48 protein-coding genes and 1 pseudogene (2 of these 49 only partly in view) are annotated in these 57,671 nt (G+C 57.8%); 31 read left to right on the forward strand and 18 right to left on the reverse strand.

Going from position 1 to position 57,671, the window contains the following annotated elements:
• The 3 genes from ACYSMN_RS15445 to ACYSMN_RS15455 all read right to left on the reverse strand — a co-directional run.
• Window positions 1-1,747 carry the 5' portion of a DUF885 domain-containing protein gene (locus tag ACYSMN_RS15445; protein ID WP_488924805.1) on the reverse strand. It extends 29 nt beyond the left edge of the window, so the window shows 1,747 of its 1,776 coding nt (coding positions 1-1,747); it begins with the start codon at window positions 1,745-1,747; its stop codon lies off the left edge, out of view.
• Between the two features lie 195 nt (window positions 1,748-1,942).
• Window positions 1,943-3,145, reverse strand: coding sequence for an acetate/propionate family kinase (locus tag ACYSMN_RS15450; protein ID WP_488924806.1), 1,203 nt, complete (start codon window positions 3,143-3,145; stop codon window positions 1,943-1,945).
• Between the two features lie 191 nt (window positions 3,146-3,336).
• Complete coding sequence (locus tag ACYSMN_RS15455) at window positions 3,337-3,669, reverse strand: cupin domain-containing protein (protein WP_488924807.1); 333 nt, start codon at window positions 3,667-3,669, stop codon at window positions 3,337-3,339.
• 407 nt (window positions 3,670-4,076) lie between these two features.
• Here ACYSMN_RS15455 and bchE point away from each other — a divergent pair, with 407 nt between their 5' ends.
• The 3 genes from bchE (at window position 4,077) to ACYSMN_RS15470 (ending at window position 7,489) form a co-directional block, all read left to right on the forward strand.
• Window positions 4,077-5,531, forward strand: coding sequence for a magnesium-protoporphyrin IX monomethyl ester anaerobic oxidative cyclase (bchE, locus tag ACYSMN_RS15460; protein ID WP_488924808.1), 1,455 nt, complete (start codon window positions 4,077-4,079; stop codon window positions 5,529-5,531).
• A gap of 433 nt (window positions 5,532-5,964) precedes the next feature.
• Window positions 5,965-6,864 carry a DUF695 domain-containing protein gene (locus ACYSMN_RS15465; RefSeq protein WP_488924809.1) on the forward strand — a complete coding sequence of 300 codons (900 nt, stop codon included), beginning with the start codon at window positions 5,965-5,967 and terminating at the stop codon, window positions 6,862-6,864.
• Window positions 6,865-7,033: 169 nt separating this feature from the next.
• Entirely contained in the window at window positions 7,034-7,489 is a 456-nt protein-coding gene (locus ACYSMN_RS15470) for a nuclear transport factor 2 family protein (protein ID WP_488924810.1), read from the forward strand.
• A 198-nt stretch (window positions 7,490-7,687) separates the two neighbouring features.
• Here the strand turns inward: ACYSMN_RS15470 and pta are convergent, their stop codons facing one another.
• Complete coding sequence (gene pta, locus ACYSMN_RS15475) at window positions 7,688-9,781, reverse strand: phosphate acetyltransferase (protein WP_488924811.1); 2,094 nt, start codon at window positions 9,779-9,781, stop codon at window positions 7,688-7,690.
• A 289-nt stretch (window positions 9,782-10,070) separates the two neighbouring features.
• Between pta and ACYSMN_RS15480 the strand changes: the two genes are divergently transcribed.
• The 3 genes from ACYSMN_RS15480 (at window position 10,071) to ACYSMN_RS15490 (ending at window position 14,483) form a co-directional block, all read left to right on the forward strand.
• Complete coding sequence (locus tag ACYSMN_RS15480) at window positions 10,071-11,519, forward strand: DNA/RNA non-specific endonuclease (RefSeq protein ID WP_488924812.1); 1,449 nt, start codon at window positions 10,071-10,073, stop codon at window positions 11,517-11,519.
• Between the two features lie 461 nt (window positions 11,520-11,980).
• On the forward strand, window positions 11,981-13,147 hold the full coding sequence (locus ACYSMN_RS15485; protein WP_488924813.1) for an MFS transporter: 1,167 nt from the start codon (window positions 11,981-11,983) through the stop codon (window positions 13,145-13,147).
• Window positions 13,148-13,430: 283 nt separating this feature from the next.
• Window positions 13,431-14,483 carry an AI-2E family transporter gene (locus ACYSMN_RS15490; RefSeq protein ID WP_488924814.1) on the forward strand — a complete coding sequence of 351 codons (1,053 nt, stop codon included), beginning with the start codon at window positions 13,431-13,433 and terminating at the stop codon, window positions 14,481-14,483.
• 214 nt (window positions 14,484-14,697) lie between these two features.
• On the opposite strand, the gene ACYSMN_RS15495 is transcribed toward ACYSMN_RS15490, so the two are convergent.
• From ACYSMN_RS15495 to rsmA, 5 genes are all read right to left on the reverse strand, one after another.
• Window positions 14,698-16,353: a M28 family peptidase gene (locus ACYSMN_RS15495; RefSeq protein ID WP_488924815.1), complete on the reverse strand. Its 1,656-nt coding sequence runs from the start codon at window positions 16,351-16,353 to the stop codon at window positions 14,698-14,700.
• Window positions 16,354-16,511: 158 nt separating this feature from the next.
• Window positions 16,512-17,378 carry a nuclease A inhibitor family protein gene (locus tag ACYSMN_RS15500; RefSeq protein ID WP_488924816.1) on the reverse strand — a complete coding sequence of 289 codons (867 nt, stop codon included), beginning with the start codon at window positions 17,376-17,378 and terminating at the stop codon, window positions 16,512-16,514.
• Window positions 17,379-17,547: 169 nt separating this feature from the next.
• A complete protein-coding gene (gene greA / locus ACYSMN_RS15505; RefSeq protein WP_488924817.1) occupies window positions 17,548-18,021 on the reverse strand; it encodes a transcription elongation factor GreA in 474 nt (157 codons plus the stop codon).
• Between the two features lie 160 nt (window positions 18,022-18,181).
• Window positions 18,182-19,147 (reverse strand): NAD(P)-dependent oxidoreductase, encoded by a 966-nt coding sequence (locus ACYSMN_RS15510; protein ID WP_488924818.1) that lies wholly within the window; start codon window positions 19,145-19,147, stop codon window positions 18,182-18,184.
• 215 nt (window positions 19,148-19,362) lie between these two features.
• Window positions 19,363-20,163 (reverse strand): 16S rRNA (adenine(1518)-N(6)/adenine(1519)-N(6))-dimethyltransferase RsmA, encoded by an 801-nt coding sequence (gene rsmA / locus ACYSMN_RS15515; RefSeq protein WP_488924819.1) that lies wholly within the window; start codon window positions 20,161-20,163, stop codon window positions 19,363-19,365.
• 338 nt (window positions 20,164-20,501) lie between these two features.
• Between rsmA and ACYSMN_RS15520 the strand changes: the two genes are divergently transcribed.
• From ACYSMN_RS15520 to ACYSMN_RS15585, 14 genes and pseudogenes are all read left to right on the forward strand, one after another.
• Window positions 20,502-21,950 carry a leucyl aminopeptidase family protein gene (locus ACYSMN_RS15520; RefSeq protein ID WP_488924820.1) on the forward strand — a complete coding sequence of 483 codons (1,449 nt, stop codon included), beginning with the start codon at window positions 20,502-20,504 and terminating at the stop codon, window positions 21,948-21,950.
• 222 nt (window positions 21,951-22,172) lie between these two features.
• Window positions 22,173-22,331 (forward strand): annotated as a pseudogene (locus tag ACYSMN_RS15525) (four helix bundle protein); the annotation flags it as partial.
• Window positions 22,332-22,498: 167 nt separating this feature from the next.
• Entirely contained in the window at window positions 22,499-23,551 is a 1,053-nt protein-coding gene (gene pdxA / locus ACYSMN_RS15530; protein ID WP_488924821.1) for a 4-hydroxythreonine-4-phosphate dehydrogenase PdxA, read from the forward strand.
• 194 nt (window positions 23,552-23,745) lie between these two features.
• Window positions 23,746-24,114 (forward strand): helix-turn-helix domain-containing protein, encoded by a 369-nt coding sequence (locus ACYSMN_RS15535; protein WP_488924822.1) that lies wholly within the window; start codon window positions 23,746-23,748, stop codon window positions 24,112-24,114.
• 55 nt (window positions 24,115-24,169) lie between these two features.
• Window positions 24,170-24,727: a YceD family protein gene (locus ACYSMN_RS15540; protein WP_488924823.1), complete on the forward strand. Its 558-nt coding sequence runs from the start codon at window positions 24,170-24,172 to the stop codon at window positions 24,725-24,727.
• Between the two features lie 66 nt (window positions 24,728-24,793).
• Complete coding sequence (rpmF, locus tag ACYSMN_RS15545) at window positions 24,794-25,021, forward strand: 50S ribosomal protein L32 (RefSeq protein ID WP_488924824.1); 228 nt, start codon at window positions 24,794-24,796, stop codon at window positions 25,019-25,021.
• Between the two features lie 147 nt (window positions 25,022-25,168).
• Window positions 25,169-26,110 carry a phosphate acyltransferase PlsX gene (gene plsX / locus ACYSMN_RS15550; RefSeq protein WP_488924825.1) on the forward strand — a complete coding sequence of 314 codons (942 nt, stop codon included), beginning with the start codon at window positions 25,169-25,171 and terminating at the stop codon, window positions 26,108-26,110.
• A gap of 57 nt (window positions 26,111-26,167) precedes the next feature.
• Window positions 26,168-27,169 carry a beta-ketoacyl-ACP synthase III gene (locus ACYSMN_RS15555; protein WP_488924826.1) on the forward strand — a complete coding sequence of 334 codons (1,002 nt, stop codon included), beginning with the start codon at window positions 26,168-26,170 and terminating at the stop codon, window positions 27,167-27,169.
• Window positions 27,170-27,276: 107 nt separating this feature from the next.
• Complete coding sequence (gene efp, locus ACYSMN_RS15560) at window positions 27,277-27,840, forward strand: elongation factor P (RefSeq protein WP_488924827.1); 564 nt, start codon at window positions 27,277-27,279, stop codon at window positions 27,838-27,840.
• A 25-nt stretch (window positions 27,841-27,865) separates the two neighbouring features.
• Window positions 27,866-28,363: an acetyl-CoA carboxylase biotin carboxyl carrier protein gene (gene accB, locus ACYSMN_RS15565; protein ID WP_488924891.1), complete on the forward strand. Its 498-nt coding sequence runs from the start codon at window positions 27,866-27,868 to the stop codon at window positions 28,361-28,363.
• A gap of 115 nt (window positions 28,364-28,478) precedes the next feature.
• Window positions 28,479-29,825, forward strand: a complete 1,347-nt coding sequence (gene accC / locus ACYSMN_RS15570; protein ID WP_488924828.1) for an acetyl-CoA carboxylase biotin carboxylase subunit — start codon at window positions 28,479-28,481, stop codon at window positions 29,823-29,825.
• 335 nt (window positions 29,826-30,160) lie between these two features.
• Window positions 30,161-31,651 carry an alpha-amylase gene (locus ACYSMN_RS15575; protein ID WP_488924829.1) on the forward strand — a complete coding sequence of 497 codons (1,491 nt, stop codon included), beginning with the start codon at window positions 30,161-30,163 and terminating at the stop codon, window positions 31,649-31,651.
• A gap of 126 nt (window positions 31,652-31,777) precedes the next feature.
• Window positions 31,778-32,413 carry a Uma2 family endonuclease gene (locus ACYSMN_RS15580; protein WP_488924830.1) on the forward strand — a complete coding sequence of 212 codons (636 nt, stop codon included), beginning with the start codon at window positions 31,778-31,780 and terminating at the stop codon, window positions 32,411-32,413.
• 87 nt (window positions 32,414-32,500) lie between these two features.
• Complete coding sequence (locus tag ACYSMN_RS15585) at window positions 32,501-33,199, forward strand: hypothetical protein (RefSeq protein ID WP_488924831.1); 699 nt, start codon at window positions 32,501-32,503, stop codon at window positions 33,197-33,199.
• Window positions 33,200-33,246: 47 nt separating this feature from the next.
• Here ACYSMN_RS15585 and ACYSMN_RS15590 read toward each other — a convergent pair whose 3' ends face one another.
• Complete coding sequence (locus ACYSMN_RS15590) at window positions 33,247-33,825, reverse strand: DUF3109 family protein (RefSeq protein WP_488924832.1); 579 nt, start codon at window positions 33,823-33,825, stop codon at window positions 33,247-33,249.
• 185 nt (window positions 33,826-34,010) lie between these two features.
• Here ACYSMN_RS15590 and ACYSMN_RS15595 point away from each other — a divergent pair, with 185 nt between their 5' ends.
• From ACYSMN_RS15595 to ACYSMN_RS15620, 6 genes are all read left to right on the forward strand, one after another.
• On the forward strand, window positions 34,011-36,266 hold the full coding sequence (locus ACYSMN_RS15595) for an ATP-dependent helicase (protein ID WP_488924833.1): 2,256 nt from the start codon (window positions 34,011-34,013) through the stop codon (window positions 36,264-36,266).
• 23 nt (window positions 36,267-36,289) lie between these two features.
• Entirely contained in the window at window positions 36,290-36,538 is a 249-nt protein-coding gene (locus ACYSMN_RS15600) for a hypothetical protein (protein ID WP_488924834.1), read from the forward strand.
• Entirely contained in the window at window positions 36,528-36,902 is a 375-nt protein-coding gene (locus tag ACYSMN_RS15605; protein WP_488924835.1) for a hypothetical protein, read from the forward strand. The genes ACYSMN_RS15600 and ACYSMN_RS15605 overlap by 11 nt, the downstream gene beginning before the upstream one ends.
• 18 nt (window positions 36,903-36,920) lie before the next feature.
• The gene (locus tag ACYSMN_RS15610) at window positions 36,921-37,646 is read left to right on the forward strand and encodes a DUF4290 domain-containing protein (RefSeq protein ID WP_488924836.1); all 726 of its coding nucleotides are present in this window, start codon (window positions 36,921-36,923) and stop codon (window positions 37,644-37,646) included.
• Window positions 37,647-37,770: 124 nt separating this feature from the next.
• Window positions 37,771-39,075, forward strand: a complete 1,305-nt coding sequence (murA, locus tag ACYSMN_RS15615; RefSeq protein ID WP_488924837.1) for a UDP-N-acetylglucosamine 1-carboxyvinyltransferase — start codon at window positions 37,771-37,773, stop codon at window positions 39,073-39,075.
• 295 nt (window positions 39,076-39,370) lie between these two features.
• On the forward strand, window positions 39,371-40,165 hold the full coding sequence (locus ACYSMN_RS15620; RefSeq protein WP_488924838.1) for a DUF4349 domain-containing protein: 795 nt from the start codon (window positions 39,371-39,373) through the stop codon (window positions 40,163-40,165).
• A gap of 102 nt (window positions 40,166-40,267) precedes the next feature.
• Here the strand turns inward: ACYSMN_RS15620 and ACYSMN_RS15625 are convergent, their stop codons facing one another.
• From ACYSMN_RS15625 to ACYSMN_RS15660, 8 genes are all read right to left on the reverse strand, one after another.
• Window positions 40,268-40,606, reverse strand: a complete 339-nt coding sequence (locus ACYSMN_RS15625; RefSeq protein WP_488924839.1) for a phage holin family protein — start codon at window positions 40,604-40,606, stop codon at window positions 40,268-40,270.
• A gap of 170 nt (window positions 40,607-40,776) precedes the next feature.
• Entirely contained in the window at window positions 40,777-41,868 is a 1,092-nt protein-coding gene (locus ACYSMN_RS15630; RefSeq protein WP_488924840.1) for an agmatinase family protein, read from the reverse strand.
• 320 nt (window positions 41,869-42,188) lie between these two features.
• Entirely contained in the window at window positions 42,189-42,821 is a 633-nt protein-coding gene (locus tag ACYSMN_RS15635) for a chemotaxis protein CheC (protein ID WP_488924841.1), read from the reverse strand.
• Window positions 42,822-42,885: 64 nt separating this feature from the next.
• On the reverse strand, window positions 42,886-44,517 hold the full coding sequence (locus tag ACYSMN_RS15640) for a chemotaxis protein CheA (protein ID WP_488924842.1): 1,632 nt from the start codon (window positions 44,515-44,517) through the stop codon (window positions 42,886-42,888).
• The gene (locus ACYSMN_RS15645; RefSeq protein ID WP_488924843.1) at window positions 44,514-45,590 is read right to left on the reverse strand and encodes a CheB methylesterase domain-containing protein; all 1,077 of its coding nucleotides are present in this window, start codon (window positions 45,588-45,590) and stop codon (window positions 44,514-44,516) included. The genes ACYSMN_RS15640 and ACYSMN_RS15645 overlap by 4 nt, the downstream gene beginning before the upstream one ends.
• A 94-nt stretch (window positions 45,591-45,684) precedes the next feature.
• Window positions 45,685-46,056, reverse strand: a complete 372-nt coding sequence (locus tag ACYSMN_RS15650; protein ID WP_488924844.1) for a response regulator — start codon at window positions 46,054-46,056, stop codon at window positions 45,685-45,687.
• An 83-nt stretch (window positions 46,057-46,139) separates the two neighbouring features.
• The gene (locus ACYSMN_RS15655; protein WP_488924845.1) at window positions 46,140-46,643 is read right to left on the reverse strand and encodes a chemotaxis protein CheW; all 504 of its coding nucleotides are present in this window, start codon (window positions 46,641-46,643) and stop codon (window positions 46,140-46,142) included.
• A gap of 76 nt (window positions 46,644-46,719) precedes the next feature.
• Complete coding sequence (locus ACYSMN_RS15660) at window positions 46,720-51,174, reverse strand: HAMP domain-containing protein (RefSeq protein WP_488924846.1); 4,455 nt, start codon at window positions 51,172-51,174, stop codon at window positions 46,720-46,722.
• 353 nt (window positions 51,175-51,527) lie between these two features.
• On the opposite strand from ACYSMN_RS15660, the gene topA reads away from it, so the two are divergent.
• The 5 genes from topA to ACYSMN_RS15685 all read left to right on the forward strand — a co-directional run.
• Window positions 51,528-54,005, forward strand: coding sequence for a type I DNA topoisomerase (gene topA, locus ACYSMN_RS15665; RefSeq protein ID WP_488924847.1), 2,478 nt, complete (start codon window positions 51,528-51,530; stop codon window positions 54,003-54,005).
• Window positions 54,006-54,224: 219 nt separating this feature from the next.
• Window positions 54,225-55,127, forward strand: a complete 903-nt coding sequence (locus ACYSMN_RS15670) for a DUF4846 domain-containing protein (RefSeq protein WP_488924848.1) — start codon at window positions 54,225-54,227, stop codon at window positions 55,125-55,127.
• A 105-nt stretch (window positions 55,128-55,232) separates the two neighbouring features.
• Window positions 55,233-55,922 carry an SIR2 family NAD-dependent protein deacylase gene (locus ACYSMN_RS15675; protein WP_488924849.1) on the forward strand — a complete coding sequence of 230 codons (690 nt, stop codon included), beginning with the start codon at window positions 55,233-55,235 and terminating at the stop codon, window positions 55,920-55,922.
• Window positions 55,923-56,178: 256 nt separating this feature from the next.
• A complete protein-coding gene (locus tag ACYSMN_RS15680) occupies window positions 56,179-56,718 on the forward strand; it encodes a metal-dependent hydrolase (protein WP_488924850.1) in 540 nt (179 codons plus the stop codon).
• Between the two features lie 84 nt (window positions 56,719-56,802).
• Window positions 56,803-57,671, forward strand: the start of a protein-coding gene (locus ACYSMN_RS15685) for a hypothetical protein (protein ID WP_488924851.1). Its footprint extends 2,860 nt past the window's final position; the window shows 869 of its 3,729 coding nt (coding positions 1-869); the start codon lies at window positions 56,803-56,805; the stop codon falls past the right edge of the window.

Below are 57,671 nucleotides of genomic sequence, written 5' to 3' on the forward strand. Positions count from 1 at the left end.
ATTTCACCGGGGCGCTGCCGTAGCTCAGGAATTGCTCGTGGAAGGCTTTGAGGTCGAAGCTCCGGCCCTGCTGCTTTTTCAGCTCTTCGCGCAGGTCGTAGATGGCCGTGTAGCCCGTGAAGTAGGAACTGAGTTGCACTTGGCTCAGAGTGGCGCGGCGCCACTTATTGCGGGCCTCGGCTTCCTCCTGAAATCCGTCGCGGCGCAACAGGGCTACGATGGCGTCTTCGCTGGCTTTGTTGACGTGGACTTCGTGGTCGAGGATGGTGTTGAGCGTGACGCGCATGTTCCACTTGTCCCACATCAGCCAGATTTCGTCGCTGTTGCCACCGTAGCCGCTTTCCAGCATCATGCGCTCCGCGTACACGGCCCAGCCCTCAATCATGGCCCCGTTGCCGAAGATGGCCTTGACGAGCGAAGGTGAGCGGTTGGCATACACGAGCTGCGTGTAGTGTCCCGGAATGGCCTCGTGAATATTCAGGATCTGGAGAGTGTACTCGTTGTACTCGCGCAGGTAGCTCTGGGCCTGGTCGGCGGGCTGCCCGTCGAGCGGGTCCACGTTGTAGTAGGTGTTGGCGGCTTTATCGTAAGGGCCGGGAGCCGAAACGCTGGCGCCGGCGCCGCTGCCGCGCATGTAAGGCGGCGTTTCGCGCACTACCAACGGCTTGCTCGGGTCCTGCGTGAGCAGCTTATTGTCGTTTACCCAGCGCACCAGCGTGGGCATTTGGTCGCGCACGGCCTGTACGAAGCCGGCTTGCGTGGCATGCTTCTCCGAAAGCTTGCTCACCACTTGCTTCACGGCGGCCAGCGAATCGGTGGGCAGCGGCCGGCCGGGGAAGTATTTGGGCCAGAGGCGCGCGGCCCGCTTGTTCATATCACGCAGCAGTTCCTGCTTGTGTTGGAGCGCCTTCTGGTACACCTGGTCGGCGGTGTAGGTCGATTGGATGTCGTAGGTGAACTTACGGTCGAAAAGCTCCTTACCGAGCCGGAAGCTGCGGAATTTACCCGCTGGCAGCACTTCCGTTTCCAGAAACCGGATATAGTCTTCGATGCTGAGCCGGGTGGTGGTGAGCCGGGCAGCAAACTCTTCTTTCTCCCGCGCCGTCAGCCCCGACCGCGCAATGGAATCCTGCAAGGCCTTCCCAAACACATCCAGCCCGCCCCTATTCTGCTTGATGGCCAGCTCAGTGTGCTCTTTGGTGGGCGTGTTGATGTTAGCTTCGGCGGCGGCGTAATAGTCGGCGGCTCTGGAGAGCTTGTTGCTGATGGCCCGTAGCCGCCGGTCGAGGGGCCAGTAGCGGCCGTTCAGGATTTCGCCCACCGACGCGCCCAGGTTGTAGCCGGCCGGGTTCCACTGCCAGTCGCGCAAGGTGTCGGCGTACCAGCGGCTGCTCTGCACGTAGTTCTGCATCATGCGCCAGTCGGTCTGGTTGTTCACCGACAGCTCTTCCAACTTAAAGCCCGCCAGCTCCTTGGCGCGCCGTTTCAGCATTTTGCTTTCCACTTGCCGCCGCGTCTCGGTGGGTGCTATCAGCAGCGAATCGTAGCGGTGGTAGCCCTGGTTGCTGGCCCACTCTGGGTTGTAGTACCACAAGGAATCAATGAAGTGCGTCTTGTAACGCTCGAACACAGCGTCCGGCCTGGCTTCGGCCTCAGCTATTTTGCGGCTTTGCGAGTCGCCGCAGCCGCTCAGCCACGCGGCACCAAGCAGCCCGGCAGTGGCCAGCAGCGTTTTCAGGGTATGCATTGAGGTCATATAAGAAGGGTTGGAAAGAGAGCCGGCAAGGTAGCGGGCAAGGACCCGGTTTGATACCGAACGTTGCCCCTGTCAGTAGCGCGAAGCTCCCGCTTCGCGCATCGTTGAACGATTGGCCCCGCGTCACTGGCGCCCACGCGTAGGAACTCGCTTCGCTCGTGCGCGAAGCTGGAGCTTCGCGCTACTTCAGGCGCCTAGCAGTTCGGCACATTGCCGGGCAATTTCCAGCTCTTCGTTGGTGGGCACTACCAATACTTTCACAGCCATTTCGGGCGCGTTGATTTCGCGCAGGTGCGAACTGCGCTCCTGGTTGCGCGCTTCATCCAGCCCGATGCCCAGGAAGCTGAGGTTTTCGCAGGCCAGGCGGCGCACGGCGGCATCGTTTTCGCCCACGCCGGCCGTGAATACGATGGCGTCGAGCCAGCCGAGCGCGGCGGCGTAGGCCCCGATGTATTTCTTGATACGGTAGGCGTACAGTTGCAGCGCCAGCGTAGCGGCCGGGTCGCCGGCGGCTACGGCCTGGTCTACGTCGCGCATGTCGCTGAAGCCGGTGAGGCCGAGCATGCCGCTTTGCTTGTTGAGTAGCGTGCTGACTTGCTCAGCGGAGTAGCCAAGCTGGTTGATGAGGTGAAAAATCACCGACGGATCAATGTCGCCGGAGCGGGTGCCCATCACCAAACCGCTGAGCGGACCAAAGCCCATGCTGGTATCGATGCAGCGGCCATTTTGCACGGCGGCCACGCTGCACCCGTTGCCCAGGTGCACCGTGATGAGGCTGACGTCGGGTGAGCCAAGGTAGGCGGCGGCTTGCTCGGCCACGTACTTGTGGCTGGTGCCGTGGAAGCCGTACACCCGAATGCCCTGCTCCCGATATAAGCTCTCCGGCAGCGCGTACCGAAAGGCATGCTCGGGCAGCGTCTGGTGAAACGCCGTATCGAATACGGCCACTTGCCGGGCCCGCGGAAAAATCTGCTCCGCTACTTCAATGCCAAGGTAGTTGGCCGGATTGTGCAGCGGCGCCAACGAAAACAGCCGCTTGATTTCGGCCTTCACTTCTGCCGTGATGATGGTAGTAGCCGCGAAGGTTTCGCCGCCGTGCACCACGCGGTGCCCCACGGCCTCAATTTCCGCCGGATCCCGAATCACACCCATGTCTGCATCGGTCAACAGTTCCAGCACCGCCTCCAGACCGGCCCGGTGGTCGGGCAACTGCTCGGGCGCCCGCTCGATGGTTTGCTCCTGGCCAGCGCTGAAGACTTTGTGCTTGATGCGCGGCTGTTCCAACCCGATGCGTTCCACCAAACCGCTGCACAGAGGCTGCTCGGCAGGCAGGCGGAAGAGCTGGTACTTGATGGAAGAGCTGCCGGAGTTGATGACGAAGATATTCATAGGCGGTTCTCACTCCCGGCTCTCTTCGCCAATGCAAGACGGGCCGAAGTGGTGTAGGTGACGGAAGTTGGGTAAGATCGAAGTAGAAACAACATAACGCTGTGCGTGGCTCCAGATGCTAGCAAGCACATGCACGCCCCGTTTCTGAGTGGAGTATTACGGTTTACTGGTCTTGGAACACAGGACAAGGCTTACGAGGCAACAGTTTCTATCCCGGCCAGCTCGAAGGTAAGGTTAACGGATCGGCCTTCCTTCGGCCAGGTCCGGTGCCTAACGTTGGCAGGAATGGCAAACAATTGGCCAGGCCCCAGCTCCACCGTTCGCTCTTCCAGATCAATGCACAACACGCCCTCCAGCACCAGAAAGATTTCGTCGCTATTGGGATGGTGATGCCAGAAGTACGGTTCCGTCATGACGCTGAGCCGCACTACGTGGTCGTTGATCAGCGAGACGGGCATGTTCTTATACCCATCGACGCCTTGGGTTTCCTGGTGAGTGTCAATGACCGTGAGCGGGGGCAACATAAACAGCTAGGTTAATAATGAAGTGGGACCGGCAAAGCTTGTTGGTCAGGCCGTGGCGGCTCCCGGCGAAGGTAGCGGCGGTTTCTGCAAAACACGGTGGGCGCGGGTACGCAACGTCAATAATTGCTGAAGCCGCAGCAGCATTCTATCCCAAAAAACTGTACGGAGGTCTTCGGCCTCAACTGGGACACGCTGCTTTATGCAGCGGTACGTGGTCAAAAGTCACATCAATACTTCCGGACTCGCAAGCGCCCTGTGAGATTGCTCAAACCAGCGGAGCTGGAGCTATCAGCGGAGCTGGAGCTATATTGCCTGCCCCTATTGGCATGCTTTCTAGCGCATGAAATGAATAGAAACAATATAAAAATTGGCGGCAACACTGCCGCAACGCAGCTAAATAAGGTCTGATGAAAATACTACTAGTTAATCCCCCTCATTTATCCATCGGCAGCAGGATGCCAAACGAGCATCTGCCGCCCTTGGGCCTGTTATCAATTGGAGGGCCGCTTATTGATGCCGGCCACGAGGTAAGCTTATTGGATGCGGACTATCATAATTATGAAATACGCCACGTAGCCAAACAAATACTCGAAAAAAATCCGGACGCCGTTCTGCTTGGACATTCAGGCTCTACTTCTGCTCAGCCAATTATAAACGATATCACAAGATTAGTCAGGCTGGAAAGCACCACCGTAAAAATCATTATTGGCGGAGTATTTCCTACCTATCACTGGAAAGAAATCCTAGAAAGTAATCCGCAAATCGATTATGTAGTTTGTGGCGAAGGCGAAGAAGTTTGCCTGAATCTAATTTCCGCTTTGCAGCAAGGGGGGTCGCCCGAAGGTATCAAGGGGTTAGCCTTTAGGCTAAATGGCGTTTGCTTTAAAACCCTACCGGCAGACAATATCAAAAACCTCGATGATTTTCGGATTGGCTGGGAGTTGATGCACGGCTATGATTACACGTATTGGGGCAAGCGCAAGGCCGTTGTTATTCAATTTTCCAGGGGTTGCCCCTACCCGTGTACTTACTGTGGGCAAAGCCTATTTTGGAAGAAGTGGCGACACCGAAACCCGCAGCTGCTCGCGGATGAGATTGAAATGCTGCACCACAAATACGGAATTGAGGTGATCAACTTTGCCGACGAAAATCCTTCTTCTAACCCTAAGGCGTGGCGGGCGTTTCTGGAGGCGTTGGTTGCAAAAAACTTGAAGCTGATTCTAGTTGGCTCTATTCGAGCCGATAACATCGTAAGAGACGCGGATTTTCTGCACTTATATAAAAAAGCTGGATTCGAAAGATTTCTGCTCGGCATTGAGAACTACGACGAGGTAGTTCTGGAAAAAATCAAAAAGGCAGGAACAATATCAACAGATAAGGAGGCCATCCAACTGCTGCGCAAGCACGGCATCTTGTCAATGGCAACGTATGTGGTAGGCTTCGGCGAAGAAAAAACCAGAGATTTTTACAATAGTCTTAAGCAACTGCTCTCCTACGACCCCGATCAAGTGCAGCTACTGTATGTAACGCCGCATAAATGGACTCCTTATTTTGAAGAGGTAAAGGACAAGGAAATAATTCTAACAGATCAGCGCAAGTGGGACTACAAGCACCAGGTCATTGCGACCAGCTATCTGAAGCCCTGGGTGGTAATCTTGTATGTGAAAATAATAGAGCTGGTTATGCAAACCAGGCCCAGCGCGTTGCGGCGACTTTTCTTTCACAAAGAAGCCCGCCTAAGAAGTGCCATGCGGTGGTACACGAGGATAGGTAGAAGAGTCTGGCTCTGGGAGCTCTACCAATTCTTTTTCGTAACCAAACTGACGAATACCAGCGTGAAAATGAAAGACTTTTGGGCCTGATCTGGCTAGAAAAGCATAGTCGGCAAAAGTCGAACATTGCCACCGCCTGTTCTGCCAAACGAAAGCCAGGAGCGAAGCGTCGAACACGTCAAATCCACTCTACTTTCAGTTAGCCCCCCTTTGCTATACGGGCGACGAGGCGCGCCCCCTGAAAATGACTTCACACGATTCGCAACCTGGTGAAGTTTATTCACATGCCCGTGCTTTCTTGCGTCCGTAAAGCACTACTATTCCAATGACTATTCTTGAGAAGCCCGGGCACCAAGAGTCTACGAGTCCTGACTCCTACTCTATTTTTTGGCAGTGGTTTGCCGCCAATCAGCAGAAGTTCTTCCATGTAGTCAAACAAGGCCAGAACATTGACGAAGAGTTTTTCGAAGAACTCAGCCCTAGACTTAGCGAGGTCAAGTCTGGGTGCACCTACTTGGTGGGCATGGACGATGCAGACACGGCCGAGCTGGTAATAACCGCCGATGGGGACGTAAAAAACTTTGTATTCGTGGAGGAGCTGGTGGCGGCGGCTCCCGCCCTACCCGGCTGGAAATTCACCGCGCTCAAGCAGGCTATCAACATGGAGGGCGTGGACGTTTCGATGGCCGGCTACCAGTTCGGCGTTGATACCATCAGCTTTTACGCCAACACCGATCCAGCCTACCCCGACGAAATTGCCCTGAGCATGGTCTATGCTGATTGGCGGGCCGAGGATGAAACCACGATACGGAGCGGGATTCTCATCTTTCTCGACAACTATTTGGGCGAATTTGATTTTGCCACCGTCATCGACCGTTACATGATAGTTGCTGCGCCTGAGCCTGGCGCGGAGCTTATTTCCATCAGCAAGCTCAAAGACTACCTAACCTGGCGCCAGAAAGAATTCGTGGAGAAGTACGAGGGCACACGGTACAATACCGCCACGGACAACTACTCGGGTTTTGAAGCAGAGCTGGAAAACGGCAACATCCTGGTAGCAGTTATGAATACAGATCTGCTGAAGTGGGACAGAAAACCTTCGCACCCTTGGATAGCCCAAGTTGACGTGGCGTACCGAGATGAGGCTACCAACCACGGCATGCCCGATAACGCAGCTCACGAGCTATCGAACCAGTTGGAAGACGATATCACCAAGGAACTCCAGGACTTCGAAGGCTACCTCAACATCGGGCGACAAACGGCTGACGGAGTACGCCAGATATTCTTTGCCTGTAAGGAATTCAGAAAGCCAGCCAAAGTACTACACCAGCTTCAACAAGCCTACGCCGACCAGTTCGATGTCAGTTATGAACTGTACAAAGACAAATATTGGCGCTCATTTGAGGGTTTTCAGATGGCTTAGCTGGTAGAAGATGCTGGTATGCTTGCCGCCATTGAACTGCGTACTGAAGGATAATTGCCGACATTGGGTGAGGTTGTCAGTGACGGCAACCTAAATGTTGGCTGCAAGCGACGCAAGACTTTAAAAAGACAAGATGGGAAGGCTGAGAACTGTTGTTTATATAACCTTGATGTGTATTACTGCTGCTTGCTCTACTTCGCGAAAGAGCAGTAGTGAAGTAACCAAACCCTATGCGCCGGCATCAAGAGACTTATATGACACGATTGCGCACATGGATAGCTTATTATTTGACGCATTCAACAACCGAAACCTTGAAAAACAAAAAACGATATTCGCAACCGACCTTGAGTTTTACCATGACAATGGAGGGTTGACAAACTATAATCAGGTAATTGAAAATACCCGTCGGCTTTTTGACCAAAACAATGGGCTAAGAAGAACGCTTATACCCGGAAGTCTTCAGGTATATCCTATCAAAGACTATGGAGCCATTGAAATAGGTATGCATCGGTTTTGTCACCCGGAAAACGGAAAGGACGATTGCGGAACATTCAAATTCGTTCATATCTGGCAAAAAAGAGCTGATGGGTGGAAACTAACAAGAGTAATTAGCTATGAACATTAAGCTTATTGAAATTTGTGTACGATTAGAAATATACCAGCAGCCAACAGTGCATTGGTAATATGGCTGCGTGACGAATAAACAATCGGCTGTAAATCGCTAATTAGGTTTTGTTCCAGCGTGACCGAGTTCTTAAATTTATTTAGCATTGGTACGGGCTGGACGGATAGTAAATGCCGCCACGTCGCCAATACTTTAACATCACCCCTGCTGACTCTGAATAGCCGTTATCACCACCGTATTAAATACGTCATCCACGGTACACCCGCGGCTCAAATCATTCACCGGCTTGTTCAGACCCTGTAGCACTGGGCCAATAGCCAGGGCGCCGGTTTCGCGCTGCACGGCTTTGTAGGTGTTGTTGCCCGTGTTCAGGTCGGGGAAGATGAGTACGCTGGCCTGGCCCGCCACTTCCGAGTCGGGGAGCTTCTGGCGGCCCACGATGGGGTCTACGGCGGCGTCGTATTGGATCGGGCCGTCCACTTTTAGGTCCGGGCGCAGCTGGCGTACCAGCTCGGTGGCTTGGCGCACTTTCTCCACATCGGCCCCGGCCCCGGACGTGCCCGAGGAGTACGACAGCATGGCAATGCGCGGTTCAATGCCAAAAGCCTGGCTGCTTTCGGCCGAGGAAATGGCGATTTCTGCTAGCTGCTCGGCCGTGGGATTGGGGTTAACGGCGCAGTCGCCGAACACGGCCACGCGGTCGGGCAGGCACATGAAAAACACCGACGAAACCACCGACACGCCCGGCTTGGTCTTGATGAATTGCAGCGCCGGCCTAATCGTGTGCTGCGTGGTATGCACCGCCCCCGACACCATGCCGTCGGCGTGGCCCTTGTACACCATCATCGAGCCGAAATACGACACGTCGCGCATCAGGTCCCGCGCCATATCCTGGTTCACGCCCTTGCTCTTGCGCAGTTCGTAGAAGGTCTGCACGTAGTCGTCGTAGTACTCGGAATTCACCGGGTCGATGACGCGCAAGTGACCGGATGGCAGGTTCAGGCCAAGGCGCTTGGCGGACGCCGACACGTCGGCGGGATTGCCGAGAATGGTCAGGTCTACTACATCCTGCTGGAGCAATTGCGCGGCGGCGCGCAGAATACGGTCGTCGTTGCCTTCGGGCAGCACAATATGGCGGCGCTGACGCTTGGCCCATTGCAGCAGCCGGTACTGGAACATGTGCGGCGTGATGCCCTCGGGCATAAACTGCGCCATCCGCTCGTCGAGGGCGCGCACGTCCACGTACCGCTCGAAGGTCTGGATAGCCAACTGAATCTTCTGGGCGTTTTCGGGGCGCAGGCGCGACTTCACGGCCGCCAGCTGGGCGCTGGTCTGGAACGTCCCGGCGGGCACGGCTAGGATGGGCACCACCGTCTGCAAGCCTTCAATCAGCCGGCGAATAGGCTCTTCGGGTTCCGAGCCGGCCGTGAGCACCAACCCAGCCACCTTGGGGTAGTTGGCCGACATATTGGCTTGCAACGCCGCCACAATGATGTCGCCCCGGTCGCCCGGCGTCACAATGACCACGTTGTCCTTGATGTGGTTTAGGAAGTTGGGCACCTGCATGGCGCCGGTGATGAAATTGTCGGCCTGGTTCGAGAGCAAGTTTTCGCCGAAGAGCAGCTTGCCGCCCAGCGCCTCGTGAATCTCCTGCATGGTAGGGTTGAGCAGAGCTTTGTCTTCGGGAATGACGCTGAGGATGATGCTGGTGGGCAGTTGGGTGAGCAGCAGCTCACGCACGTCCTGTACTTGCTCGGGCCGCACCTTGTTGGCTACCACGGCCAGCACCTGCACCTCGCGCGCCTCGAAGCCGCGCAACGCCGCCAGCACCGCCCCGATGAGCTGGGCGGTGGTTTTGCCTTCGCCGGCCACCACCAACACCACCGGCACGCCCAGGTTTTTGGCGATGCTCACGTTCAGATCGAACTCAAACGCGGTGCCCTGCCCCACGAAATCGGTGCCCTCCACCACCGTAAAATCGTGCTGCTCTTCCAGCTGCTTGTAGCGGTGAATGACGGTATCAAGCATCTCGCCCTGCCGGTCGGTTTCGATCAGGCGCAGCACGTCTGCGCCGGTGTAGGCGTAGGTGGCGTCGTAGGCGATTGGCAGGTTGAAGTGACGCAGCACGGTGTCGATGTGGGCGTCGCGGGTGCCTTCCGGGCCAGTGTTGATGATAGGCTTGAAATAGCCGACCTTCTGGGCCTTGCTCAGCAGCATGTTCACCAGCCCGAGGGCTACGAGGGACTTGCCGCTGTACGGCTCGGCGGCGGCAATGAAGATGGTTTTGGTCATACTCTTCAGAACGAAATAGCGGGCCGGAGCGGCCAGGCAGAGGTGCGGCTTCTGCCTACGCAACCCAGCCCCGCAAAGATGGGATGCGGCCCGATTTAACCGCAGCACCGCAAGACCTCATGCCGTTTGCTACCCGGACTGGCATAAGAAGTAGCGTGAAGCTCCCGCTTCGCGCATCGTTGCTGACTCCCGCGCCACCCCGACATTGTTCAATAAGGCGCGCCCCACTCCAGCCCCCAAGCTCCAACCCGAAAATTGAGGTTGCCCAACCGCTCCCTATCTTGCCTGTATGCTGCGCTTTCTGACTACCCTTTTGCTATCCCTGTTCTCTTGTACTGGGCCACAACCCGAAACCACCCGCACCCCGCTGCCCGACGGGCCACCCGCCATTCCGGTTCGGCCCGCCAGCGGCGCGGAAGCCACCCAGACGCCCGGCGACATTCTGGAAACCTTCGAGGCTAGTGAGAAAGGCGCTTACGCCGAAGCCGACGAAACCCTGGGCACAGGCTCCTGGCACTTCGTGGATGCATTGATTGGCTCCTCCGACCAAGACCACAAAAACGGTCAGCACGCCGCCCGCCTGCGTGGCCAGGGCCGCTTGCGCATGAACTTCAACGCCCCGGCCAGCGTGCGCACCATTCGCGTGAAGAGCGCCGCCTACGGCACCGACCCCGCCAGTACCTGGGAGCTGTGGAGTAGCACCGACGGAGGCCGTACCTTCCGCCGCCTTGGGCAGCCAGTACGCACCCAAGGTCCCCGCCTCACCACGACTACCTTCCAAAACGATGCGCCCGGCACCTTCCGCCTCGAAATCCGCAAAACCGATACTGGCAAAGGCCGCCTCAACCTGGATGATATAGCCCTGGAAACCACCGGCGGTTCGGCAGCGCAACCCGCCGTGCCAACTACTAAAACGGCACCCGCTTCCTCCAGCCTGCCCCCCGCCACCACCCGCCAAGCCGACGCCATCGTTACGAGCCGCGACGACAATATGGCCCTCGGCAACCCCAGCGGCGCCACCACTGACGTCAACACCCCTACCAACTACCTGCTTATCAAGCCTCAGTTCACTATCGGCTACAACGCGCAGCGGGGCACGCCTACCTGGGTGAGCTGGCACCTCAACCGCGCCTGGATGGGGGCCGCCCCGCGCCAGGACGACTTTCGCCCCGACCCGGCCCTGCCCCGCGAGTTCTACCCGGTTTCGCGCGGCTCTTACTCCGGCTCTGGCTTCGATAAAGGCCACAACTGCCCTAGCGCCGACCGCACCACCGACCTCGACGACAACTCGGCCACCTTCCTCATGAGCAACATGATTCCGCAGGCCCCCAACAACAACCAGCGCACCTGGAGCGGCCTCGAAGAATGGACCCGCGAGCAGGTGCGAGGCGGCCGGGAAGTGTACGTTATTATGGGCAGCTACGGCAAGGGCGGTACCGGCCTCAACGGCCTCAAAACCATCCTCGACCAAGGCCGCGTCACGGTGCCGGCCCGCGTCTGGAAGGTGCTTGTCATCCTGCCCGAAGGTTCTAACGACCTCCAGCGAATTGCCGCCGGCCAGGCCCGCATCCTCGCCGTCGATACCCCCAACGACCAGTCCGTCAGTCCCGACTGGAGCCGCTACCGCGTATCCGTCGACGCCATCGAAGCCGCCACCGGCCTCGACCTGCTCAGCAAGCTCCCTGTTGACGTGCAGACTCGCTTGCAGAAGACGGTAGATGCTGGGCCAGTGCGGTGAGGGGCCATTAGCGAGGCCAGATCAAGGCCAGAACTAAAGATTAGACCTAGAGTAAGCTAGCTCCCCTCCTTTTCTCAAGGAGGGGTGGCCGCAGGCCAGGGTGGTTAACCCATTGCTGATGTTGTTTAACCAGACAGTCATGCTGAGTGAAGTATCTCACGTGCTACTACCTTTGCCGAATTAGGATAAACAACGATTATCAACCACCCCCAACTCCTCCTTAAAAAAGGAGGGGAGCTAATTCTAACCTTACTTAGCACTAGTTCTAAAAACGCCAGCAACAAACTGAACCAGAACTAATTCGCCGGCCTGGCGTACCTTTGCCATGTTCCGCGCCCGGCGCGGAACATGCCGCTCCTCTGCCTTTTCATCCCGCCCATTATGCCCTACTCAGGAGCATTATGGGCTTTTTTTTGACTCATGACGCGAGCCTCAAACTAGCCCGCGTCACCTATTGATTTATGCCAACCTACGCCACTCATCCTTCGCCACCTGCTGTTCCGCGCCGCGTGCACCGGCTGGCAGTGGGTACTTCCTTCTTCCTGCAAGGCTTGTGCTTCTCTTCCTGGGCCGCGCGCATTCCCACGGTGCAGCAGCGCCTGGGCCTCACCGATACGGAGCTGGGCGGCGTGCTACTGGCCGTGCCAGCAGGTCTGCTGCTGTCGTTGCCGCTTAGTGGCTGGGCCGTATCGCGCTACGGTAGCAAGCCGCTTACTGTGTTGAGCGTACTGTTATATGCTACCGTGCTGCCGTTTCTCGGCATGGCGCAAACTACCACCCAGCTCATGGGTGGCTTGGCCTTGTTCGGTCTGGCCAGCAACATGGCCAACATCAGCGTCAACACCCAAGCCGTTGGCGTGGAAGCTCTTTACGACAAGTCCATTATGGCCTCGTTTCACGGCATTTGGAGCTTGGCGGGTTTCGTGGGCGCGGCTATTGGGACCTTTATGATCGGCAAGGGTATAGCTCCTCTACCTCATTTCGCCCTCATGACCAGCCTCGTGGCGCTAGGTGTGCTGCTGATGCGCCCCTACCTGCTCCCCGCCGACGCGGGCCGCGATTCCAATCAGCCCCTTTTTGTGCTGCCCGATAAATCGTTGCTGCTGCTCGGGATGCTGGCTTTCTGCTCGCTGCTTTGCGAGGGTACGATGTTCGATTGGAGTGGCGTGTACTTCAGCAAGGTGGTGCGCGCGCAAAATGCCTGGGCGGGCGTGGGCTTCACCGCCTTCATGAGCACCATGGCCGCCGGCCGCTTCGTTGCCGATTGGTTTACGGACCGTTTTGGGCGCCGCCGCACCCTACAACTCAGCGGCTTGCTCACGGCGACTGGGTTGCTACTGGCCGTGGCATTGCCTACGCTGGGGCCCGCTACGGCGGGGTTTATGCTGGTGGGCGTGGGTGTGTCGTCGGTGGTGCCGCTGGTGTATGGAGCCGCGGGCCGCTCCACCGTCATGTCGCCGGGCATGGCGCTGACCGCCGTTTCGACGGTAGGTTTCGCTGGTTTCCTGCTCGGGCCGCCACTGATTGGGCTGGTAGCGGGAGCCAGCAGTCTGCGGGTTTCTTTTGCGCTCATTGCTTGCCTGGGAATAGGTATCGCGGTGCTAGCTAGCCGGGCGCGGGTGGAGTAAGTAGTGAGAGATGAGAAGTTGGACTCAGTTCCGGCAAATAGAGCCTGACGGCTTATAGCAATAGCTCGATTATGGTCTATTGTTCACGAGGTTCAGGAGGCGGCATCCGCTGAAGTAACCGAGCCATGAACTACTTGCTATCCTGGGCCACGCGTAGGATCTTATGTCGCCGCTAGAGCGAGAAGTAGATAAATAGCTTCTGCAAACGAAAAAGGTTCTTCGCGCGGCTCTGGCTGACGAGTACCTTTGCCTTCTCACCCACCGCTCCACCAGTCCCACCGCTATGGCCGATACTATTTACACGCCTCGCCAGCAGTACGTGCTGCTCATTGTTTGCCTGCTGGTATTGGCTGGCCTCGTGTTGTTTGGACTCGGCAGCTACACCACCGGATTTCTGGGCGCGGGTATTTTGTATGTGGTGTTCCGGCCGTGGTTCACGGCACTGGTGCACCGCCGGGGTTGGAACCAGCAGGCCGTAACCATCGGGCTGCTAGTATTCGCGCTGGTAGTCATCATCCTACCCTTCACGGCATTGAGTCTGATGCTGATAAACCGTATTCGCTTCTACGCTCTCAACACGGATACCAGCCAGATCATGACGGTCCTGCACGCCGTAGAGCGCAAAATCGGCTACACGTTTACGGCCGAGCAGAACGTGCGCTCCTTGGTGCAGCAGGGCGTAGGCTGGCTGAGTCAACGCCTACCGTCGTTGGCCACCGGCCTGCTGCATTTCACGGTCGTTATTGGCTTGATGCTCTTCACGCTGTACTTTATGTTCACGCAGGAAGAAGCCTTCAGGATCGGCCTGCGCCGCTATCTACCTTTCCGTGAGAAAACCTTAGTTGAGTTAGGCGACTCACTCCGTAACACCGTGCAAGCCAACGTGCTCGGCCAGGCCCTTATTTCGCTGATTCAAGCCATTCTGACTGGGCTGACGCTCTGGATTTTTCACGTGCCCGATGCGCTATTCTGGGGCATGGTGTCGTTTTTCCTGGCCTTTATTCCGCTGCTGGGCACGCCGCTGGTGTGGGCGCCAGCCGCCATCCTCAAACTCACGCAGGGCCACACCGGCCAGGGCGTGGGCATTCTCATTGTCGGCGTCATCGTCATCATGAACATCGACAACCTGCTGCGCATCGTGCTGGCCCGTCGCATCGGCGACATTCACCCGCTCATCACCCTAGCCGGCGTCATCCTAGGTGTCGATATTTTCGGCATCCTCGGTCTGGTGCTCGGCCCGTTGCTGCTCTCCTATTTCATTGTGCTAATGCGCGTGTTCGAGCGCGAAAACCGCCTTCGCCGCATTACGGAAGCATCCGCAGCATCCGATACCTGACCCCCTGTGGCACGGACTTCAGTCCGTAGCCCTCTTCCGTTAGCTTTCCACGCTAGCTGACTTCTTTAATAAGGTGTCAGTCCGCATCCACTCTCAAAAACTAGATTCACAAATGGCCTCCTATGAGCCCCAGCGGGCGGCCATTTGTGAATTTGCTACTTGCCGCTAAGGCCACGCACGGCTCCTCGCCTCAAGCCTCACTCAAACCATCCTTCTACTTGCTGAACCGCTCGCCGAAGAAATTACCGGGGTTCCAGGTTGGGCGCACAGGGTTGTTGGCCACCAGGTAGCCGATCAGGAAGTTAAGCTGGGCGTATTTCTGGCCTGCTTCAAAGTCGAACTGCCCGTTAATATCGTCCTGGGGTTTGTGGTAGGTGATGGCACGCCACTTCTGCACCTGCTCGCTCAGATTATTGCGGCCGTCGGCAGTTTTGTTGCCGTATTTGATGTGTAGCGCCGGAATACTCTGCGTCACGAAGCTGTACTGGTCGGAGCGAATGAACCGGTTCTGCGCTGGTTCGGGGTCGGCTTCTACCGTGAGGCCCAGCGCCTGCGTGGCTTCAGCCACGGGCGCGGCCAGAGAAGAATTTTCCGCCCCCAACGCCACCACCGACAGCAGCGGCGCAATGATGGTGGGCATATCGGTATTCACGTTGGCCACCAGTTGCGACTTCGGCACCGTAGGATTGCGGGCGAAATACGCCGAACCCAGCAAGCCCAGCTCCTCTCCTGTCACCATCGTGATAAGCACCGAGCGTTTGGGCCGTTGAGCCGGTTTGAGTTGCTGATACACGCCGGCTATTTCGAGCAGCGTGGCCACGCCGGTGGCGTTGTCGTGGGCCCCGTTGTAGATGGAGTCGCCGGCCACGGGAGCACCTATGCCAAGGTGGTCGAGGTGGGCGGTGTGCACCACGTACTCGTTGCGCAGTTGCGGGTCGGCCCCTTCGATTTTACCCACTACGTTGTAGCTGTCCACGTCTTGGTAGCGGCTGCGCAACCGCGCGGCCAGCCGGGGCCGCAGTTCCACCGATGCTGGCTTCCCAGTCCGCAACGCGGCCAGGGCGCGGGTGGTGTCGGTGGCGGCTCCCGCGAATAGCTGGAGTAGCGTGCTGGAGCTAACAAATCCTACTAGCTTAATCTGCGGATCGTACGTGCGCGATACGGCTACGCGGCCATCGGACCCCAGCACGCTCACCAGGCCCTTGGTTGGTTCGGGCAGCTTGGCAGCGGGTTTGGGCGCGGCCAACAACACGCCTACCGCGCCGTGGCGGGCGGCAGTTTGCAGCACGGTAAGCACGTCGGTATTATACAGACGCACGGCGTCAGGAAACTGCTTGGGTTCCTGACGCGCCACCACCACAATCTTGCCCCGCGCGTCGAGGCCAGCATAGTCGTCGTAGCCCAGCTCCGGGGCGCTGATGCCGAAACCGGCGAATACCAGCCCCGCCTCCACTTCGGTGGTAGCTTCGGCTGGATTCGGATAGAAAGTGAAATCTGACCCGTAAATAAACGCTGTTGTACCAGCAGCGGGCAACAACCGCAGCGTAGCATTGGGCTCCACGAAGGCCCGCCGCAGCCGTACGGTTTGTAGGAAAGTACCGTTTTCGCCGGCTGGCTGCACGCCCCGCTTTTGCAGCTGCGCCACCACGTAATCGACGGCCAGTTGATAGCCCGCCGTGCCCGGCTGCCGCCCCTGCAGCTTATCATCGGCAAGGTACTGCACGTGACTCTTATAGTTGGCGGGACTGACACTAGACAAGGCTTTTTGCAGCGGCTTGGTCAACGACGTAGCCGCTTGGCCTAACGCCGTGTAGCCAGTCAAGACCAGGCCGAAGAGAGTAGTTTTTAGAAGAAGAAAACGCAGAAACATTGCAGTAAGTCAGTTGACAAAAAAGTGGTGCCGCCTTTTTGATTGCGGCACCACAATAGTATAGCATGTGGCATGGGCTTCAGCCCGTAGCTTCTGGCAGTGCGGCAAAATGCGCGGCCGATTAGAGCTACGGGCTGAAGCCCGTGCTACAGCACATCTTAAGTCTCCGTTAGCACGGTTTTGAAGCCCGCCAGCTTGCCATCTTCAGTCTTGCCGAGCGCGTAGGCGTGTATCTGTGGGCCAGTGCCTACGCGGTACACTTTCACATCCTGCAATTCCTGCTTCAGAAACATCTGCAAGGCTTTAAAACGATTAGCCAATTGCGGGTCGCCGAGTACTCCATCATCGGCAGTGTGATTGCGCAGGAAATAGGTCAGCTCCTGCGTTTCCACTTGGGTGCCAGCTGGCTCGCCCACCAGCTTCAACAGTGCGGCATCCGTCAGCGCCCCGGCTGGAGCGGCATAGCTCACCGGCTCCAGCGGCGCCTCCGACTCACTCACGAAGAACAAGCCTTGGGTGAGTTGCCGCAGCTGCTCCGTCACGGTATCGTTGTCGCCGGGTTTGGCTTCTTCGGCTTTCTTGCCGCCTTTGGTATCGTGAGGCTTGACGGTCCCTTTGCCCGATTTTCCACCGGGCACGTGCGCGGCAATGGCGGCGGCTAGCTCCTTCATTCGGGCTTCGGCCACCTTTATTTTCGGGTTAGCGAAGTTCATGTCCGCCACCTTGTTCATCGGAATGAGGTGAATGTGGGCGTGGGGCACTTCCAGTCCGATAACGGCCACGCCTATGCGGCGGCACGGCACGGCGGCTTGCACGCCTTTCGCCACGCGCTGCGCAAACTGATGCAGCGCCGCGAGTTCCTCGGCCGGCAAATCGAAAATGTAGTCTACCTCGCGCTTTGGAATGACCAGCGTGTGGCCTTCCACTAGCGGCGTGATATCAAGAAACGCCAAATGGTGCTCATCCTCGGCGACTTTATAAGCGGGCAGCTCACCCGCCACGATGCGTGAGAAAATGGAAGCCATGAATGCAGTTGTAGGTTGTGAGTTGCTAGTTGTCGAAACAAATAAACGAGAACTGGGCCACAGCGGCTGAACCTGCACTGGCTAGCCGCCACAAAGCGAAGGGGCAGCACCCGCAGGTACTGCCCCAACAACTGAAAACTATCAACCGGCAACTATCTAGCAATCAAGCCTACCGGCTGATTTCGAGAATCTCGAATTGCAGCTTGCCCGCCGGCACCGTGATTTCCGCCGTATCGCCGGCCGACTTGCCCAGCAAGCCTTTGCCGATGGGCGACTTCACGGAGATTTTGCCGGCGGCCAGATTGGCTTCTTCCTCGGCCACCAACGTGTAGTCGAGTACCATGTTATTCTTCAGGTTCTTGAGCTTCACTTTGCTCATGATGAGCACTTTGGTGGTGTCCAGGTTCGTCTCGTCCAGCACCCGGGCATTGCCGACCACTTCTTCCAGCTTGGAGATTTTCAGTTCCAGCAAGCCTTGGGCTTCCTTGGCCGCGTCGTACTCCGCGTTTTCGCTCAAGTCGCCTTTGTCACGGGCTTCGCGCAACGCTTCGGCGGCCTCGGCCCGGCCGCGGATTTTGAGATCCTGCAGTTCGTCCTTGAGTTTTTGCAGGCCCTCGGAGGTATAATAGTTGATGGTGGCCATGGGGGTTGGGGTAAGCTAAAAAACAAGGAGAACGGTCGGCGACGCCGACCGTTCTCCAACACTGGTTCAGGACAAATATACGAACCTGCCGCGAATGATGCCAGCCCCAAACGCAGGGTTTTGCGAGTCGCTCCACGCCGAAGCGGCGGCAAACCGCGCGCTACCTGCGCGTTAGCGCATTGGTATCGCGGCGCAGAAAGGCTCCTATTTTCTGCGCCAGCACCTCATTGATGCGCTGGTACGACTGAAAGCTCCAGCCACCCACGTGCGGCGAAAGCACCACGTTGGGCGCGCTCCGCAGGTAGTCGAAACGAGCTTGTTGCTCCGTGTTGAGGCTGCTTAGCTTTTCGTTTTCCAGTACGTCGAGGGCGGCCCCGCGCACTTGGCCACTGCGCAAGCTCTGCACTAGCGCGGCGTGGTCGAGTACTTCGCCCCTTGCCGTATTGAGCAGCCAAATGGGGTTGTGGAAACCCAGCAGCAACGATTCATTCACGAAATGATGATTCGCGGCCGAGTATGGAATATGAATACTCAGCACTTCGGCCCGCGCCTGCAATTCGGCCAAGCTCACCAGCGTAGCGTGGTGGTCGGCGACTACAGAAACGTCATGGTCGTGGGCCAGCACGGTACAGCCGAAGGCGTTGAGACGCCGAGCGAAGGCGCGGCCCATATGCCCGTAGCCGAGCAGGCCAATGGTTTTGCCTCCGATTTCCTCGCCCCGGTTAGCCTCGCGCCGCCACTGCCCGGCGCGCACTTCCTGGTCGGCGCGCACGATGTTGCGAAACAGAGCCAGCAGCAGCCCCACGGCGTATTCGCCCACGGCGTCGCGGTTGCCTTCCGGCGCGTTCAGTAGCGTAACACCAGCGGCGGCCATTGCTGCCTCATCAATGTTATCAACGCCCGCTCCGGCCCGGGCCACGTAGCGCAGCTGCGGCCCGTGGCGTAGCAGCTCCGCCGTAACGCGCAGCTTCGAGCGCACCATCAGACCCTCATAGGGGTGCGCGGCCAGCGCGGCCGGCACTTCTGCCGCCGTCAAATCGGGGCGGTAATGGAGCTGCACCCCAATGTCCCGCATGTAGTCGGGCAGGCTAGGGTGCATATCGTCAATAGCAAGACAGAGAGACATCTTTTCGAATTATGAATTCTGAATGAGGAATTATGAACGTCCCGGTCTGTCCGCTTTTTCAGCGGGCTGACCGGTCGAAGGGCGCACCGCTTGTTAGTTCTGAATGAAGAATGAGGAATTGTAAAGGTGTCACTGCACCGAGCAGACAAACAATGTCAGCAAGCGGCGACCGTTCAGCCCGCGAAAAGCGGGCAGACCGGAGCGGCCATACTTCTTCATTCCTCATTCTTCATTCCTAACTCCCTCCCAACCAGTTGCGTCAGGCTCACGAAATCAGCCACGCTGAGCTGTTCGGCGCGTTTGTCGAAGAGGGGTTCGGTGGTAGCTTCAGCGGGCATTCCGAAGGGCTTCAGCGCGTTGCGTAGGGTTTTGCGGCGGGTCGAGAAGGCCTGTTTCACCACTTTAAAGAAGAGCTGCTCGTCGCAGTCTAGCCGCTCGGTGGTGTTGCGGGTGAGCCGAATAACGGCCGACTGCACTTTGGGCGGCGGGTTGAACACGTGCGGCGGCACCGTGAACAGGTACTCGATGGTGTAGTAAGCTTGCAGCAGCACACTTAGAATACCATAGGTTTTGGAGCCGGGGCCTTCGGCCAGCCGGTCGGCCACTTCCTTCTGAATCATGCCCACTACCTCGCGCACCTGCCCGCGGTGGGCCAGCACCTGGAAGTAAATCTGGCTGCTGATGTTGTAGGGAAAATTGCCGATGATGCTGATAGGCTGCCCGTTGTAGAGCTTGCCCAAGTCCATCTTCAGAAAATCTTGCGAGTAAATGCGCCCATCCAGCGCTGGAAAATGCTTGCTCAGATACTCCACCGATTCTCGGTCAATTTCTACTACCGATGTGCGGTAGGCAGGGTTTTGCAGCAGCGTCTCCGTCAGAACGCCCATACCCGGCCCTATTTCCAGTACTTCCGTCACGCCGTCGGGTAGCCGCAGCGCCTCCACAATCTTGCGGGCAATATTGGGTTCGGCCAGAAAATGCTGGCCCAGGTGCTTTTTGGCTTTGACGGAATCCATGCGGGGAATGAGAGCTTAGAGCGGAGAAGTTAGAACGGAGAGGGTAGAAGTTGAAGAACTAGTCGAGTCAGCGGCATCTAAATAAGATATGATGCGAAACGAGAAGCTACTTGTCTATACACCTTATACTTGAGGATGTACGGCCCCGGATGCGATGCCGAAGTGAGGAAAAAGCAGCCGCCAGAACGAAAGTCTACCTTCTCGCTTCTCAACTCTCACTTCTCTATAAAGCACTTCCCCAAAAGGGCTACCTTCACGGCCCAAAGGTACGCCTGCCGTCGCTGAATGTAGCTCGACAGCCTGCTTCGTAGCTTTGCCCCCATTACTCATTGCCCCCTATGCCGCTCCAACTAGCCCACGCCGCCGACTTCCCATCCACGGCCGACACCGTGTTCATCCTGCCCGCCGGCACCACCGAGCTGCCCGTCTTAGCCGGCGCCGACCTCGCGGAAGCCGCCCGCCGCTACGTAGTCGAGCAGCTGGCCGCCGACAACAAGCTTATCCGCGTCAACCACTACTCGCACCACCATTATTACGTGGTGGCCGCCGAAAAAAAGACGCCCGAACTCACGGCCGAAGCTCTGCGCAAAAGCGGCCATCAGCTCCACTCCCTGCTTAAAGCCGATAAGGTGCGGGAACTGTTCGTGTGCGACCTGACCAGCGCCGGGGCTCTGCCTCTGGCCGAGGGCCTGGCCCTAACGGCCTACCAGTTCGAGGGCTATAAAACGGATGAGAAGTCGAAAGCCGCCCCGGACCTGACGCAGCTCACGCTAGTGAGTGCCGACGTCACCGCCGAACAAGTGCGGGAGTTGGAAGGCGTGCTGCAAGGTGTGTTTCTGGCCCGCGACTTAGTGAATGCCCCGCTCAACAAGCTCAACGCCACGCAATTTGCGGAGCGCATGGCCGCGGCAGGCGAAGAAGCGGGTTTCCACACCGAAATTCTGGATCTGGTGCGGATTGAGGCGCTGCGTATGGGCGGCCTGCTGGCCGTGAACCAGGGTAGCCCCGAGCCGCCCACGTTCACCATCATGGAATATAAGCCCGAAGGCGCCCGCAATACCAAGCCGTACGTGCTGGTCGGCAAAGGCGTGGTGTTCGACACCGGCGGCCTGAGCCTGAAGCCCACGCCCGGCAGCATGGACATGATGAAGTGCGACATGGCCGGCGGCGCAGTGGTGGTGGGCACGCTCTACGCGCTGGCTAAAAACCGGGTTCCCCTGCACGTCATCGGCCTCGTGCCCGCCACCGACAACCGCCCCGGCGGCCTCGCCTTCGCCCCCGGCGACGTCATCACGATGTACAGCGGCCTCACCGTGGAAGTACAAAACACCGATGCCGAAGGCCGCCTGCTGCTCGGCGATGCGCTGGCCTTCGCCAAAAAGTATGGTCCCGAATTAGTGCTTGACTTCGCTACGCTCACCGGCTCGGCGGCCCGCGCCATCGGCAAAGAAGGCATTGTATGCATGGGCACCGCTGAAGAAGATGTGCTTAGTGAGTTGAAGAAAGCCGGCCGGCGCACGCACGAACGGCTGGTGGAGTTTCCGCTCTGGGATGAGTACGCGGACCACATCAAATCCGACATTGCCGACATCAACAACCTCGGTAAAGCCGAAGCTGGGGCCATTTCAGCGGGCAAATTCCTGGAGCGTTTTACCGAAGGCTACCCCTGGGTCCACTTCGACATTGCTGGCCCCGCCTTCCTCACCGCCCCCGACTCCTACCGTGGCAAAGGTGGCACCGGCACCGCCGTCCGCCTCACCTACGAGTTTCTAGTGAGTCGTCTTTAGCGCCTTTTTAGTGCCTGGTGCTTAGTGCTTAGCACTTGCTCATATTGTACAAGACACTATGACCTAAACCCGAAATTCTAAGCACTACCAACTAAGCACCAAGCACTAAATCTCATGGAGAGTCGGTCTTATACTGATTTGTTGGTTTGGCAGAAAAGTCGTCAGTTGGCCAACGTCGTATATCAGCTGAGCCAAGATTTTCCCTAGCGAGAGGTTTTTGGTCTTACTAGTCAGATTCGTAGATGTGCCGTTTCCGTGCCCTCTAACATTGCGGAAGGCTGTGGCCGACAATATGCAAAAGACACTGTCAATTTCTTATACATTGCCCGAGGCTCGTTGTATGAGTTGGAAACGCAATTGTACATAAGCTTTGATCAGTGATTTTTGCCAGCAGAAAAATTAGACGATGCACTTGGGCAAATCAGTGAATGTAAAAAGCTGCTTCACGGCTTCATAAACCATCACAAAGCCAAGCTCAGCAACTAACACCAAGCACAAGCAAAACACCAAGCACTAGGCACCAAGCACTACCAACTAAGCACCAACTCATGCTCCCACGCATTGGCATTTCCGTCGGCGATTTAGCCGGCATCGGACCGGAAATCATCTATAAAACCTTTCTCGACCATCGTCTGCTTAAGTTCTGCACGCCAGTGGTATATGGCACGGCCGCTGTGCTTTTCGACGAATTCCCAGTACCACAAGGCAGTGAGCCGCTCACGTTCCGGCAGGTGCGCGAAGCCGCCGATATTGCGCCCGGCAAGCACAACGCCGTTACGTGCTGGGAAGAAGATTTTCATCTTACGCCCGGCCAGCCGAGCGAAGCCAGTGGCACCGCCGCCCGCCTTAGCCTGCTGGCCGCCGCTCGTGACCTGAAAGCCGGCTTGCTCGATGGCCTCGTCACTGCGCCCATCAGCAAGGAAAACACCCAAGCCGACGACTTCCGCTACCCCGGCCACACTGAATTCCTGACTTCGTTCTTCGAGGCGAGAGAAAGCCTAATGCTACTCACCAGCGAGGATTTGCGCGTAGCTACGGCTACGGGCCACATTCCACTCAAAGATGTGCCCGGCCGCGTCACGAAAGAGCTACTCACCACCAAACTGCGGATTTTACTGAAGTCCTTGAAGCAGGATTTCGGCATTGAGAAACCGCGCGTGGCGGTGCTCGGCCTCAACCCGCACGCTGGTGAAAACGGCCTTCTAGGCACCGAGGAGCAAGGTATCGTAACGCCCGTAATTCAGCAGTTGCTCCAGGATGGCCACCTTGTGTACGGCCCCTATCCCGCCGATGGCTACTTCGGTACCGCCCAGTATCGGCAGTTCGATGCCACGCTTTCCCTCTACCACGACCAAGGCCTCATTCCGTTTAAAACCCTGGCTTTCGAGCGAGGAGTGAACTTCACGGCCGGCCTTTCCGTCATTCGCACCTCTCCCGACCACGGCACAGCCTATGGGCTAGCTGGACAGTATAAAGCCGACGAAACGTCGTTCCGGGAGGCGCTCTACCTCGCCTGCCAGCTCGTGCGTCAACGGAAGATGCTAGCCGGAATCAAGCCGCTCATTCCGGGCCCGCCATTGCGCGGTGGTCGTCACGAGTAACCTATACAGTTTGTTGTTTACATGGTTGGCGCCGCTACCTACTAAGGTGGTGGCGCTGTTTTTATTACCGGATCGAAAGAATCTTTCCGAAATCGAAATTTTATTTGTCGTTCTGAACTTATGACCCTAAGTTTGCACCCCCAACGATGGAACCGCGCCGGCTTCATTGTTTGCTCTTTCATTATTCTGGCTGCATGATGCTCCTCACACCTTCCGATTATCGTACTGCCCTGCGCCGACTCGACGCGTTGGTAGCCGCTGGTATTGAGGGCAACGCGGCGTTGGAAGCGGAGTTTCGGGAGTTGATTGGGGCGCTGGACACCTACGAAGGCAAGCTCGGCCTGCTGCCGATTCCGAACCTGCCTACCTCGCTGGCCGAAATGATAGAGCTGAAGCGACAACAGATGCGCCTTAAACAGAAGGATTTAGCTCAGCTATTGGAAGTACCGGCCGGACGACTTTCGCAAATCCTAAGCGGCAAGCGCCGCGTAACTCTAGACTTGGCCAAGCGGCTGTACGAACGGCTCGGGATTCCGCCCGATTTCATCTTAAAGAACGCCTGACGTATAGCCCGCACCTCGCCATCTGCTTTTACAAAACGGGGAAATCTTTCTACTTTTGCCCCCCTGCTACGAACTTACCGTGAAGAAGGACTCGCAATACGACATCAATATTGCCAAGCTGGCCGATAAAACGCACCATTTCGCGTTCGAGCTGGATCGTGCTTTTTTCGAGCAGTTCGACCAGCAGCTCATTCCCGACGGCAACGTGCACGCCGATGTGACGCTGCACAAAACCGACCGTCTGCTCACCCTCGACTTTGACTTGCACGGCACCGTGCGCCAAGTCTGTGACCGGAGTCTCGACGACTACGATCAAGAAATAAACACCCACGAGCAACTGCTCATCCGCTTCGGCGACCGGGAAATGGAGTTGGATGACAACGTGCTCCAAATCACCCCGGATACTCAAACGCTGCCTTTGGCGCAGCACTTGTTCGATTACGTGGGGCTGGCGCTGCCCATGAAGAAGCTGCACCCGCGCTTCCTAAACGAGCCCGACGAAAACCCGGAGTCCGAAACCAAGCTCATCTTCACCACCCGCCAGCCCGGCGACGATGAGGATGACGACGAGGACACCGACCCCCGCTGGAACGCGCTCCGCAACCTCAATTAGCCCCGCGCGCTTCCGGCTCCCGACTTTGTAAATTTTCTCTTTGCTTTTTCATTCCCTTTTTCAACCATGGCACATCCTAAGCGCCGGACCTCCTCCGCTACCCGCGACAAGCGTCGCACCCACTACAAGCTGACTCCTAAGGCCGTAACGCTTTGCCAGAATACCGGCGAGCTGCACCTGCGTCATAAGGCGTACGTAGTGGATGGCGACCTGTACCTGCACGGCAAAGTGGCTATCAAGAACTACGCTCCCGTAGCTGCTCCGGCCGCCGCTGCCGACACCGACGAAGAATAGTCGCGTCGTCGGCCTGCTTTCCCTGTGAAAAGCTTTCCGTATTGTCTGTAAGCCCGGTTTCCCTTCCATTTTAGGAGTGGAAGCTGGGTGTCAATGGCAAGCTTTTCTGCAGGCATCTCTCCCAGACTCCTCCTTGACACCCCATACATGAAGATAGCCCTGGACGCTATGGGGGGCGATTTTGCGCCCCAGGCAGCTGTAAATGGTGCCGTGTTGGCCGCCCAGCAGCTGGCTGGCAAAGCCCAGATTGTGCTTATTGGCCAGGAAGAAGCCGTTCGGCCGCTGCTAGCACAGCACGGCGAGCTGGCTGCTCAACTTGAGCTGGTGCACGCCGCGCAAACCATTGACATGGGTGAGCACCCGGCCAAAGCCTACCAGCAAAAGCAGGATTCCAGTATTGCCGTCGGCTACCGGATGCTGCACGCCGGCGAGGTAGAAGCCTTTTGCTCAGCCGGTAACACCGGCGCCATGCTGGTAGGCGCCATGTTCAGCGTCAAGCCGGTACCGGGTGTTATGCGCCCGGCTATTGCCAACTTCGTCCCGAAACAACACGGCGGCGTGGGTATCCTGCTAGATGTGGGCGCCAACGCGGAGTGCAAGCCCGAGATGCTCGAACAGTTTGGCGAATTAGGCTCCTTGTACGCGCAATACGTGCTGGGCATCGCCACTCCCAAGGTGGGGCTGATGAACCTGGGCGAGGAAGAAGGCAAAGGCACCACCACCACGCAGGCGGCCTACCAGCTGCTGAAAGTGAATCCGCACCTGCACTTCATTGGCAATATCGAAGGCCGTGACCTGTTCAACGACAAGGCCGATGTTATTGTCTGCGACGGGTATACCGGCAACGTGATGCTGAAAATGGCCGAGTCCATCTACGACATCATCGCCGAAAAGCAGATTCACGACCCTTTCTTCGACAAGTTCAATTACGAAGCGGTGGGCGGTTCTCCCATCCTGGGCATCAACGACAATGCCATCATCGGGCATGGTGTGAGCTCGCCGCAGGCCATTTGTAACATGCTGCTCCAAGGCTATCAAATGGCTCATTCTGGTATCGCCGACCAGATAAAAAATACCTTCAAGTCTTAATGACTAAGTCCGGCCCCGGCCGGATTTTTTCTTGCCGCGTTTTCTGTCTTTTCGTCAATGAAAATCACTGCCGCCATTACCGGAGTGGGTGCCTACGTACCCGACTACGTGCTCACGAATCAGGAACTCGAAAAGATGGTGGACACCACCGACGAGTGGATTACGACGCGCACGGGCATCAAGGAACGCCGCATTCTAAAGGGCGAAAACCAAGGTACTTCGGTGATGGGCATTAAGGCCGTGCAGCAACTGCTGGAGAAGACGGGCACCAAGGCTGAGGATATCGACCTACTGATTTGCTCCACTACCACGCCCGACCTGGTGTTCCCGGCTACGGCTAACATCATCTCGGCGGGTGTGGGTGCCAGCAAAGCCTTCAGCTTCGACATGCAGGCCGCTTGTTCCGGTTTTCTGTTCGCGCTGGCTACCGGCGCGCAGTACATCCAGACGGGCACTTACCGCAAAGTGGTGGTGGTAGGCGCCGATAAGATGTCGGCCATTGTTGATTACACGGACCGCGCCAACTGCATCATCTTCGGCGACGGCGCGGGCGCTGTGCTGCTGGAACCGAGCACCGACGGCTACGGCGTGCTCGACCAGGTTTTGCGCACGGACGGCACCGGCGAGCAGTATCTCTACCAAAAAGCCGGGGGCAGCCGCCGCCCGCCGTCCGCCGAAACGGTAACCAACCGTGAGCATTATATCTACCAGGAAGGCTCCACGGTTTTCAAATTTGCCGTGACCAACATGGCCAACGTGGCCGCCCAGGTAATGGAGCGCAACCACCTCAGCCACGACGATGTGGCCTGGCTGGTGCCGCACCAAGCCAACAAGCGCATCATCGATGCCACAGCCAACCGCATGGGCGTGGGACCGGAAAAGGTGATGCTCAACATTCAGCGCTACGGCAACACCACCAACGCCACCATTCCCCTCTGCCTCTTCGATTATGAGCAACAGCTACACAAAGGCGACAACCTGATTCTGGCCGCTTTCGGCGGGGGCTTCACCTGGGGCTCTTTGTACGTGAAGTGGGCTTACGACCCGAAGCTTAATTAGTAATTAGGAATTGAGAATTAGGAATTTATGCTCCGCTTTACAAATGGCATTTTTTCCTAACCGCCCAAAATTCTTAATTGCTAATTCTTAATTACTAATTTCCTCTCATGGCCACCACCGCAGATTTCCGCAACGGGCTCGTTCTGAACTACAACGGCGAGTTGCACGTCATCACCGAATTCCAGCACGTGAAGCCCGGCAAAGGCCCGGCCTTTGTGCGCACCAAGCTCCGCAACATCAAAACCGGCCGCGTGATTGACAACACGTTCAACGCGGGGGTGAAGGTAGAAACCGCCCGCGTAGAGCAGCGCCCGCACCAGTATCTGTTCAAGGACGATTACGGCTACACGTTCATGGACAACGCCAGCTTTGAGCAGGTAGTGCTGCCGGAAGCTATGGTACCCTTCGCCGACCTTATGAAGGAAGGCCAGGAAGCCACCATTCTCTTTCACGCCGAAACCGAGCAGCCTCTCACCGCCGAACTGCCTACCACCGTTGAATTAGTAGTGACCTACACCGAGCCCGGCTTGAAAGGCGACACGGCCACGAACACGCTCAAACCCGCTATTGTCGAAACCGGAGCCCGGATTCAGGTGCCCCTGTTCATTGATCAGGACCAGAAAATCCGCGTCGACACGCGCGACTACTCCTATGTCGAAAGAGTCAAATAAGCACCGCAAGCACACCGACGCCGCCATGAAAGCCAAGGAACTCCAGGACCTCATCGACTTTATTGCAAAGTCGGGACTGAACAAAGTCAACATCGAAACCGAGGAATTCAAAATCTCGGTGCAACGCGAGCCCAGCTACAAGCCGGTAGTGAGCATGTCGGCTCCGGCCGCCGCCTCTGCTCCCGCGCCAGCCGCCGCACCCGCTGCTACACCGGCCCCTGCCGTTACGGCCACGCCAGCCGCCGCGCCAACTCCGGCAGCCACGGAAGCTGCCGGTGGCAACTACGTGCCGCTGAAAGCCCCGATGATTGGCACCTTCTACCGCAGCAGTGGCCCCGACTCGCCGGCTTTCGTGCAGGTTGGCGACCTCGTAGAGAAAGGCCAGGTGATCTGCATCATCGAAGCCATGAAGCTCTTCAACGAAATTGAAGCTGAGCAGAGCGGCCGCGTGGTGAAAGCCCTGGTAGAAAACGCCTCCCCTGTGGAGTACGACCAGCCGCTGTTCCTGATTGAGCCAATGTAATTTGAGACATGAGACGATGAGACATGAGAAGTGAGACACTGTTCAGGTGATTGCACCAACACACTCAACGTCTCGTTTCTCATGTCTCATCGTCTCACTTCCAACCTCCAGACCTGTGTTTAAAAAAATACTGATTGCCAACCGGGGCGAAATTGCGCTGCGCATTATTCGTACCTGTAAGGAGATGGGTATCAAGACCGTAGCAGTGTATTCTACGGCTGATAAGGAGAGTTTGCACGTGCGTTTCGCGGATGAGGCAGTGTGCATTGGGCCGCCGCCATCGGCGCAGAGCTACCTGAGCATCCCTACACTCATCGCGGCGGCGGAAATTACCAATGCGGATGCCATTCATCCGGGCTACGGCTTCCTGTCGGAAAACGCGGAATTCTCGCGCGTGTGCCAGGAAAACGGCATCAAGTTCATTGGCGCCTCGCCCGAGATGATCAACCAGATGGGCGATAAGGCTTCGGCCAAGGCCACCATGATCAAGGCCGGAGTGCCGTGCATTCCGGGTTCGGTGGGCTTGCTGGACTCGGTGGAGCAGGGCAAGAAAGTAGCCGCCAAAATCAAGTACCCGGTTATTCTGAAGGCTACGGCCGGCGGTGGTGGGCGTGGTATGCGCATCATCAACTCCGAAGACGAGTTTGAGAAAGCCTGGAACGATGCCCGCACCGAAGCCAAAGCCGCTTTCGGCAACGACGGCGTGTACCTGGAGAAGTTCGTGGAAGAGCCCCGCCACATCGAAATCCAGATCTGCGGCGACCAGTTCGGGCGCGTGTGCCACCTCTCGGAGCGCGACTGCTCCATCCAGCGTCGCCACCAAAAGCTGGTGGAAGAAGCTCCTTCACCGTTCATGACGGACGAGTTGCGCGACAAAATGGGCAAGGCTGCCATTGCCGGCGCCTCGGCTATCAACTACGAAGGCGTGGGCACCATTGAGTTTCTGGTCGATAAAAACCGGGATTTCTACTTCATGGAGATGAACACCCGTATTCAGGTGGAGCACCCCGTGACCGAGGAAATCATCAACTACGACCTCATCAAGGAGCAGATCAAGGTGGCGGCGGGCATCCCGATTTCGGGCAGCAACTACTACCCCAAGATGCACGCCATGGAGTGCCGCATCAACGCCGAAGACCCGCGCAACGGCTTCCGTCCCTCACCCGGCAAAATCACGACGTTGCACATTCCCGGCGGCCACGGCGTGCGCGTGGATACGCACGTGTACGCGGGCTACCAGATTCCGCCCAACTACGATTCCATGATTGCCAAGCTCATCACGGTGGCGCAAACCCGCGAGGAGGCCATTGTGAAAATGAAGCGAGCTTTAAGTGAGTTTGTAGTGGAAGGCGTGAAAACTACCATTCCTTTCCACCTGAAGCTGATGGATAACGCCAACTTCAAGGATGGCGACTTCACCACGAAGTTTCTGGAAACCTCCTTCGACTTCACCGAGTTGTAGTCGCTCTTGCCGCCCCGTCTCGGAGTAAAAACGCCCGACCTGTTAGCAGGCCGGGCGTTTTTGTTGGTGGCTTCACCAAGGGAAGCGCCTTCCGCCGTTTTATTCGTGAATCAACACAGCACCAGAATTGATCAATATGGTATTATATCCAGAGAAGCTATTTTGCGGTGCGGTGATACAGTCGAGTCATCCAGGCATAAGGCTTGGCTTGAATGCTTCAAGAGCATATAACAGCCAAATTATGCACGCTATTACTAGCTTTAGGGTATTGAATATTTCTTAGATAAAGGGTATTCTTGTTGTGTTCTAACCTTCCACAACCAATTCCCACATTCATGAAAAAATTATCCGCGCTGGCCCTCTGGGGGCTGGCTGCCACGGGCTTGCTTTTGCAATCCTGCAACAAAGATGTAGCGCAGCCAGCCGGAGCGCCGCAACCCGTCCAGACCCAGCAAAACGCCACGGCCGTCAATGGCGTGATGCTGCAAGGCTTCTACTGGGACGTGCCCATCAGCTCCAACGGCAGCACCTGGTGGCAAGTGCTGGGCGGCAAAGCCCAAGAATTTCAGGATGCTGGCATTACGGCTGTTTGGATACCCCCAGCATACAAGGGCGGCAGCATCTACGACGTAGGCTACGGCGTGTACGACCGGTACGATTTGGGCGAGTTCAACCAGAAAGGCACGGTGCCCACGCGCTACGGCACCTTGAGCCAGTTGCAGTCGTGCATTACGGCGCTGCACGGCAAGGGCATTCAGGTATACGAGGATATGGTGATGAACCACCTCACGTCGGCCGATGCGCAGGAGCAGTTCAGCTACAACGGGCAGAACTTCAACGTGTATACCAGCTTCACGTATCCGGGCCGGGGCAACACCTACAGCTCGTTTAAGTGGCACTACTACAACTTCAACGCCACGCAGCAAGCGCCCAACAACGGTTGGTACCTGTGGAATCCTTACGATTTCCAGCCCTACGCCAACGGCGACGCCTACGACAATCTGCTGGGCTCCGAAATCCGCTACTCCGACGCGAACCAGCGCAACGAAACCAAGGCCTGGGGCAACTGGATTACCACCAAGCTCAGCCTCGATGGCTACCGCCTCGACGCGACCAAGCACATCCAAAACTCGTTCGTGAATGAGTGGCTCGATGCTGTGAAAGGCGGCCGGTTTGCCGTGAGCGAAGCCTGGTTCCGCAACCTGCAAGACCTGCAAAACTACGCCGGCGCCACCGGCGGGCGCACCAGCCTCTTCGACGTGCCGCTGCACTATACTTTCCAGGACATGAGCAGCGGCAACGGCGCCTGGGATATGCGCGGGCTGCAATTCGCCGGTTTCACGGAAGCCAACGGGGCCTTGTCGGTGTCGTTCGTTGATAACCACGACACCGACCAGACGGGCGGCGGCTTGTTCTCGCCGGTGGTCAACCTCAAGATGCTGGCCTACGCCTACATCCTGACCCGCGAGAAAGGCTACCCCTGCGTGTTCTACAAAGACTATTACAACTACAACCTAGGCGCGCAAATTAAGAACCTCATCCAAATTCGTAAGGCTAACGCCTATGGTGCTTCCTATGAGTACACGAGCGTAAACGACTCTGATGTGTACGTCTACTCGCGCGCCGGCGACACTACCCACAAAGGCCTGCTGTTGCTGTTGAACGACGGTGGCTCATCCCGCACGAAAGGCGTCACGACGCCTTTCAAAAACGCCACCCTCACCGACAAAACCGGCAACTACGCCGGCACCGTTACCACCGACGGCAACGGCTACGGTAACTTCCCGGTGAATGCCCGCAGCTATTCTACCTGGGTGCCCAATTGAGCATTGTCAGTTTTTCAAGCAAACCAGCCCGGCCGCTTCGGCCGGGCTGGTTTGCTTTTAGAGCACCGTCAGTCGGGCTGTCAGACGTTTACCGTATTTTTAGTTTCTCATTTAGCTATCCGCCTCATGCCCGCCCAGCCCGATTACACCCGCCGCTACACCGTGGAAGAATACTTCGCTCTGGAAGAAGCGTCGGACATTCGGCACGAGTACTACCACGGAGAAATTTTTCCGCTCGACGGACCTCATGGACCAGAAGCTATGGCAGGCGGCACTAAACGGCACAACCGCCTTATTCAAAATTGCGTGGTTGCTCTTCGAAATGCCCTGCGTGGACGAGGCTGCGATATTTATTCCGAAAACGTACGGGTGTCCGTGGATGAGGCCACGCATTACAATTATCCGGACATTGTAGTAAGTTGTGATACTGTAGACAAGCAGGACTTGCGCACAGTTCACTGTCCCAGCGTTATCGTGGAGGTGTTATCGTCATCCACCGAAGCACATGATAGAGGGTGGAAGTTTCAGCAATATCAACTGATACCCACTTTACAGCACTACGTCCTAGTTTCGCAACGGCGGCAGCTTGTGGAGTGGTTCACCCGCAACGCCGATGGCACTTGGACCCTGGCTTCGGTACGCGAGGCGCACGAGTGGGTGGAGTTAGAAGCGCTGCATCTCCGTCTCTCTGTTGGCGACATATATGAAGAGGTAGAAACCGGCCCGGATACCGAAACTACTCTGCGCCGTTTACCCGACTAAGCCTGCTGCCCGTGCTCTATCTCGTGCACCTAACCACCTGATCTTCCATTCCGCAGCTTGCTTCATGTCTTCTATAAGTTGCTTGCTATGCACGAAATGCGCATTCAGCTAGTGCCTGATGAGTATAACCGCCCAATAACATTAATCCGACATCGCCTCATATCTTACCAACGCCTGAAAATCGGTATCTTTTTTCACGTAACTTCCCGCTTCGCTTATCCTCATCTGTACACTATGGGTGCCAAGATCTTCTACTTTTTTTGGATAGTATTTACCATTTGGCGCGATTTCCAGCGTGACCCTGGCCAGCACAAACTCGCTAAAGCAGTTCAGGGCTTTACCTTACTTTTCTTGCTACTTAGCTACATAGGAAGTATTGGCTTCTTGCTAAAGCTGGTAAGCAGCTTCTCCATTGTGCAGGCAAAGTACAGTCAGCCTGTAGGTATTGTACCTGGGGAGTGGCATTTTCTTATCGTGCTGTTACATATAGGACTATGTCTCACTGTACTAATCTTGAGCTACCAGTTGATGTATCGCCGGAATAGTGCCCGTAGATTACTTTTCTATTTTCTGCCAGCGCTAGCCTTCACAGAAGCTTTTAGCTTTTACCGCGGCTGGCTAAGCGGTTCTGAGTGGCCAGGACTTCCTCATATTATTATTTATCTAGCTGGCCTGCTTTCATTCAGCTCTCTGGTGGCGTGCTTTATAGTGCTCTACAACAGTAATTTTATGCTAGTCTTTTTTACAGATGCAACCGCCAAGAAACCTCAGTCCACCAGCTATTAGTCATCCTACTGTAGAGTAAAAACCAGGCACCTACTCTTGGTAATCAATTAAGTAGAACTTGCGGAGCCGTGCTCTATCTCGTGCACCAACTCGCCGTACCACTCTTCGCCGTATTTACGAATTAGGGGCTCCTTTAGGAATTGATAGACGCGCACGCCAAGGTTGGCGCCGAAAGAACAAGCTGGGTTGCAAATGCCCCACCGGTCGTAGTTGAGGGCCTCGAAACCATCGTATTTGCTGATGCGGATGGGGTACAGGTGGCAGCTGATGGGCTTTTTGAAGGTGGTAGCGCCCGCCAGGTAAGCCTGTTCGATGCCGCATTTCAGGATGCCCCGCTCGTCGTAGAGGGCGTAGGCGCACTCCCGGTCGTTGATGGTGGTGGTGCTGAAGTCGCCTTCCCAGTCTTTGATGTAAAGACCTTGATCGTCAATGGCTTGCTGGCCAGCGGCGGTAAGAAAGGGCTTGATGTTGTGGTACTCGGCTTCGAGAATGGCCAGTTCGCTTTCTTCTAACGGCGCGCCCAGGTCGCCCTCCACGCAGCAGGCGCCTTTGCAGGCTTCGAGGTTGCAAACGAAGAAATTATCCCGAACGTCGTCGGAAATAAGTGTGTTCTGTATCTGAATCATGGATGTTTCTCGCAGTGTTTCGCCGGGGTGGCGCAGGGTCTCGCCGGATGGAGCGGCGGGGTGTTGCGTTACCTTCCGCGAGCCTTGGGGAGAAACCGAAACGCGAAGATAACCGTTTCGTGGCCCGCCCTGAATGCCGTACCTTTGCTAATAAGCCAAAAAGCTTAGTTTTCGACTGACGACGAATGGGACTAGACTATCATTCTTTACTGAACCCTTCGCAGGCGGCCGCCGTGATGCAAATCGAAGGCCCCTGCATGATTATCGCGGGAGCCGGCTCGGGTAAAACCCGGGTGCTCACGTACCGCATTGCTAATCTGCTGGAACAGGGCGTGGACCCGTTCAACATCCTGGCTCTTACTTTCACCAACAAAGCGGCCCGCGAGATGCGCGCCCGAATTGAGAAGGTGGTAGGCCCGGAAGCTAAGAACCTCTGGATGGGTACGTTTCACAGCATCTTCGCCCGCATTTTGCGTTCCGAGGCCGACAAGCTCGGCTACCCCCGCTCGTTCACCATCTACGACACGCAGGACAGCAAGACGCTCATCGGCCAGATTCTGAAGGAGTTGGAGTTGGACGACAAGCTTTACAAGCCCAACATGGTGCTGGGCCGCATTTCGTCGGCGAAGAACAAGCTGATTTCGGTGCAGCAGTACCTCAACGACCCCATCATCCGGCAAGACGATGAGGCGGCGCTGCGGCCCAAGCTCGGAGTCATTTACCAGCAGTACGCCAACCGCTGCTTCAAGGCCGGCGCCATGGACTTCGACGACCTGCTCTACCAGACCAACGTACTGTTCAAGGACCATACGGATGTGCTCAACAAGTACCAGCACATCTTCCGGTTTGTGATGGTAGACGAGTACCAGGACACCAACTACTCGCAGTACCTGATTGCGCGCAAGCTGGCGGCTAAAGAGCGCAATATCTGCGTGGTGGGCGACGATGCACAGAGCATTTACGCCTTCCGGGGCGCTGATATTCAAAACATTCTCAACTTCGAGAAAGACTACCCGGAGCTGCAAGTCTTCAAGCTGGAGCAGAACTACCGCTCCACCAAGACCATCGTGAAGGCGGCCAACTCGGTCATCAAGAACAACCAGGCCCAGCTGCGCAAAGACGTTTTCTCCGACAACGAGGAAGGTCCGCTGATTGAGGTGCTGAAGGCAGCTTCCGACAACGAGGAAGGCAAGCTCGTGGCCAACAGCATCTACGAGGACAAGATGAGCCACCATCTGTCGTACGACGATTTTGCCATCCTGTACCGCACCAACGCCCAAAGCCGGGCAATGGAAGAGGCCTTGCGCAAGCTCAACATCAAGTACAAGATTGTGGGCGGCCTGAGCTTCTATCAGCGCAAGGAAATCAAGGACTTGGTGGCCTACCTGCGGCTCACGGTGAACCCCAACGACGAGCAGGCGCTACGCCGCGTCATCAATTACCCCAAGCGCGGCATCGGCGACACCACCATCAGCAAGCTCATCAACGCGGCTGAGGAAAGCAACCATACGATCTGGGAAGTGGTGGCGAATGCCGACCAGTTCCTGCCCACCCGCGTGGCGAATCCGGTGGTGGACTTCGCGGAAAAAATCAAGAGCTATACCGCCGTAGCGGCCAAGGAAGACGCGTTTGAGGCGGCCAAGTTCATTGCCAAGAACTCGGGCATGATCGAGGAGCTGTACTCCGATAAGAGCATCGAAGGTCTCTCCCGCTACGAGAACATCCAGGAATTGCTGAACGGCATCAAGGCCTTTGTGGAAGACCCCGAGCGGGATGAAAAGAGCCTCGGCACCTTCCTGCAAGATATTGCCCTCGTCACGGACGCCGACACCAAGGACGGGCAGAACGAAGGAGAGCAGGTGACGCTCATGACGATTCACTCGGCCAAGGGCCTGGAGTTTCGCAACGTGTACATCGTGGGGCTAGAGGAAAATCTGTTTCCGAGCCAGATGATGATTACCTCGCGCGCCGACCTGGAGGAGGAGCGCCGTCTGTTTTACGTGGCCATCACGCGGGCCGAGAAGAAGCTGACGCTCAGCTACGCCACCTCGCGCTACCAGTGGGGCAACCTGCGCAGCTGCGAGAAAAGCCGCTTTCTGGACGAAATCGACCCGCAGTTCGTGGACTTCAAGTTTGCGCCTTCCACTGGGCCGGGCGCGGGCGAGTCGCCGTTTGGGCACGTATTTGAGCGGCGCAGCAACCTTGTGCCGCCCGCCCCGCGTAAGACGGTAGCCACCAAGTACGTAGCCCCCGCCGACTTCAAGCCTTCCGACACGAGCCAGCTGCAAACCGGCCAGCGCGTGGAGCACCCCAAATTCGGCTTCGGCCAGGTCACTAAGCTCGAAACCGTGTCGGGCTCCACCAAGGCCATCATTCACTTCGACGAGGTGGGTGAGAAGACGTTGTTGCTGAGTTTTGCGAAATTGCGCGTGCTGGGCTAATTGTCAAGCCGTATCTTCACCCAATGAATGTTTCCATTACATACCTGACCGATGGTAAGGGCCGCCGCAAGGCGGTGCAGATTCCGTACGGACAATGGCAGGCGTTGCAGAAAGAGCTGGAGACTGTCCGCCAGGAAGCTGCTGTCCGGGCATCGTTGACGGAGGCTTTTCGTGATATTGCCGACATGGAAGCCGGCCGCAAGCCCAAGGTTCCTCTTAATCAACTGCTCGACGAGCTACGCCAGGAACTAGCCGAAGAAGATGGCAATTGAAGTTGTCGTCACCTATGGGCCTCACTTCAAACGAGAATTAAAGCATTTGGCAAAGAAGTTCACGTCGTTGCTAGACGAGCTTGAACACTTGGCCACCCAGCTCACGGGGAACCCTCAACTAGGCACGCCGCTTGGCAAAAGCTGCTACAAAATACGGCTAGCGGTGCGCAGCAAAGGCGGCGGAAAAAGCGGCGGTATGCGCGTCATCACCTACGTGGTGGCGCAACTACAACAGCAGACCGACGGGACGACTACGGTTTACCTGGCGTCTATTTTCGACAAGTCGGAGCGTGAGAACATCACCGACGCTCAACTCAAAAGCATCATCGCGGCCATCGACGGCACGGTCCCGCCCACTCTCTAGAACACTTATTTCCTACGAATGCCCCTTCCCTCTCTTCATAAGCACGAACTCCTCCAGCGCGAGTACGGCCAAACCACCTTCCAGTTGGTGCAAACTTTGCGCGGCATCGAGGACCGCGACGAGCGGACGCGCCGCGCCCAGCAGATTGTGCAGCTCATCTTCCGCCTGCAACCCGCCCTGCGCGACCAGCCCGACTCCCAGGCGCGGGTGTGGAACCACCTCTACGAGATGGCCGATGAGGATCTGGACATTGATGCTCCTTTCGAGCTGAAGGGCTTGAGTGAGCTGAACCAGCACCCCAAGCCCCTGCCCTACCCGCAAAAAACGTTGAAGCTACGCGCTTACGGCCGCGGCGTGGAACTGATGGTGGAAAAAGCCCTGAGCCTGGAAGACCCCACCGAGCGGGAGCAGGCCACTATCACCATCGGGCGCACGATGAAGTTCCTGTACCGCTCCCACAACAAGGAAAACGCCAAGGACGTCACCATCCTCAAGCACCTGAAAGACCTTTCGGGCGGTAAGCTCACGCTGGATCCGGCCTTGGTGGAGGCCCAAAACCTGTTTGAAATGCCGACTGCTAGTGCCAACACCAGCGCCAGCGGCCGGCCAACGCCGTTCATCGTGCCGCAGCCGCGCCAGGAGCGCGAAGGCCGCCGGGGCAGCGGTGGTGGAGGCAACCGCCGCGACAAGCAGCGCCGGGGCGGCAAAAAAGGCCGCCAGGAACCCCAGCAACCGCCGCAGTAATTTTTATTAGACATGAGACCGTGAGAAGTGAGACATGGGACTTGCGTGCTAAAACCCGCCAGTCGGGCCGTCAGCACGCAAGTCTCATGTCTCATGTCTCACGGTCTCACCTCTCAAACCAAGAATGGCCTCATTTGAAGTAATTGGCGGGCATCCGCTGAAAGGTGAAATAGTGCCGCAGGGCGCCAAAAACGAAGCTCTGCAAATCCTGTGCGCTGTGCTGCTCACGCCGGAGCCCGTCACTATTTCCAACATCCCCGACATCCGCGACGTCAACAAGCTCATCGAGCTGCTGCGCGACATGGGCGTGAAAGTCGGCAAGCTGGCCTCCGACACCTACCGTTTTCAGGCCGACGCGGTGAATTTAGACTACCTCGACACGCCGGAATTTGTGGAGCAGGGTCGGGCGCTACGGGGTTCGGTGATGATTCTAGGGCCTATGTTGGCCCGCTACGGCAAATGCCAACTGCCCAAGCCCGGCGGCGACAAAATTGGCCGTCGGCCGCTGGACACGCACTTTTTAGGGCTGGAAAAGTTAGGCGGCAAGCTTACGCTCGAAGGCACCGATTTTTACCGAATTTCCGCCGAAGAGGGCCTGACCGGCACTTACATGATGCTGGACGAAGCCTCCGTAACGGGCACCGCCAATATCGTAATGGCCGCCGTGCTGGCCAGGGGCACCACTACCATTTACAACGCGGCCTGCGAGCCGTACTTGCAGCAGCTCTGCAAAATGCTGGTGCGCATGGGTGCCAAGATCAACGGCATTGGCTCCAACCTGCTCACCATTGAGGGCGTGGAAGCCCTGGGCGGCACCGAGCACCGCATGCTGCCCGACATGATAGAAATCGGCTCCTTCATTGGGCTGGCGGCTATGACGGGTTCGGAAATCACGATCAAAGACTGCCAGATTCCCGAGCTGGGCATCATTCCAGACACCTTCCGCAAGCTCGGCATCCAGCTGGAGTTCCGCGGCGACGATATTCACATTCCGGCCCAGGAACACTACCAGATTGCCACTTACCTCGACGGCTCCATCCTCACCGTATCGGACCACACTTGGCCCGGCTTCACGCCCGATCTGCTGAGCATTGTGCTGGTGGTGGCCACGCAGGCTAAGGGCACGGTGCTTATTCACCAGAAAATGTTCGAGTCGCGTCTGTTCTTTGTGGACAAGCTCATCGACATGGGCGCGCAAGTGATACTCTGCGACCCGCACCGCGCCACCGTTATCGGCCTGAACCAGCGCCAGAAGCTGCGCGGCATCACCATGTCCTCGCCCGACATTCGGGCCGGCGTGGCTTTGCTGATTGCCGCGCTTTCCGCCGATGGTCGTAGCGTAATTGAAAACGTGGAGCAGATTGACCGTGGCTACCAGTACATCGACAAGCGCCTCACGGCCCTGGGAGCCCAGATTCGGCGCCTCTAGCGCTGCCTGGCAAGTATTGCTTGATGTAGCGTAACGCGCGAAGGGCTTACCTGCTTTTCTCGCGACGAAAGCCCAACCTTCCCAAAGGCTGGGCTTTTTCGTGCATATACGTTGCGCGTTGGGTTACCCGTTAAGCTTTCGGCAATCAAGGGAAAGTGCGGTTGGATACATTCACTCTTTTACTCCTTTCCTCATGAAAATGCGCGTATGGATGCTGCCCGCCCTGCTGTTGCTCACAGCTTGCAGCGCGAATGAACTTAAACAAGAGGCTGAATCGGCTTCAAGTCCAGCATTGATGGCACCAGTGCCAGAAAGCCCTCAGGAGGGAGGAGAAGCTGACCAAGCCGCTCCCCCTGCTGATGAGCCAGTTCAAAACACAGCCCAGACAACTGCCGCACCGGCTGCTTCTCGCAAGATTATCTACCACGCCGAAGTGCGGGTGAAAGTGGAGGACTTGAACCAGGCAAATGCACGGATGGATAGCCTCACGCGCGCCTACGGAGCCTACGTGTCGGATGCTTCCGAGACGCGGGAAGATGGAATGTGGCAGCATCAGATGAAAATCCGGGTGTTGCCAGCACGTTTTCAAGCCTTTCTCGGCAAATTGAATGGCCTGGGCAAGCTGGAATCCAAAACCCTCGGCACCGATGACGTGACGGCCGAACACGCCGACGTATCGGCACGGCTGGGTACCAAGCGGGCTTTGGAGCAGCGGTACGTGGCGCTGTTGAGCCGCGCGAAGAAAGTATCAGAAATTCTGGAAATCGAGGAGAAGATTGGGGAAGTACGCGGCGACATCGAAGCTACCGAAAGCAGGCTCAAAACCCTCAACGACCAACTGGCTTACTCCACCATCACGCTCACCTATTTTCAGGAAATCACGCTCAATACGCCCGACGCGCCGGTTCTTTCCTTCGGCAGCCGCTTCACGCAGGCCTTCTACGACGGGTGGGAATTGCTCACAGGCCTCGTGCTGGCATTCGTAACGGCCTGGCCGCTGGTGCTGCTCGGCGCGGCCGGCGTTTGGATTGTGCGAGCCTGGCGGCAGCGTCGTCGGCGCCAACGAGCCGCCGCAGAACTACCCGCTTAGCAGACGGTTCCTTCTAGCGACACAACGTTAAAGTGTATGCCGCAACAAAAAGCCCCGAACTCTGGCGAGAGTTCAGGGCTTTTTGTGCTTCGCCAGAATCATTTAATCCACAACCATATCGACGATGGCCGTGGCGACGGATAATACGATGCTGAAAATCAGGGCCGAAACAAAGCCATCCAACTTGAAGCCAGGAATCAGGTAATCGGCAATCATGACGATGACGGCGTTGATGACCAGCAGAAACAGGCCGAGCGTAAGTACGGTAATGGGGAAGCCAAACAGCTTCAAAATGGGTTTGAGAATGGCGTTCAGCACCCCAAGCACAATAACCAGCAGAATGGCGTCGCCAAAGCCGCCGATGTGCGAGCCAGGCAGATACGCGGCCAGCACGTAGGTGATGACAGCCGTGAGCAGAAACTTGAGGATGAAACCGAGCATGGAGGTTGTTGGGTGATTAGGTGACAGGTTATGGGGTGACAGGTGACAAGTTCACCAATTTGTAAACCTGGTCGGTGTACGGACGGCGACGGAAAAAGTAAACCCAGCATCTGCTTTCACTTTTCCTCTTCATCCAGTCACCTGTTACGTATCACCTGTCACCTAAGAACTTATTCCGCGCTACGGGCTTGGAGGCGGCCTTGCGAAACGGCCATCCAGTTGGCCATGCTGTAGAGCAGGCGCGCGCCCACAATGGCGTTCCACTCAGTGTCGCCGGGCGCTACCTCGTTCAGGTCGCAGCCGATGATGGTGCGGCCGGAGCGCACTACGGCCTGGATGAGGTAGAGCGCTTCCTCAAACTCGAGGCCGCCGGGTACGGGCGTACCGGTGCCGGGGCAGAGCTTAGGGTCCAGGCCATCAATATCGAAACTCAAATACACCTTTTGGGGTAGCTGCGCGATGATTTTGCCGCAGACCTTCTTCCACGACTTCTTCGCGAACCGCTCGTTGCTCAGGAAACGGTTATGGAACATCGTGACGCGGCCTTTACTGTGCTCCACTAGTTCGGCTTCCTGCTGACACAGGTCGCGAATGGCTACCTGCACCAGCTTCTTCACCTGGGGCAGCTTAAGGGCGTTGTACATGATAGAGGCGTGCGAGTACTCGAAGCCTTCGTAGGCGGGGCGCAGGTCGCAGTGCGCGTCAATTTGTAGGATACCAAACTCTTCGTGGCGCTCGGCCAGGGCGTGCAGGTAGCCGAGGGGCGTACTATGGTCGCCGCCGAGCAGCACCACGCCTTTGCCGGCGTCGAGGTAGGTGCCGGTTTTCTGCTTGAGATACTGGAGCAGCGCTTCGCCTCGCTGGTTGATTTGCTCGGGCACGGCGGCAAATTGGGCGCGGCTAGCTTCGGGCTCGCCTTCTTCCAGCCAACCGATGTAATCTTCGGCCAGGGGGCGCAGTTCCTGGCTTTCGGCGGCTACTTTCTCATCAGGCTCTTCCATAGCCAGGCCCATACGCCAGGCGTCGGGCAAGTCCGGGTCGTAGAGGTCCACTTGCAGAGAAGCATCCCGAATAGCGGCGGGGCCTTCGGCGGTGCCAGCGCGGTACGAAACCGTGACTTCCCACGGCACGGGCACCACTACCACCTGCGCTTCCTCTACGGTGAAGGGCAGACCGTAAATGCCGCCCTGCGTATCGCCTAAGGCGTTGGGGTCGAAGTCAGCGAGTTTTTTTTCGAGACTGAAAGAGACAGAATTTGCCATAATGAAATAGTAAAGCAGAAAGGAGGGGTGAATGAAGAACTTCCTAAAAGCCTAGCCAGGCCATTGCTCATTGTCAATTGCTCATAGCCGCAGCTCCGGTCTGCCCGCTTTTTCGGCGGGCTGATCGGTCGAAGGGCGCGCCATCCGTTAATTCTGAATGAGGAATTAGAAATTCTGAATTGGGGTGAATGAGCAGTCGGAACAACGTCAGCTCGCGGCGACCGGTCAGCCCGCCGAAAAAGCGGGCAGACCGGAGCGTGCGGCCATGAGCAACGAATATCTACCAGACTTAGGCCATCAGGAAATTCCTTTTTCTTCAGCTACACAGAGGCGCCGTTGAGGAAGTTGTAAGTGCGAATGATGTCGAGAATCTTCTCGAACGTGGCGCGGTCGAAAAAGAGCATCAGCGGCAATTCCACCGAATTATCTTTGTCGGAAAACTGGGTGATGACCGAGAAAATGAGCGGCTGCACGCTCGGCTGCGTGTCCATGAGGCTGTGCAAGGACGCCGCGATGTCACCGTCCGGGGCCGTGGGTGGCGCACCGTAAATCCGGGCTTTGAGGATGTTGGCCAGTTGCGTGACCAGCGCCCCGGTGATAATGTTGCTGATTTCCAACAGTAAGGACTCCTGCATCTCGTTGATTTCGGTGGCCGCCGGCACGCTCATGCGCAAACACACGCGCGACAAACGCTGAATATGCAGGCCCGAAAAGAACATGAGCGTCGTGCCGTTGAAGTCGCCCCGAATGTCGGACTGGATGGCCACGTTGGTGCGCTGAAACTCGCGCACCAACTCCTGAATGCCGCTGCCGGGCACCAGATCGAGGCTAGGAACTTCCAGCAACACTTTTTCTTGGGCAATCACTGCAAACGAGTCAGCAGCGCGGGCCAGTCCTATGTTCAGAATTTCGCGGACCACGTCGCGCTCCAGTTCTGTCATGTGCAAGTCCATATAGTTCAGTCAGTTGGCTGAAGGCTGCCGCGCAGCAACACTTCAGTATCAGCATTACGTATTTTCACGGCCGTCGGGCTAGAAACAGCCGGGTTAAAGCGGGCACATCGAGCACGAGGCATACTTGCCCACTGCCGAGCAGCGTCACGCCGCCGAACAGCTCAATAGTGTCCAGCGGTTTGCTCATTGGCTTGATGACAATGTCCTGCTGGCGCAGAAAACGGTCGACAATGAGCCCGAGCTTGCGGTTGTTGTAGTTGACGATGATGATGTCCTGGCGGCCTTGCAACTCAGCGCGGGTGGCGGCGGGTAGCGGCCCTTCATCGTTGTGGAGCAGACGGCGCAGATTCACGACAGTCACGTTTTCGCCTTGCACCTCGGCCAGTAGCACGCCCCCCACCACGTGCAAATCGTGAGGTTGGAGCGACACCACAGAGTCGGTGTGCATGAGCGGAATGGCGTAGCTGCGCTCATCCAGCTCGAAGAGCAGAGCGCCCTTCACGGCAATGGACGTGGGTAGCACCAGCGTAAACGTGGTGCCCTGCCCCAGTACCGATTCTACGCGCAACTGCCCACCAAGTGAATCGATAGCCAGCTTCACGACATCGAGGCCCACGCCGCGGCCCGAAATTTCGGTTACTTCCTTGGCCATCGAGAAGCCGGGCTCAAACAGGAAGGCCCGCACTGCGTCGTCGCTGAGCAGACGGGCGGCTTTCTTGCCAACCAGGCCCCGCTCCACGGCTTTGCGGCGCACACTCTCCACATCAATACCGCGGCCGTCGTCGGTGACTTGAATCAGTACATCGTCGCGCTCAGTTTGGGCCGACAGAACGAGTTGGCCCTGGGCCGGCTTGCCGGCTTTTTCCCGTTCGGCAGGCGTTTCGAGGCCGTGCCCCACGGCGTTGCGCACGAGGTGCAGCAGCGCGTCGGTAATGATTTGCAGGATGTTGCGGTCGATCTGGATGTCCTGGCCGCTGAGCGTAAGTTCGACCTGCTTTTTCTCGGCCGTCGCCACATCACGCACCACCCGCGGAAACTTGTTGAGCAGCGTGCCCACACTCACGAGGCGCGCATCCATGACGGAGTATTGCAGCTCGTCGGTGATGCGGAACAGGTGGGCGGCGGAGCTTTGCAGCGCCGGGTGGCCGATTTCCTGGCTCAGGGTCAGAATTCGGTCCCGGTCGATAATCAACTCTCCCACTAAGTTGAGCAAGTGGTCGAGCTTTTTGATCTGGATGTACACCAAATCCGACAGCTCCAGCTTGCGCGTGGCGTCTTCGTCGTCCACTTCTTCGGCGGCCAGCACGGGCTCCTCGCCGCGTACCAGCCGGTCGAGGTTGTCGAGCAGCGCCTTGCTGTCGGGTATTTCTTCCTCGGCGCCCACCGCCCGAATCATGGCACCCAGCGTGTCGATGCCCATGAACAGTACTGTGGCCAAGCTCCCAGTGAATTCCCGCTCTTTGTCGCGGATCAGGCCGAAGATGGTTTCCATGTTGTGCGCCACCTCCCCCACCGGAATGAAGCCCATGGCCCGGGAGTTGGACTTGAGGTTGTGCATGAGCCGGAATAGCTCATTCAGGGCATTCTGCTCCTGCGGGTTGCGCTCCAGCTCGCTGATGTGCCGGCTCATGGCATCGTAGGCTTCCAGCGCCTCGGCCATGTAGATTTCCCGGTATTCCTGCTCGCGTGATTTCATAGCTGAACGACGCGGGCGGAAGATGAACGGACAAGTCGGCCAGCCGAGGAGAGGCGCTGGAAGAGGCCAGCATGGTGCGTAATGGCGGCGGGCAACTCCGCCAGCGGCAGCACGGCATTGGCCCAGCCGCTCTCGATAACTGAGTTGGGCATGGAAAACGCCATCGAGGAAGCTTCGTCTTGCACCAGTACCGTGCCGCCGTACTGCCGGACTGCCTGGGCGCCCAGCGTACCGTCGCGGCCCAGGCCGGTAAGCACCACGCCGAGCACGTTACGGCCCACGGTACGCGCGGCGGAGCGCATCAGCAAGTCGAGAGAAGGTTCGTCGCCGGAGGGACTGGGCTCGGGCGTGTATTCGATGTACCAAGCGCGCCAGGGACTATGGGAAGCCGCTTTGACGAGTAAGTTGCGGCCGCCAGTTGCCACCACAATTCGGCCCGGCTCCAGGATGGTACCATTGCCGCCCACTACTACTGGCAAGACCGTGGCCCGGCGCAGGCGCCGCACGAATGACTGCTGGAACGAGGCGGGCAAATGCACTGCTACCACCACGGCGCAGGCCAATGAAGCGGGCAGTTCCCGCACCAACTGCTCCACCACCGCGGGGCTGCCCGTCGAGCCGCCAATGATTATCAAGCCGTGGGAAAGACCTGGCACAAGGACCGGGCTTGTATGTTTTGCCAAGGGCTGCGGCGTTTCGGGCAAACCCTTGCGCACCTTGCTCAACACATCAGCTGCTCGTTCGGAGATATTGCTATCGGATGTTAGATAATCGAAAACACCCCAGCGGGCGGCTTCGTGCAGCATGCCGGCCAGCGGAGTCGTTTCGCAGCAGAGCAGCACGGGTACTGCCGAGTAGCGGCTAAGTTGCTCTATGTCGCGCAGTTGCTGCTCGCCCACAATCACTAGTGCTGGGCGCAACCGACGAACCTGGGCCAGCAGCTCAGTGGTTCCCGCACTGGCACTTACCACGTGCAGGTCGGGCTGAGTCTGGAGTAGGCGCCGCAGCCCAAGCCGCAGGGCGGTGGGCAGGTTACCAAGCAGAATAGTGAAGGAAAGAGAACTGTCAGGCACGGGAAAAGCAAAGAGTACAAACAGGCAGTTGGTGGCGTAGCTTCAGTCCGAAAAGCAATCAGCAACGCTGGCCAGGCTCATCAGCAAGAACTGGCTACTCCTCGGTCTGCAAGGTGCTGGTCACGATTTCCAGGACTTTTTCCTCGGAAAACGGCTTCACGATGTAGGCAGAAGCTCCACTTTCCAATGCCTCATTCACAATCACCTCCTGCCCCACAGCGCTGCACATTACCACCTTCACGTCGGGGTCGTTTTCCCGGATTCCTTTCAGCACATCCAAGCCCGTATTATCGGGCAAAATCACGTCGAGGGTGATGAGGTCGGGGTTGGTGGCGGCGGCCATTTCCAGCGCCTGCTGGCCGTTAGCCGCTTCACCTACCACTTCATAGCCGGCATCGGTGAGCATGTTCTTGAGCATCGTGCGCATGTAGAAGGAGTCGTCCACGATGAGGATGCGGTTTTTCATAAAGAGCTGGTCAAAAAGCGGAGAGAGGGGAAGGCGAAAACTGGAGCTTGTACGGCGGGCAACCGGCAAAGATGTGGTGGCTATCAGCGCGGCTGGAGCTGCATTATTTCGGCGGGGGTGAGCAGCTTCAGCATGTCGAGCACGATGATAACGCGCCCATCTACCTTGACAATGCCCTCAATGTACTTGTCGTTGATGTTGAGGTCCTGAATAAACTCGGGAGCTTTTTCGATGAGCGAGGCCGGAATGGACAGCGGCTGCGGCACCTCCCGCACCACAATGCCGATGGTATAATCCTTGGCTTCGATGGCTAGCGTGTAGGAATACGCCGGCAACTCTTGGCCAGCCGGCCGGAGCTGGAACCGCTCTTCCAGGTCGATGATGGCAATAATGTCGCCGCGCAGGTTGGCAATGCCTTTCACGAAAGGCGGCGTTTTGGGCATGCGCGCAATTTCGGGCGTCAGTGTCACCTCTTTCACCTGCTCAATGCGCAGGCCGTATTCTTCTTCCCCGAGCCGGAACACAATCAACTGAATGATGGTATCCGGCTTGCTTTTTTTCTCGCTGGTTAGTTCTGCGTCAGCCATTCGGCGGAAATATTCTGAGGACCAGGGCAGCTACTACACGAAACTGCTGCCCTGGCCCGAAGGTTAACGGCTGGACTTATTTGCTGTTCTTGGCTTTGGCGCGTGCCGGAGCCTTACCCGGCTTTTTCTCTGAGGTGGCGGCGCCATTAGAACCACTGGAACCAGCCGGCGCTTCTCGGCGGCGCGGTCCACGCTCGGCTGGAGCCTTGGCTGAAGGAGCCTCCGGTGCGGCTTCAGGCGCTGGCGCCGCCTTTGCGGCCCGGCGCGGGGGTGCGGCAGACGTTGGCGAACTGGTGGGCGACGCTGGTTGAGCCGCTGGTCGGGGGCGCGAACCAACAGCGGGGCGGGCGGCACTGACCGGCGCGGCAGCATCAGCCGCCGCGGTGACCGGACGACGCACTACCCGCTGTTGGCGCTCTGCGGGAGCGGCGGGTTGCGGCACGGCCACTACCTGCCGCCGCATGGCCCGGCGCGGCGGCTCGGGTACGGGCTCTGGCTCCACGTATTCCAGCAGCTGGAAGTTGGAAAGGCCCAGTTGCAGGTCGTCGGCAATGTCGGTGAGGCGCTGGCTGGACACGGTGAGCTCGTGCATGGACGTGGAGAGTTGCTTAGCGGTGCCGGCCACTTGCTGCGTGCCGGAAGCCGTTTGCTCGGCAATGGCTACCACTTCTTCCACGTACTTCACTACGTCGCCGATGGACGTTTTCTGGATTTCGGTGGCCGTGAGAATGTCACGGGAAGTGCGTAGCGTTTCGCCGCTGCTGGTGGCAATGTTCTTAAAGGCCGAGCTGGCCTCGAAGGTGGCGTTTTTGCCTTTCAATACACGGCCTTCCATAGTTGAAATAGCGGTGGCGGCGGAGGTCGTATCCTTCTTTACATCATCCACCAGCGTCCCGATTTCCGAGGCCGAGCGGCGAGAGCCTTCGGCCAGCTTGCGGATTTCTTCGGCTACTACCGCGAAACCCCGGCCCGCTTCGCCGGCGCGGGCCGCTTCGATGGCGGCATTCAGCGCGAGCAGGTTGGTTTGGGCAGCAATGTCGGTAATCACGCCTAGCGACTTGCTGATGTCTTGGGAGCGGACGGAAAGTACTTCGATGGTTTTAGCCGTTTGCGCCGCTGCCGCCGAAATTTCCTCCATGTTCTTCACCACCTCGGCCACGGTTTTCAGACCGAGCTGCGAAGTTTGCTCGCCAAGAATAGCCGCCTTGATACCAATGTCGGCTTTGCCGGCGGTTTCTTTGGTGGCCTGCATGATTTCTTCGATGAGCTTGAAGGCTTGGTCGGTTTTGAGGGCTTGGTTCTGAGCGCCTTCGGCCATTTGCTGCATGGCCAGGGCCACGTCTACCGTCACGCGGCTCATCTCCTGCCCTTTCGCCGCCATTTCCTCCGAAGAAGTACCCACCACCTGCGACGAGTCGTTGATTTCGGCGAGCAGGTCGTTGAGCGTTTCCACGGCCAGGTTCAGGGCGTTGGACATGGCCTGAATGTCGCCGGCCGTCTGGATTTCCACTTGCTGGGTCAGGTCGCCCTCGGAAATGGCCCGCACCACGCGGCTCACTTCCAGCACCGGCGAGGCAATGGATTCGAGCAAGTCGTTGAGTGTATCCACGATTTCCTTCCACGAGCCGCTCACACCGCCTACCGTGGCGCGCTCGGTCAGCTTGCCTTCCACCCCAGCCACTTTTGCCACGCGGCTCACTTCCTGCGCTAGGCGGTTCAGGTCGTCCACCATGCGGTTGATGGTGTCGGCGAGGTCGGCCACTTCGCCCTTCGCGTCCAGGGTCAGCTTCTGCGTCAGGTCACCCTGCGATACGCCGGTTACTACTTTGCCGATGCCCCGCACCTGGGTGGTGAGGTTGGCGGCCAGCGTGTTTACGTTGTCGGTCAGATCTTTCCAGACGCCGGTTACGTTCGGCACATCGGCCTGGCCGCCGAGCTTGCCTTCGGTGCCTACTTCCTGCGCCACACGAGTTACTTCGCCGGCGAAGATGTTGAGCGAGTCCACCATCCGGTTGATGTTGTCTTTGAGGTCGAGCAACTCGCCTTTGACATCTACCGACACTTTCTGGCTTAGGTCGCCGCGGGCTACGGCGGTGGTTACGTTGGCAATGTCGCGCACCTGGCTGGTAAGCGAGGCGGCCATGAAGTTTACGTTGTCGGTCAGGTCCTTCCAGGTGCCGCGCACGTTGGGCACGTCGGCCTGGCCGCCCAGTTTTCCTTCCGTGCCTACTTCGCGAGCCACGCGGGTTACTTCGTCGCCGAAGGTGTTGAGCGAGTCCACCATCTGGTTGAGGTTTTCCTTCAACTGCAACAGCTCCCCACGCACGTTTACCGTCACTTTCTGGCTCAAGTCGCCTTTGGCTACGGCGGTAGCCACGTTGGCGATGTCCCGCACCTGACTGGTCAGGTTGGAAGCCATGGTGTTCACGTTGTCCGTCAGGTCTTTCCAGGTGCCGCTCACGTTGGGTACCGAAGCCTGGCCGCCCAGAATACCTTCGGTGCCTACCTCGCGGGCCACGCGGGTTACTTCGCCGGCGAAGATGTTGAGCGAGTCCACCATCTGATTAAGGATGTTTTTGAGGTCGAGAATCTCGCCTTTCACATCCACCGTCATCTTCTGCGTCAGGTCGCCTTTGGCTACGGCGCTGGCTACGTTGGCAATGTCGCGTACCTGACTGGTCAGGTTCGAAGCCATGTAGTTCACGTTGTCCGTCAGGTCTTTCCAGGTGCCGCTTACCCGGGGTACTGAGGCTTGACCACCCAACTTTCCTTCGGTACCTACTTCGCGAGCCACGCGGGTTACTTCGTCGCCGAAGATGTTGAGCGAGTCCACCATCTGATTGAGGATGTTCTTCAGCTCCAGGATTTCACCCTTCACATCCACCGTCATCTTCTGGCTCAAGTCGCCGCGGGCTACGGCGGTAGCCACGTTGGCAATGTCGCGCACCTGACTGGTCAGGTTGGAGGCCATGTAGTTTACGTTGTCGGTCAGGTCCTTCCACACCCCGGCCACGTTCGGCACTGAAGCCTGGCCGCCGAGCTTGCCCTCGGTGCCTACTTCCAAGGCCACGCGGGTTACTTCGCCGGCAAACAGGTTGAGCGAGTCCACCATCTGGTTCAGGTTCTGCTTCAATTGCAGCAGCTCCCCTTTCACGTCTACCGTGATTTTCTGGCTCAGGTCACCTTTGGCTACGGCGGTAGCTACGTTGGCGATGTCACGTACCTGCAAGGTTAGGTTGGAGGCCATGTAGTTTACGTTGTCCGTCAACTCCTTCCATACGCCGGCCACGTTTGGTACGCTAGCTTGGCCGCCCAGGCGGCCTTCGGTGCCTACTTCCTGCGCCACGCGGGTTACTTCACCGGCGAAGAGGTTGAGCGAATCCACCATCTGGTTCAGGTTCTGCTTCAATTGCAGCAGCTCCCCCTTTACATCCACTGTAATCTTCTGGCTCAAGTCGCCACGCGCTACGGCGGTAGCCACGTTGGCAATATCACGCACCTGACTCGTCAGGTTGGAAGCCATGTAGTTTACGTTGTCGGTCAGGTCTTTCCACACGCCGGCCACGTTCGGCACTGAAGCCTGGCCGCCGAGCTTGCCTTCGGTGCCTACTTCCAAGGCCACGCGGGTTACTTCGCCGGCAAACAGGTTGAGCGAGTCCACCATCTGGTTCAGGTTCTGCTTCAATTGCAGCAGCTCGCCCTTCACATCCACTGTCACCTTCTGCGTCAAGTCGCCTTTGGCTACGGCGGTGGCCACGTTAGCAATGTCGCGCACCTGACTCGTCAGGTTCGAAGCCATGTAGTTCACGTTGTCCGTCAGGTCTTTCCAGATACCGCCTACGTTTGGTACGCTGGCTTGGCCGCCGAGCTTGCCTTCGGTGCCTACTTCCTGCGCCACGCGGGTTACTTCGCCAGCAAACAGGTTCAGGTTGTCGATGGTGCGGTTGATGGTTTCGGCCATCACCTTGAAGTCGCCCGACACTGGAATCTGGAAGGTTTCGTCCAGGTTGCCCTTGCTGATGTTCTTGAGCACCTTGCCCACTTCCAACACCGGCACGGCAATGCTATCCACCAAGCCGTTGATGTTGTTGATCATATCGCGCCAGAAACCAGCAGCATTATCGGCGGAGGCGCGGGCTTTCAAGTTGCCTTCTACCCCGGCTACTTTCGAGATGCGCGATACTTCGCCGCCTACTCCACCTATCATTTCCACCATGGAATTGTAGGCTTCGGCTATTTCGGCGAAGATGTCGTTGTTCTGCTTAGTGAGCCGCACCGATACGTCGCCTTTTTTGAAGGCGTCGAGAGCGTAGAGCACCCGGTTGAGTTGCTCGTTTACGTAGTCGGAGTTTTCGAGGGCCCCATTGTGGCGCGTGCTGGAACCTTTGGGGCTGCCGCTGCGGCGCGTGGGGTCGCTGTTGCCGGGAGCCGGCCGCGTGGCCACGACGGTGGAAGCGTCGGCCGGGGAAGTCTCAGCCGGGTTAAGTACGGCCGCACGACGGGTGGAGGAGGTAGTCTTACCTGATGCCATATAGCAAGGAGTAGCGGGACTGAGTAGAGAAGGCTAAGTTGGCGCAAAACGCGCAAAGCTGCCGCTACTCTACTTAGCAAAGGTAGCGAATACGCCTATTTCCCGGAGAATGATTCTACAACATATCATGGAGTAACGGAACCCTCTTTCGGTGAACCAGTTGCGGCGTTTCCGCTGTTGCCTGCACACGTGCTGCGGATAGGGTCCGACATTACTATTATTGTACGGCACGTTAGGTCGACGGATTATTACAGCATCTTTGCGGCAAAATTCAACTTCTTGCCTGCTGTCGCGTTTTCTATCTGAAAGCTATCCTCAGCCCGCCTTTCCTCTCCTGATTTATCCTCTCACCCATGGTCAAAAACTTAGTCATCGTCGAGTCCCCCGCGAAAGCCAAAACTATTGAAGGCTATCTGGGCAAGGATTTCGTCGTCAAGTCGTCGTTCGGCCACGTCCGCGACTTGCCGAAGGACAACAACGCTATTGATATTGCGAATGGCTTCAAGCCAACTTACGTGGTATCGGCCGACAAGCGAGAGATAATCGCACAGCTCAAGAAGCTGGCCAAGGAGGCCGAAGTGGTGTGGTTAGCAAGTGACGATGACCGCGAAGGCGAAGCCATTTCCTGGCACTTGTCGGAGACGCTGAACCTGAACGACAGCAAGACGCGCCGCATCGTGTTCCGCGAAATCACCAAGAATGCCATCCTCAACGCCATCGACAACCCGCGCACCATCGACCTGAACCTGGTGAATGCCCAGCAGGCCCGCCGCGTGCTCGACCGGTTGGTGGGTTTCGAGCTGAGCCCGGTGCTGTGGAAGAAAGTGAAAACCGGCCTTTCCGCCGGCCGCGTGCAATCGGTGGCCGTGCGCCTGGTGGTGGAGCGCGAGCGGGAAATCAACCAGTTTAAGGTAACGTCGGCGTACCGCGTCACGGCCCGCTTCGACGCGGGCAAAGGCGCCGTGCTGGAAGCCGAATTACCTACGCGCTTCAAGACCCGCGAAGAAGCCGAAGCTTTCCTGGCCCGTTGCGTGGGCGCTGACTACCGCATCGAAAATCTGGAGAAAAAGCCCGGCAAGCGCAGCCCCGCGCCGCCGTTCACCACGTCTACCTTGCAGCAGGAAGCGTCGCGCAAGCTCGGCTTCTCGGTGGCGCAGACCATGAGCGTGGCGCAGAAGCTCTACGAGGCTGGCAAAATCTCCTACATGCGTACCGACTCGGTGAACCTCTCGCAAGACGCACTGACGGCTGCCAAAGAGGAAATCAGCCGCGCTTACGGCCCAGAATACGCCCAGACCCGCGTCTACAAAACCAAGTCGGCCTCGGCGCAGGAAGCCCACGAAGCCATCCGCCCCACCGACTTCGCGCTGGTGAAAGCCGGCTCCGACTCGCAGGAACAGCGCCTCTACGACCTTATTCGCAAGCGGGCTATGGCTTCGCAAATGGCCGACGCCAGCATTGAGCGCACGGTTGCCACTATTGGTATCAGCACCCAGCCGGGCGTAACACTCACGGCTTCCGGCGAGGTTATTACCTTCGAAGGTTTCCTGAAAGCCTACAGCGAGTCGAAAGACGAGGAAGAGCAGGATGAAGCCACGCAGGAGTCGAGCTTCTCGCGCGGGCTGCCGCCCCTGACCGTGGGCCAGCAGTTGCCATTGCAGTTGTTGCGCGCCACGGAGCGTTTCGCGGCCCCGGCCGCTCGCTACACCGAAGCTTCGCTGGTGAAGAAGCTAGAGGAAATGGGCATCGGCCGGCCTTCAACCTACGCTCCCACCATCAGCACTATTCAGAAGCGCGGCTATGTGGAAAAAGACTCACGCGAAGGCAAGGAACGCAAGTTTCACGTGCTCACGCTGGACGGTGACGCGGTGAAAACCGAAGTCAAAACCGAGACTTTCGGGGCCGACAAAGCCAAGCTTTTTCCGACGGACACGGCTATGGTAGTCAACGACTTCCTGGTGGAGCATTTCCCGGTGATTGTGGACTACCAGTTCACGGCCAAAGTGGAAGGCGAGTTCGACCGAATTGCCGACGGTGAGGAGCAGTGGACCGACATGCTGGCCGGTTTCTACGGCACCTTCCACGAAACGGTGGAGCGCGGCCAGGACATTGAGCGCAACACGCTGGGCAGCAACCGCGAAATCGGAGCCCACCCCGAAACTGGGCAGAAGCTCACAGCCCGCCTCGGCCGCTTTGGTCCTTACGTACAGATCGAGCCCAAAGAAGGCGCGCCGGAAGGTGAAAAAGCCGTGTACGCCAGCCTGCGCAAAGGCCAGTTCATTGAGAGCATCACGCTGGAAGAGGCGCTGGACTTGTTTAAGCTGCCGCGCATCGTGGGCCAGTTTGAGGACAAGGACATGACGGCCGCCCTAGGTCGTTTTGGCCCCTATATCCGCCACGACAGCAAGTTCTACTCGCTTACCAAGGAGCAAGACCCGCATACCATCACGGCGCAGGAGGCTATAGACTTGATCGAAGCCAAGCGCAAAGCCGACGCGGAACGCCTCATTAAAGACTTCCCCGAAAACGCTGACGTGCAGGTGCTCAACGGTCGTTTCGGCCCCTACATCGTGGTGGGCAAGAAAAACGTGAAAATTCCGAAGGGCGAAGAGCCGGCGGGCCTCACGCTGCAACGCTGCCTGGAACTAGCCGAAGCCACCCCCGACAAGCCCGCTAAAGGCGGCCGTTTTGGGGCGAAGAAAGCCGCTCCGGACGCCACCGAAGCCGCGGACAAACCCGCCAAGAAACCAGCGGCCAAGAAAACTGCCACTAAGAAACCGGCCGCCAAAAAAGCTGCTACGGCTAAGAAGGCAGCCGCGAAAGCCAAATAGTATCGAGTCAACCCTAAGCCAACCGGCCCGCTGAATGATTCGGCGGGCCGGTTGGTTTTAGGAGGGGCTTGAGTTGAATCAATTTTATGCCGCAAGATCTAGCTTGGGATAAGAGCAAGGCGCTGATCCTACTGATGCTACACGCTAAATTATAAGGGCCTCCGTTATATTCCTGATTCACAATAAAGCCCGCCTGACGCGGACTTTTTCTTGCTCTTTATGCCGGAACGCCTATTCGTATTGCCTGCCTTATTGAGTTGCCTGCTGGCTTGCGGGCAACCGACTGCCCTGTCCGAAACGCCGCCCGTTGCCACCAAACCGGAGCCTCTTTCTGCGGCTCCCAACCGTTATCCATGGCTGGCTGCTGATGCTTATGATGTGCGCCGGAGTGTGACTGCCCGTTTCGCGCCGCCGCCGGGCTGCACGCGGGTGAAGGTGACGGCCGGCTCGTTTGGGCACTGGTTGCGCTACCTGCCGTTGCTGCCCGCCGGTACGGCCGTGCACCTCTACAATGGGGAGTTGAAAGACCCGCAGACCGTACACGCCGCCGTGCTCGACATTGATGTCGGTACGCGCGACTTGCAGCAGTGCGCCGACGCCGTTATTCGGCTGCGGGGCGAGTATTTATTTTCGCGCAAGCCTGATACCGTGCATTTTCACCTCACCAGCGGCAACGACATTCGGTTTGCCGATTGGTATCGGGGGCAGGGTTTCCGGGTGAGCGGCAATGAGGTGCTGCCGGCTCCTCGCCCCGTGGAAAAGCCTACGCACGCCGTGTTCCGCCGCTACCTCGACCAGGTTTTCACCTACGCCGGCACTCTTTCTCTGGCTCGTGAGCTGACCCCGATAGCTCCGGCCAATGTGCAGCCCGGCGACGTCTTCATTCGCGGCGGCTCACCCGGTCACGCCGTCTTGGTGCTGGACGTGGCGCGGCACACGAGCACCGGCCACCGCTACGTGCTGCTAGCTCAAAGCTACATGCCGGCCCAGCAGATTCACGTGTTGCGCAATACAGCCACCAACGACGCGACCTTAGGCGCCTGGTTTGCCGTAAACCCGGAAGACTCCCGCTTCGTCACCCCAGAATGGACCTTTGCGCGGGAAGAGCTGAAGCGGTTTTAACTGCTGCTTGACGCTTCAGCGGAAGAATTTTATAAAGCCAACGCAACAGCTACTTCGCGCCGGTTCAACTCTAGCGCAAGCTGAAGCTTATACCGCATTTCACTGATGAAAAAGAAAATAGTGGCTCTTACTGGCGCGGGCATTAGCGCCGAAAGCGGCCTGGCCACCTTCCGCGGCTCCGACGGTCTGTGGGAAGGCCACCGCGTGGAGGACGTAGCCTCACCCGAAGGCTGGAACCGCGACCCGGAAATGGTGCTGGAATTCTACAACCAGCGCCGCGCCGCCGCCCGCGCCGCCCAACCCAATGCCGGCCATAAGGCGCTGGTAGAGCTAGAGAAGGATTTTGAAGTGGTTATCGTGACGCAGAACGTGGACGACCTGCACGAGCGAGCCGGTTCTTCGCGCGTGATTCATATACATGGCAAGCTGTTCGAGTCACGCAGCAGCCAGCACGAGGGGCTGGTGTATCCCATGACGTCGGACCGGATTGAGCTGGGCGATATGTGCGAACAGGGTCACCAGCTACGGCCCAACATCGTGTGGTTTGGCGAGGCCGTACCGCTCATGGACCGCGCCATCGAGGAAGCCGCCACGGCCGATATTTTCCTGGTAGTCGGTACTTCGCTGCAAGTGTATCCAGCCGCGGGCCTAGTGCATTTCGTTCCGACTGGCCACCCCATCTACGTCATCGACCCTAACCAGCCCCCGATGGCTGAACGCCGCAACCTGCATTTCATCACGGAACCAGCCAGCACCGGCGTGCCGCGCGTAGCAGCGGAACTGCTAACGCAATAGAGTCTGTGCCCAGTCACAGCTGTTGCTCTAAGCAAGGCGGTCAGGCTTTGCATGACCGCCTTTTGGCTAATTACCCACTCGTTCTAGCTTGATAGATTGGCTTGGCTGTTAGATTGCACTTTATACTTGCGTACATGCCCTTCCATGGCCCATAATTCAGGTATTTAGTCAGAAATGAAGGTTCTTGCTCCTTACAGTAAGATTTCGACGATCAAACGCCTGTCTCACGTCTCAGATCTAAGGTCTCTCTACTTACATGGCTTCTGTTTTCGGGCATTGCGCGCTGGGCGCTACGTTGGGCAAACTCCTCCTCCCCGACCGGCGCCATTGGCGCTACTGGGTGCTGGCCGCCGCTTGCGCCTTTTTGCCCGATGCCGACGTCATTGGTTTCAAATTCCACGTGCCCTACGCCAGCCTTTGGGGGCACCGAGGAATGACGCACTCCTTACTGGCAGCAGCTGTCGTGGCTTCCGTTCTGACCGTGCTGCTTAGACTACGACGTACTGCCAACGTCCCGGCAGCCGGGCGGCTATGGGTGCTGCTGTTTCTGGCCACTGCTTCGCACGGCGTGCTCGATGCCATGACAACCGGTGGTGAAGGCGTGGCGTTTTACAGTCCGTTTGATCAGCAGCGCTACTTTTTTGGGTTTCGGCCCCTTATGGTTTCGCCCATTGGCATCAAGAAGTTCGTGGGCGAATGGGCGACCCGCGTGCTGAAAAGTGAGCTGCTGTGGGTGGGGCTGCCTTGCTTGGCAGCGTTGGCGTTGGCCCGACTACGGCGGCTGGCTAGCGCCTGAGCGGTCCGTTCTGAGTCGGCAAATTAAATTCATGTTAAATCGTATTGCTTAGTTCTGCGTATGGCATAGTCTAGCTTACCTTCTATGCACGTACTTCAACACCGTCTGCTGCTGGCCGCTTTCAGTCTAGCAACGACGCTGCCCGCGCTGGCGCAACCTTCTACCGCTCCGGTACACACTGTTTACTTGTTCGGCAATACCGCTACTGCCGACCTGCCCACCAAGCATCTGCAAGTGCTGCGAAGCCGCCTGGAACAGCAGTCGGGCCCGTTTACGGTGGTCCATCTTGGTGATATTGTGGGGCCCGAGGGCCTCGGCACCAAACAAGACTCCAGCCGGGCCGGCGAAACCGCGCGCGTCGATGCGTTGCTGGCGCTGGTGCAGGGCTTATCGAACGGCAAAATCTACTTCGTGCCCGGCGACCGGGACTGGGCCAATTCTGGCCCCGACGGCCTGAAGCGCGTGCGCCGCTTGGAAGACTACATCGAAAAGCGTCTGCCCAACCAGAACGCCTTCGCCCCCACCGGCGGCTGCCCCGGCCCCGAAATCATTGACGTGGCGCCGAACGTGCGGCTGGTGGCTCTCAACTCGCCCTGGTTCACGCATCCCTTCGACCGGCCCGAGGCGCCCGACACCGACTGCAAAACCCTCACGCAGCAAGAATTTCGGGAGCAGCTGCAAGACGTACTCGACGATACGAAGGGCAAAAACGTGCTGCTGGTGGGCCATCAGCCCGTTATTAGCAACGGCGTGTACGGCGGCAAGCAGCCCCTGAGTCGGCACTTGCTGCCGCCGGTGCTGGGCTCGGTGTACGCAGCCTACCGCCAAAACGTGGGCACCCCGCGCGACCTCGCCAACCCAGCCTACCAAGCATTTCGCAAGGAACTGCTTGGCACTCTCAAAGACCACCCCGGCGCCGTGTACGCCGCCGCCCACGACTACAGCCTGCAACT

Source organism: Hymenobacter sp. M1-2 (assembly GCF_057808495.1).

What these genes read in the sequence shown, in the direction of transcription:
- ACYSMN_RS15450 (WP_488924806.1), bottom strand. Translation starts at nt 3,145, where the DNA reads ATGAATATCTTCGTCATCAACTCCGGCAGCTCTTCCATCAAGTACCAG.
- ACYSMN_RS15455 (WP_488924807.1), bottom strand. Translation starts at nt 3,669, where the DNA reads ATGTTGCCCCCGCTCACGGTCATTGACACTCACCAGGAAACCCAAGGC.
- bchE (WP_488924808.1), top strand. Translation starts at nt 4,077, where the DNA reads ATGAAAATACTACTAGTTAATCCCCCTCATTTATCCATCGGCAGCAGG.
- ACYSMN_RS15465 (WP_488924809.1), top strand. Translation starts at nt 5,965, where the DNA reads ATGGACGATGCAGACACGGCCGAGCTGGTAATAACCGCCGATGGGGAC.
- ACYSMN_RS15470 (WP_488924810.1), top strand. Translation starts at nt 7,034, where the DNA reads ATGTGTATTACTGCTGCTTGCTCTACTTCGCGAAAGAGCAGTAGTGAA.
- pta (WP_488924811.1), bottom strand. Translation starts at nt 9,781, where the DNA reads ATGACCAAAACCATCTTCATTGCCGCCGCCGAGCCGTACAGCGGCAAG.
- ACYSMN_RS15480 (WP_488924812.1), top strand. Translation starts at nt 10,071, where the DNA reads ATGCTGCGCTTTCTGACTACCCTTTTGCTATCCCTGTTCTCTTGTACT.
- ACYSMN_RS15485 (WP_488924813.1), top strand. Translation starts at nt 11,981, where the DNA reads ATGCCAACCTACGCCACTCATCCTTCGCCACCTGCTGTTCCGCGCCGC.
- ACYSMN_RS15490 (WP_488924814.1), top strand. Translation starts at nt 13,431, where the DNA reads ATGGCCGATACTATTTACACGCCTCGCCAGCAGTACGTGCTGCTCATT.
- ACYSMN_RS15495 (WP_488924815.1), bottom strand. Translation starts at nt 16,353, where the DNA reads ATGTTTCTGCGTTTTCTTCTTCTAAAAACTACTCTCTTCGGCCTGGTC.
- ACYSMN_RS15500 (WP_488924816.1), bottom strand. Translation starts at nt 17,378, where the DNA reads ATGGCTTCCATTTTCTCACGCATCGTGGCGGGTGAGCTGCCCGCTTAT.
- greA (WP_488924817.1), bottom strand. Translation starts at nt 18,021, where the DNA reads ATGGCCACCATCAACTATTATACCTCCGAGGGCCTGCAAAAACTCAAG.
- ACYSMN_RS15510 (WP_488924818.1), bottom strand. Translation starts at nt 19,147, where the DNA reads ATGTCTCTCTGTCTTGCTATTGACGATATGCACCCTAGCCTGCCCGAC.
- rsmA (WP_488924819.1), bottom strand. Translation starts at nt 20,163, where the DNA reads ATGGATTCCGTCAAAGCCAAAAAGCACCTGGGCCAGCATTTTCTGGCC.
- ACYSMN_RS15520 (WP_488924820.1), top strand. Translation starts at nt 20,502, where the DNA reads ATGCCGCTCCAACTAGCCCACGCCGCCGACTTCCCATCCACGGCCGAC.
- pdxA (WP_488924821.1), top strand. Translation starts at nt 22,499, where the DNA reads ATGCTCCCACGCATTGGCATTTCCGTCGGCGATTTAGCCGGCATCGGA.
- ACYSMN_RS15535 (WP_488924822.1), top strand. Translation starts at nt 23,746, where the DNA reads ATGATGCTCCTCACACCTTCCGATTATCGTACTGCCCTGCGCCGACTC.
- rpmF (WP_488924824.1), top strand. Translation starts at nt 24,794, where the DNA reads ATGGCACATCCTAAGCGCCGGACCTCCTCCGCTACCCGCGACAAGCGT.
- plsX (WP_488924825.1), top strand. Translation starts at nt 25,169, where the DNA reads ATGAAGATAGCCCTGGACGCTATGGGGGGCGATTTTGCGCCCCAGGCA.
- ACYSMN_RS15555 (WP_488924826.1), top strand. Translation starts at nt 26,168, where the DNA reads ATGAAAATCACTGCCGCCATTACCGGAGTGGGTGCCTACGTACCCGAC.
- efp (WP_488924827.1), top strand. Translation starts at nt 27,277, where the DNA reads ATGGCCACCACCGCAGATTTCCGCAACGGGCTCGTTCTGAACTACAAC.
- accB (WP_488924891.1), top strand. Translation starts at nt 27,866, where the DNA reads ATGAAAGCCAAGGAACTCCAGGACCTCATCGACTTTATTGCAAAGTCG.
- ACYSMN_RS15575 (WP_488924829.1), top strand. Translation starts at nt 30,161, where the DNA reads ATGAAAAAATTATCCGCGCTGGCCCTCTGGGGGCTGGCTGCCACGGGC.
- ACYSMN_RS15580 (WP_488924830.1), top strand. Translation starts at nt 31,778, where the DNA reads ATGCCCGCCCAGCCCGATTACACCCGCCGCTACACCGTGGAAGAATAC.
- ACYSMN_RS15585 (WP_488924831.1), top strand. Translation starts at nt 32,501, where the DNA reads ATGCACGAAATGCGCATTCAGCTAGTGCCTGATGAGTATAACCGCCCA.
- ACYSMN_RS15590 (WP_488924832.1), bottom strand. Translation starts at nt 33,825, where the DNA reads ATGATTCAGATACAGAACACACTTATTTCCGACGACGTTCGGGATAAT.
- ACYSMN_RS15595 (WP_488924833.1), top strand. Translation starts at nt 34,011, where the DNA reads ATGGGACTAGACTATCATTCTTTACTGAACCCTTCGCAGGCGGCCGCC.
- ACYSMN_RS15600 (WP_488924834.1), top strand. Translation starts at nt 36,290, where the DNA reads ATGAATGTTTCCATTACATACCTGACCGATGGTAAGGGCCGCCGCAAG.
- ACYSMN_RS15605 (WP_488924835.1), top strand. Translation starts at nt 36,528, where the DNA reads ATGGCAATTGAAGTTGTCGTCACCTATGGGCCTCACTTCAAACGAGAA.
- ACYSMN_RS15610 (WP_488924836.1), top strand. Translation starts at nt 36,921, where the DNA reads ATGCCCCTTCCCTCTCTTCATAAGCACGAACTCCTCCAGCGCGAGTAC.
- murA (WP_488924837.1), top strand. Translation starts at nt 37,771, where the DNA reads ATGGCCTCATTTGAAGTAATTGGCGGGCATCCGCTGAAAGGTGAAATA.
- ACYSMN_RS15620 (WP_488924838.1), top strand. Translation starts at nt 39,371, where the DNA reads ATGGCACCAGTGCCAGAAAGCCCTCAGGAGGGAGGAGAAGCTGACCAA.
- ACYSMN_RS15625 (WP_488924839.1), bottom strand. Translation starts at nt 40,606, where the DNA reads ATGCTCGGTTTCATCCTCAAGTTTCTGCTCACGGCTGTCATCACCTAC.
- ACYSMN_RS15630 (WP_488924840.1), bottom strand. Translation starts at nt 41,868, where the DNA reads ATGGCAAATTCTGTCTCTTTCAGTCTCGAAAAAAAACTCGCTGACTTC.
- ACYSMN_RS15635 (WP_488924841.1), bottom strand. Translation starts at nt 42,821, where the DNA reads ATGGACTTGCACATGACAGAACTGGAGCGCGACGTGGTCCGCGAAATT.
- ACYSMN_RS15640 (WP_488924842.1), bottom strand. Translation starts at nt 44,517, where the DNA reads ATGAAATCACGCGAGCAGGAATACCGGGAAATCTACATGGCCGAGGCG.
- ACYSMN_RS15650 (WP_488924844.1), bottom strand. Translation starts at nt 46,056, where the DNA reads ATGAAAAACCGCATCCTCATCGTGGACGACTCCTTCTACATGCGCACG.
- ACYSMN_RS15655 (WP_488924845.1), bottom strand. Translation starts at nt 46,643, where the DNA reads ATGGCTGACGCAGAACTAACCAGCGAGAAAAAAAGCAAGCCGGATACC.
- ACYSMN_RS15660 (WP_488924846.1), bottom strand. Translation starts at nt 51,174, where the DNA reads ATGGCATCAGGTAAGACTACCTCCTCCACCCGTCGTGCGGCCGTACTT.
- topA (WP_488924847.1), top strand. Translation starts at nt 51,528, where the DNA reads ATGGTCAAAAACTTAGTCATCGTCGAGTCCCCCGCGAAAGCCAAAACT.
- ACYSMN_RS15670 (WP_488924848.1), top strand. Translation starts at nt 54,225, where the DNA reads ATGCCGGAACGCCTATTCGTATTGCCTGCCTTATTGAGTTGCCTGCTG.
- ACYSMN_RS15675 (WP_488924849.1), top strand. Translation starts at nt 55,233, where the DNA reads ATGAAAAAGAAAATAGTGGCTCTTACTGGCGCGGGCATTAGCGCCGAA.
- ACYSMN_RS15680 (WP_488924850.1), top strand. Translation starts at nt 56,179, where the DNA reads ATGGCTTCTGTTTTCGGGCATTGCGCGCTGGGCGCTACGTTGGGCAAA.